53 protein-coding genes (1 of these 53 running past the window's edge) are annotated in these 57,671 nt (G+C 28.3%); 44 read left to right on the top strand and 9 right to left on the bottom strand.

Annotation, left to right across the window (positions count from 1 at the left end; genetic code table 11):
• The 5 genes from glgB to H8S10_RS02165 all read left to right on the top strand — a co-directional run.
• Window positions 1-119: the 3' end of a 1,4-alpha-glucan branching protein GlgB gene (gene glgB, locus H8S10_RS02185; protein WP_186837839.1), read on the top strand. The gene continues 1,792 nt to the left of window position 1, outside the view; 119 of the gene's 1,911 nt are visible here — the last part of the coding sequence; the start codon falls outside the window, past its left edge; it ends in the stop codon at window positions 117-119.
• A gap of 39 nt (window positions 120-158) precedes the next feature.
• Window positions 159-3,359: a type I pullulanase gene (gene pulA / locus H8S10_RS02180; RefSeq protein WP_347707659.1), complete on the top strand. Its 3,201-nt coding sequence runs from the start codon at window positions 159-161 to the stop codon at window positions 3,357-3,359.
• A gap of 155 nt (window positions 3,360-3,514) precedes the next feature.
• Complete coding sequence (locus H8S10_RS02175) at window positions 3,515-4,510, top strand: ATP-binding cassette domain-containing protein (RefSeq protein WP_055264238.1); 996 nt, start codon at window positions 3,515-3,517, stop codon at window positions 4,508-4,510.
• Window positions 4,511-4,512: 2 nt separating this feature from the next.
• The gene (locus H8S10_RS02170) at window positions 4,513-5,331 is read left to right on the top strand and encodes an ABC-2 family transporter protein (RefSeq protein WP_186837803.1); all 819 of its coding nucleotides are present in this window, start codon (window positions 4,513-4,515) and stop codon (window positions 5,329-5,331) included.
• A gap of 3 nt (window positions 5,332-5,334) precedes the next feature.
• Window positions 5,335-6,126, top strand: a complete 792-nt coding sequence (locus H8S10_RS02165) for an ABC-2 family transporter protein (protein ID WP_055264242.1) — start codon at window positions 5,335-5,337, stop codon at window positions 6,124-6,126.
• 234 nt (window positions 6,127-6,360) lie between these two features.
• Here the strand turns inward: H8S10_RS02165 and H8S10_RS02160 are convergent, their stop codons facing one another.
• Both H8S10_RS02160 and H8S10_RS02155 read right to left on the bottom strand, forming a co-directional pair.
• The gene (locus tag H8S10_RS02160; protein WP_055264244.1) at window positions 6,361-6,678 is read right to left on the bottom strand and encodes a DUF1540 domain-containing protein; all 318 of its coding nucleotides are present in this window, start codon (window positions 6,676-6,678) and stop codon (window positions 6,361-6,363) included.
• 17 nt (window positions 6,679-6,695) lie between these two features.
• Window positions 6,696-7,241: an NADH peroxidase gene (locus tag H8S10_RS02155; RefSeq protein ID WP_186837802.1), complete on the bottom strand. Its 546-nt coding sequence runs from the start codon at window positions 7,239-7,241 to the stop codon at window positions 6,696-6,698.
• 328 nt (window positions 7,242-7,569) lie between these two features.
• Between H8S10_RS02155 and H8S10_RS02150 the strand changes: the two genes are divergently transcribed.
• The 10 genes from H8S10_RS02150 (at window position 7,570) to msrB (ending at window position 19,032) form a co-directional block, all read left to right on the top strand.
• Window positions 7,570-8,358: a YdcF family protein gene (locus H8S10_RS02150; RefSeq protein ID WP_186837801.1), complete on the top strand. Its 789-nt coding sequence runs from the start codon at window positions 7,570-7,572 to the stop codon at window positions 8,356-8,358.
• Between the two features lie 20 nt (window positions 8,359-8,378).
• A complete protein-coding gene (locus H8S10_RS02145; protein ID WP_186837800.1) occupies window positions 8,379-9,275 on the top strand; it encodes a hypothetical protein in 897 nt (298 codons plus the stop codon).
• Between the two features lie 229 nt (window positions 9,276-9,504).
• Window positions 9,505-9,957, top strand: a complete 453-nt coding sequence (locus H8S10_RS02140) for a metallophosphoesterase family protein (RefSeq protein ID WP_186837799.1) — start codon at window positions 9,505-9,507, stop codon at window positions 9,955-9,957.
• A 65-nt stretch (window positions 9,958-10,022) separates the two neighbouring features.
• Window positions 10,023-10,955, top strand: coding sequence for a hypothetical protein (locus H8S10_RS02135; RefSeq protein WP_186837798.1), 933 nt, complete (start codon window positions 10,023-10,025; stop codon window positions 10,953-10,955).
• Window positions 10,956-10,989: 34 nt separating this feature from the next.
• Entirely contained in the window at window positions 10,990-12,108 is a 1,119-nt protein-coding gene (locus H8S10_RS02130; RefSeq protein ID WP_186837797.1) for an anaerobic sulfatase maturase, read from the top strand.
• 158 nt (window positions 12,109-12,266) lie between these two features.
• Window positions 12,267-13,445: a hypothetical protein gene (locus tag H8S10_RS02125; RefSeq protein WP_186837796.1), complete on the top strand. Its 1,179-nt coding sequence runs from the start codon at window positions 12,267-12,269 to the stop codon at window positions 13,443-13,445.
• A 293-nt stretch (window positions 13,446-13,738) separates the two neighbouring features.
• Window positions 13,739-16,000, top strand: a complete 2,262-nt coding sequence (locus H8S10_RS02120; RefSeq protein ID WP_186837795.1) for a glycogen/starch/alpha-glucan phosphorylase — start codon at window positions 13,739-13,741, stop codon at window positions 15,998-16,000.
• Between the two features lie 194 nt (window positions 16,001-16,194).
• Window positions 16,195-17,190 carry an alpha/beta hydrolase gene (locus H8S10_RS02115; RefSeq protein WP_055264262.1) on the top strand — a complete coding sequence of 332 codons (996 nt, stop codon included), beginning with the start codon at window positions 16,195-16,197 and terminating at the stop codon, window positions 17,188-17,190.
• A 143-nt stretch (window positions 17,191-17,333) separates the two neighbouring features.
• On the top strand, window positions 17,334-18,059 hold the full coding sequence (locus H8S10_RS02110) for an MBL fold metallo-hydrolase (RefSeq protein WP_186837794.1): 726 nt from the start codon (window positions 17,334-17,336) through the stop codon (window positions 18,057-18,059).
• A 16-nt stretch (window positions 18,060-18,075) separates the two neighbouring features.
• On the top strand, window positions 18,076-19,032 hold the full coding sequence (msrB, locus tag H8S10_RS02105) for a peptide-methionine (R)-S-oxide reductase MsrB (RefSeq protein ID WP_186837793.1): 957 nt from the start codon (window positions 18,076-18,078) through the stop codon (window positions 19,030-19,032).
• Window positions 19,033-19,123: 91 nt separating this feature from the next.
• Here msrB and H8S10_RS02100 read toward each other — a convergent pair whose 3' ends face one another.
• On the bottom strand, window positions 19,124-19,993 hold the full coding sequence (locus tag H8S10_RS02100; protein ID WP_186837792.1) for an AraC family transcriptional regulator: 870 nt from the start codon (window positions 19,991-19,993) through the stop codon (window positions 19,124-19,126).
• A 533-nt stretch (window positions 19,994-20,526) separates the two neighbouring features.
• On the opposite strand from H8S10_RS02100, the gene H8S10_RS02095 reads away from it, so the two are divergent.
• The 3 genes from H8S10_RS02095 to H8S10_RS02085 all read left to right on the top strand — a co-directional run bounded on the left by H8S10_RS02095 (window position 20,527) and on the right by H8S10_RS02085 (window position 23,686).
• Window positions 20,527-21,921, top strand: coding sequence for an ABC transporter substrate-binding protein (locus H8S10_RS02095; protein ID WP_186837791.1), 1,395 nt, complete (start codon window positions 20,527-20,529; stop codon window positions 21,919-21,921).
• Between the two features lie 74 nt (window positions 21,922-21,995).
• Entirely contained in the window at window positions 21,996-22,838 is an 843-nt protein-coding gene (locus H8S10_RS02090; RefSeq protein ID WP_186837790.1) for a sugar ABC transporter permease, read from the top strand.
• Complete coding sequence (locus tag H8S10_RS02085; protein WP_347707660.1) at window positions 22,838-23,686, top strand: carbohydrate ABC transporter permease; 849 nt, start codon at window positions 22,838-22,840, stop codon at window positions 23,684-23,686. Before H8S10_RS02090 ends, H8S10_RS02085 begins: the two co-directional genes overlap by 1 nt.
• A 122-nt stretch (window positions 23,687-23,808) precedes the next feature.
• Here the strand turns inward: H8S10_RS02085 and H8S10_RS02080 are convergent, their stop codons facing one another.
• Window positions 23,809-25,614, bottom strand: coding sequence for a flavocytochrome c (locus H8S10_RS02080; protein WP_186837789.1), 1,806 nt, complete (start codon window positions 25,612-25,614; stop codon window positions 23,809-23,811).
• Between the two features lie 286 nt (window positions 25,615-25,900).
• On the opposite strand from H8S10_RS02080, the gene H8S10_RS02075 reads away from it, so the two are divergent.
• Complete coding sequence (locus tag H8S10_RS02075; RefSeq protein ID WP_055264274.1) at window positions 25,901-26,350, top strand: peptidoglycan recognition family protein; 450 nt, start codon at window positions 25,901-25,903, stop codon at window positions 26,348-26,350.
• Window positions 26,351-26,479: 129 nt separating this feature from the next.
• Window positions 26,480-26,656: a 30S ribosomal protein S21 gene (gene rpsU, locus H8S10_RS02070; RefSeq protein WP_055264276.1), complete on the top strand. Its 177-nt coding sequence runs from the start codon at window positions 26,480-26,482 to the stop codon at window positions 26,654-26,656.
• Between the two features lie 133 nt (window positions 26,657-26,789).
• Here the strand turns inward: rpsU and H8S10_RS02065 are convergent, their stop codons facing one another.
• Entirely contained in the window at window positions 26,790-27,671 is an 882-nt protein-coding gene (locus H8S10_RS02065) for a DUF1002 domain-containing protein (protein ID WP_186837788.1), read from the bottom strand.
• A gap of 170 nt (window positions 27,672-27,841) precedes the next feature.
• On the opposite strand from H8S10_RS02065, the gene proC reads away from it, so the two are divergent.
• The 15 genes from proC to H8S10_RS01990 all read left to right on the top strand — a co-directional run bounded on the left by proC (window position 27,842) and on the right by H8S10_RS01990 (window position 41,308).
• On the top strand, window positions 27,842-28,648 hold the full coding sequence (proC, locus tag H8S10_RS02060; RefSeq protein ID WP_186837787.1) for a pyrroline-5-carboxylate reductase: 807 nt from the start codon (window positions 27,842-27,844) through the stop codon (window positions 28,646-28,648).
• A gap of 189 nt (window positions 28,649-28,837) precedes the next feature.
• Window positions 28,838-29,755, top strand: a complete 918-nt coding sequence (locus tag H8S10_RS02055; protein WP_186837786.1) for a patatin-like phospholipase family protein — start codon at window positions 28,838-28,840, stop codon at window positions 29,753-29,755.
• 60 nt (window positions 29,756-29,815) lie between these two features.
• Window positions 29,816-30,445: a histidine phosphatase family protein gene (locus H8S10_RS02050; RefSeq protein ID WP_186837785.1), complete on the top strand. Its 630-nt coding sequence runs from the start codon at window positions 29,816-29,818 to the stop codon at window positions 30,443-30,445.
• A gap of 82 nt (window positions 30,446-30,527) precedes the next feature.
• Window positions 30,528-30,815 carry a hypothetical protein gene (locus H8S10_RS02045; RefSeq protein WP_186837784.1) on the top strand — a complete coding sequence of 96 codons (288 nt, stop codon included), beginning with the start codon at window positions 30,528-30,530 and terminating at the stop codon, window positions 30,813-30,815.
• The gene (locus H8S10_RS02040; protein ID WP_186837783.1) at window positions 30,793-31,440 is read left to right on the top strand and encodes an alpha/beta hydrolase; all 648 of its coding nucleotides are present in this window, start codon (window positions 30,793-30,795) and stop codon (window positions 31,438-31,440) included. Before H8S10_RS02045 ends, H8S10_RS02040 begins: the two co-directional genes overlap by 23 nt.
• A 102-nt stretch (window positions 31,441-31,542) precedes the next feature.
• Window positions 31,543-32,946 carry a dipeptidase PepV gene (gene pepV / locus H8S10_RS02035; protein ID WP_186837782.1) on the top strand — a complete coding sequence of 468 codons (1,404 nt, stop codon included), beginning with the start codon at window positions 31,543-31,545 and terminating at the stop codon, window positions 32,944-32,946.
• A gap of 42 nt (window positions 32,947-32,988) precedes the next feature.
• A complete protein-coding gene (locus H8S10_RS02030) occupies window positions 32,989-33,366 on the top strand; it encodes a PH domain-containing protein (RefSeq protein WP_055264290.1) in 378 nt (125 codons plus the stop codon).
• A gap of 23 nt (window positions 33,367-33,389) precedes the next feature.
• Window positions 33,390-33,638 (top strand): hypothetical protein, encoded by a 249-nt coding sequence (locus tag H8S10_RS02025; protein ID WP_186837781.1) that lies wholly within the window; start codon window positions 33,390-33,392, stop codon window positions 33,636-33,638.
• Window positions 33,639-33,802: 164 nt separating this feature from the next.
• Window positions 33,803-34,684 (top strand): methylenetetrahydrofolate reductase [NAD(P)H], encoded by an 882-nt coding sequence (metF, locus tag H8S10_RS02020; RefSeq protein ID WP_186837780.1) that lies wholly within the window; start codon window positions 33,803-33,805, stop codon window positions 34,682-34,684.
• 18 nt (window positions 34,685-34,702) lie between these two features.
• Window positions 34,703-35,158, top strand: coding sequence for an S-ribosylhomocysteine lyase (locus H8S10_RS02015; RefSeq protein WP_186837779.1), 456 nt, complete (start codon window positions 34,703-34,705; stop codon window positions 35,156-35,158).
• Window positions 35,148-35,822: a vitamin B12 dependent-methionine synthase activation domain-containing protein gene (locus H8S10_RS02010; protein ID WP_186837778.1), complete on the top strand. Its 675-nt coding sequence runs from the start codon at window positions 35,148-35,150 to the stop codon at window positions 35,820-35,822. The genes H8S10_RS02015 and H8S10_RS02010 overlap by 11 nt, the downstream gene beginning before the upstream one ends.
• Window positions 35,812-38,199: a homocysteine S-methyltransferase family protein gene (locus tag H8S10_RS02005; protein WP_186837777.1), complete on the top strand. Its 2,388-nt coding sequence runs from the start codon at window positions 35,812-35,814 to the stop codon at window positions 38,197-38,199. Before H8S10_RS02010 ends, H8S10_RS02005 begins: the two co-directional genes overlap by 11 nt.
• 85 nt (window positions 38,200-38,284) lie before the next feature.
• Window positions 38,285-39,397 carry an endonuclease/exonuclease/phosphatase family protein gene (locus H8S10_RS02000; RefSeq protein WP_186837776.1) on the top strand — a complete coding sequence of 371 codons (1,113 nt, stop codon included), beginning with the start codon at window positions 38,285-38,287 and terminating at the stop codon, window positions 39,395-39,397.
• Between the two features lie 167 nt (window positions 39,398-39,564).
• The gene (locus H8S10_RS01995; protein WP_055266336.1) at window positions 39,565-40,029 is read left to right on the top strand and encodes a hypothetical protein; all 465 of its coding nucleotides are present in this window, start codon (window positions 39,565-39,567) and stop codon (window positions 40,027-40,029) included.
• Window positions 40,030-40,156: 127 nt separating this feature from the next.
• Window positions 40,157-41,308, top strand: a complete 1,152-nt coding sequence (locus H8S10_RS01990) for a hypothetical protein (protein ID WP_186837775.1) — start codon at window positions 40,157-40,159, stop codon at window positions 41,306-41,308.
• Window positions 41,309-41,622: 314 nt separating this feature from the next.
• On the opposite strand, the gene H8S10_RS01985 is transcribed toward H8S10_RS01990, so the two are convergent.
• Together H8S10_RS01985 and H8S10_RS01980 are read right to left on the bottom strand one after the other, a co-directional pair.
• Window positions 41,623-43,293 (bottom strand): ammonium transporter, encoded by a 1,671-nt coding sequence (locus H8S10_RS01985; protein WP_186837774.1) that lies wholly within the window; start codon window positions 43,291-43,293, stop codon window positions 41,623-41,625.
• Window positions 43,294-43,504: 211 nt separating this feature from the next.
• Complete coding sequence (locus H8S10_RS01980) at window positions 43,505-44,239, bottom strand: 3'-5' exonuclease (protein WP_186837773.1); 735 nt, start codon at window positions 44,237-44,239, stop codon at window positions 43,505-43,507.
• A 212-nt stretch (window positions 44,240-44,451) separates the two neighbouring features.
• Between H8S10_RS01980 and H8S10_RS01975 the strand changes: the two genes are divergently transcribed.
• From H8S10_RS01975 to H8S10_RS01960, 4 genes are all read left to right on the top strand, one after another.
• Window positions 44,452-47,631 carry a two-component regulator propeller domain-containing protein gene (locus H8S10_RS01975; protein WP_186837772.1) on the top strand — a complete coding sequence of 1,060 codons (3,180 nt, stop codon included), beginning with the start codon at window positions 44,452-44,454 and terminating at the stop codon, window positions 47,629-47,631.
• Window positions 47,632-47,688: 57 nt separating this feature from the next.
• Entirely contained in the window at window positions 47,689-48,573 is an 885-nt protein-coding gene (locus tag H8S10_RS01970; RefSeq protein WP_186837771.1) for a potassium channel family protein, read from the top strand.
• A 121-nt stretch (window positions 48,574-48,694) separates the two neighbouring features.
• The gene (locus tag H8S10_RS01965; protein ID WP_055266326.1) at window positions 48,695-49,441 is read left to right on the top strand and encodes a DeoR/GlpR family DNA-binding transcription regulator; all 747 of its coding nucleotides are present in this window, start codon (window positions 48,695-48,697) and stop codon (window positions 49,439-49,441) included.
• 263 nt (window positions 49,442-49,704) lie between these two features.
• The gene (locus H8S10_RS01960; protein WP_055266324.1) at window positions 49,705-51,159 is read left to right on the top strand and encodes a 6-phospho-beta-glucosidase; all 1,455 of its coding nucleotides are present in this window, start codon (window positions 49,705-49,707) and stop codon (window positions 51,157-51,159) included.
• Between the two features lie 64 nt (window positions 51,160-51,223).
• Here H8S10_RS01960 and H8S10_RS01955 read toward each other — a convergent pair whose 3' ends face one another.
• Window positions 51,224-52,144: a DUF362 domain-containing protein gene (locus H8S10_RS01955; protein ID WP_341380552.1), complete on the bottom strand. Its 921-nt coding sequence runs from the start codon at window positions 52,142-52,144 to the stop codon at window positions 51,224-51,226.
• A 237-nt stretch (window positions 52,145-52,381) separates the two neighbouring features.
• On the opposite strand from H8S10_RS01955, the gene H8S10_RS01950 reads away from it, so the two are divergent.
• The 3 genes from H8S10_RS01950 to H8S10_RS01940 all read left to right on the top strand — a co-directional run bounded on the left by H8S10_RS01950 (window position 52,382) and on the right by H8S10_RS01940 (window position 54,365).
• Window positions 52,382-53,233, top strand: coding sequence for a DegV family protein (locus H8S10_RS01950; RefSeq protein WP_186837770.1), 852 nt, complete (start codon window positions 52,382-52,384; stop codon window positions 53,231-53,233).
• 19 nt (window positions 53,234-53,252) lie between these two features.
• Complete coding sequence (locus H8S10_RS01945) at window positions 53,253-53,750, top strand: DUF1836 domain-containing protein (RefSeq protein WP_186837769.1); 498 nt, start codon at window positions 53,253-53,255, stop codon at window positions 53,748-53,750.
• A gap of 180 nt (window positions 53,751-53,930) precedes the next feature.
• Window positions 53,931-54,365 (top strand): GatB/YqeY domain-containing protein, encoded by a 435-nt coding sequence (locus H8S10_RS01940; protein ID WP_186837768.1) that lies wholly within the window; start codon window positions 53,931-53,933, stop codon window positions 54,363-54,365.
• A 102-nt stretch (window positions 54,366-54,467) separates the two neighbouring features.
• Here the strand turns inward: H8S10_RS01940 and H8S10_RS01935 are convergent, their stop codons facing one another.
• Complete coding sequence (locus tag H8S10_RS01935; protein WP_186837767.1) at window positions 54,468-55,052, bottom strand: hypothetical protein; 585 nt, start codon at window positions 55,050-55,052, stop codon at window positions 54,468-54,470.
• Window positions 55,053-55,254: 202 nt separating this feature from the next.
• Between H8S10_RS01935 and H8S10_RS01930 the strand changes: the two genes are divergently transcribed.
• Window positions 55,255-56,604 carry an MATE family efflux transporter gene (locus H8S10_RS01930; protein WP_186837766.1) on the top strand — a complete coding sequence of 450 codons (1,350 nt, stop codon included), beginning with the start codon at window positions 55,255-55,257 and terminating at the stop codon, window positions 56,602-56,604.
• 366 nt (window positions 56,605-56,970) lie between these two features.
• A complete protein-coding gene (locus H8S10_RS01925) occupies window positions 56,971-57,366 on the top strand; it encodes a hypothetical protein (RefSeq protein ID WP_055266310.1) in 396 nt (131 codons plus the stop codon).
• Window positions 57,367-57,671 lie beyond the last annotated feature (305 nt).

Raw genomic sequence — 57,671 nt, 5'->3', positions numbered from 1 at the left:
GAGGAAGTGGACAGACTTTAGAAAGGTCTGTATTTACTAGTGATGATAATGGTGAGCCATTTAAAATTAAAATTAAAGTACCTCCATTAGCAGTAACAGTATTAAGACCAAAGATTTAGAAATTGTATGTATGAAAATTACAATAAGGTGGTGTTTGAGTGGAAATACTGAATTATGTTGAAAAATTTGAGGTTGATGGAAATAAACATGGTAGATACGGGATAAAGTTAAGTCCTATGTCAAATACTATAAGATTTACAGCAAAATATGATAATGCTATATGTGCTTATATTGTAGGTGATTTTAATGATTGGGAAAAATCAGAAGAATTTAAGTTAACTTGGCAGCTTGATATTGAAGATGGCACCTTAAAGATGATAAAGGATGTAAAATTTGAAAATGGGTTAGAAGAAGGTCAGTATAGATATAAATATATATTAGTTGATAGAGAAGGAGATGAAATATGGGTTGATAATTCCTATGGTGGAAAAAATGGTTTTAAGTTTACTTGGGATAGAGTTGAGAGTGTTTTAGAAATATTATCGTCAAATAAGTTTGTAAGTTATAAAGCTCCAGTAGAGTTAGTAGGAAGAGTAGTTGAATTGTATGACAAAGTATCTTTTCCAGATATTAATTGGTATTTAAAAGAAGAGATAGAAGGGGTGAAGTTAGAAAATTCATACTTATATGTTTCAGAAGATGTAGAAGAAGGAACAGAAATAGTTGTAATTGCACAAACTTCTGATAATAAATATAAGAATGAAAAAAAAATTATCGTTTCTAAGAGTTTATCTGACCAAACATTGGTACATTTTCTTACTGATGATAATAAATATATTGGAGAGAGCTATTTATGGAATTGTTGGGCATTTCAAGATGGATGTGATTCAAAGGAAATAGACTTTAATATAGAGACAGATTTTGGAGATTCTGCATATATGCCGTATCATAATTTCATAATAAGGAAAAAACAATGGGGTCCTAACTGGGTAAACCAGTGGGCAGAACAAAGTCCAACCTTTAATACCGGCAATAAAGAGAATAACCTATATATTTTATACGGAATACCAAGCCCATATAATTCGTTAAAGGAGGCTGTTATGGCCTGTGGAACTAAAATAAAATTTGCGGTTATTGATAACGATAGGAAGATAAAAGCGTACTTAACAAGAGAACCTCTACTAGGTGTTGACTTTCACCTTTATATAAATGGAGAAAAAATAGAGGGAGTATCAACTATAATAAGAGGAAGAGAAGTAATCTTAACTAATATACCGAAGAATATAAATGCTAATGACTTAGTAGTTGTAAGTCCTTCAAATATGTATAATCCATGTAAGGTTACGATGAGAAGTTATTTAGATAAGTATTATTACTCGAAAGAAATTGGAGTTTCATTTTTGACGGAAGATATAGTTTTAAGACTTTGGGCACCTACAGCATATAAAGTAGAAATAGCTTTATACAATAATTATGATGATTTAAATCAGAATTATTGTACTGTAGAGGAAATGGCATATGATCAAAAAACAGGAACACATTATGCCGCTATAGATAGAGAAAAAAACCAAGGTAAATATTATTTATATAAGCTATATTTTAGAGATATAAATAATGATGGTGAGATTATAGATAAAATAAATTATGCTGTTGATCCGTATGCATTTGCAGTAGGTGTTAATGGAGATAAGGGAGTTTTAATAGATATTAATAGCAATGATTGTAAGCCATTAGGATGGAAGGAAGATAAGAGTCCTTATATCGATAAAAAGATTGATTCAATAATATATGAAGCTCACGTAAGAGATTTTACAATAGATAAGACTTCTGGAGTAAGTGATGATTTAAGAGGAACTTACTTAGGATTGGTAGAAGAGGGAACTTCTTATATAGATGAAGTTAGTAATAAGAAGGTAAGTACAGGAATAGATCATTTAAAGGAATTAGGAATTACTCATATTCATTTGCTTCCGACTTATGATTTTGGTTCTGTAGACGAGAGATTCAAAGATATTGAAGGCAATAGAAATTGGGGATATGATCCTAAAAATTATAATGTCCCAGAAGGAAGTTACAGTACAGATCCATACAATCCAATTACGAGAATTTTAGAATTTAGACAGATGGTTCAAGGATTTCACAAAAATGGTATACGAGTAGTTTTAGATATGGTTTATAACCATATGATGAGTACAGAAAATATGGATAAAATAGTACCTGGATATTATTTTAGAACAGATTATTTGGGAAGATACTCAAATGGTTCAGGATGTGGAAATGAATTATGTACAGAGAGCCCTATGGTTAGAAAATTTATTTTAGACTCTTGTAGTCATTGGATAAAAGATTACCATGTTGATGGGTTAAGATTTGATTTAATGGAATTAATGGATATAAAGACTACTAAGGAGATTGTAAGGAAAACTTCAAGAATAGATAAGAACTTTTTAATATACGGAGAACCTTGGAAAGGTGGGGATTCTCCTGTTAAGAATGGAACTTATAAAGGTTCTCAGAAGAAAGAAAATTTCTCAGTATTTAATGATACATTTAGAGATGCTATAAGAGGAGATAATTCTCCTTCGAGAGGATTTATAAATGGAGATCAGCATAATGCAATAAAAGCATGGAATATAGTTGAAGGGTTAAAAGGTTCTATATATACAATAACTTATAATCCAGATGAAAGTATAAACTATATGGATGCGCATGATAATTACACTTTATGGGATCAAATTGAAAAAACTCAAAATTATAATACTCAATATGGACAATATAGAGATAATATTGGAGACAATATATTAGACAATTATAATGTTAGACAGTATTTATTAGGAGCTTCAATATTATTCACTGCTCAAGGAATACCATTTTTTCAAGGAGGATCAGAATTTCTTAGAACTAAGCAAGGAGACCATAATAGTTATAAGAGTGGAGACATTATTAATAGTATTAAATGGAGTGATAAAGTTAAATACAACGAAGTTTTTGAATATTATAAAGGGTTAATAAAAATAAGAAAACAATATGATTTATTCAAAATAACATCACCAGAAGACGTTAAGAAAAATCTAAGTATAAAGTTTGCTCATAATGATGATAAGTCTGGAGTCATAATTTCTTCAATTTCTAGTGAAGATAACAGTGAAGAATTTATTATTATTTATAATGGAACTAGTATTGATAATTATGATGTAAATAGTGAGATATCTTTAGATGTTGATAAAGAGTGGAGTATAATAGCTAATGGTAAATTAGCTGGAGTAGAAGTTATTAAGAAGATAGTTGATTCTAATATACCTTTAATAAAATCATACTCAGCTATTATATTACGTGGAATTGCATTATTAGAAAAATAATATCAAATAAAAGATATGCCTGTGGCAAAGTGCTGAATGTCATAGGCATATTTTTTTAGTGAGTAAATTATTCAGAATAAAATTAGTATTTCAGCAGATGTAAAATTAAGGTAAAATATTAATTGGAAATGAAGAGTGATGAAAGAGGTGAATTTATGATAAAGGTAGAAAGTTTAACTAAAGAGTTTAGGATAAGTAAAAAATATCCTGGATTTAAAGGAGCTATAAAAACATTTTTTTCTAGAGAGTATACTGAAAAGTTAGCAGTAGATTCTATAAGTTTTGAGATAGGTGAAGGAGAAATAGTTGGATATATAGGTGCTAATGGAGCAGGGAAGTCAACTACAATAAAAATGATGACTGGAATTTTAACACCTACATCTGGGACCGTTACCGTAAATGGGTTAGTACCCTATGAAAATAGAGAAAAGAATGCTAAAAATATAGGAGTAGTTTTTGGCCAAAAGACTCAATTGTGGTGGGACTTGCCTATATCTGAGACGTTTACTCTATTAAAAGATATTTATGAAGTAAGTGATGAAGATTTTGAAGAGCGAATGAACTTCTTGAAGGAATTATTAGGATTAGAGGAGTTTTTTTTAAATCCAGTAAGAACATTATCATTGGGACAAAGAATGAGAGCAGATTTAGCAGCGGCGCTTATACATAATCCAAAGATAATATATTTAGACGAGCCTACTATTGGCTTAGATGTAGTTGTAAAGGAAAATGTAAGAAAGGCTATAAAAGAGATAAATGAAAAATATGGAACTACTATAATATTAACTACACATGATTTAAACGATATTGAGGAGTTATGTAGTAGGATAATTATAATTGATAAAGGTAAAAAGATTTATGATGGTGAGATTCAAGGAATTAAAGATAAATATGGATATTTAACTACAGTAGAAGCTCAAATTAAAGGCGATATTTCTATAAACGACTTAAAGTTCAAAGAAATAGTTAAAGACGATGATTTTAATTTAGATATAAAAGAAAATAAATTAGCTATAACATTTAATAAAAATAAAATATCTTCAGCAGAGATAATAAGTGAGGTTATGAAGGAAGCTAAAGTTATTGATTTTATAGTTAAAGAAACTAGTATTGAAGATATAGTAAAGAAGATGTATAGAAATGAGGTGTAAATATGAATAAATTAAAGGAAATTAGAACATATTTACCTTTTGCAAGAAATACATTTCAAAAATTAATATCTTATAAGGCAAATGTAATTATTTTTATGTTTGGAGACTTACTTATGCTAGCTGTAACTTATTACTTATGGAAAGCTATATATGGGAGCTTAAGTGAAGTGGTAATAAATGGATTTAATTTAAATCAAATGATTATATATGTTTTTATAACATTCTTAACCAGTTTAATGACTTCTGTAGACATAAGCCAGGACATATCTAGGGAAGTTTTAGATGGGTCGATAGCAATTAATTTAGTTAGACCTATTAATTATGAGAAGAGGATGTTTTTTCAAGGTTTAGGAAATGTCTTTTATAATTTTATAGTTATATTTTTGATTACATTTACCTTAACAACATTTTTATTTTATAGATACTTTGGATATATAAATGTAATAAATATTATTATATATTTTATAAGTATTGTATTAGGAATACTTATAAGCTTTTATTTTAGTTATATATTTGGATTATTTTCTTTTAAAATTACAAATATGTGGGGAATGTCACAAATTATGCAGGCTATTATTCAGCTTTTATCAGGTACATTAATTCCTATAGCATTTTTTCCATCATGGGCACAAGCTATAGTTAAACTATTTCCATTTAGTTCAGTAATTTATACTCCTACGATGATTTATTTAGGAAAGCTTAGTAATACTGAAATTATAGTATCATTAGGAATACAAGTATTTTGGATAGTTTTACTTATGATTATTGCAAAATCTATGTGGAAATCTATGATAAAGAATTTAACTGTTGTAGGAGGTTAGGTTATGAAAAGACATTTTAAATTATATATAAGATTCTTACAACAATATATAAAAACACTTATGGCTTATAGAGCAGATTTTATATTAGGTCTTATTGGATTTATATTAGTTCAATCTGTAGGTGTAATATTTATAAGCCTTATATTTAGTGCAATACCTACTTTAAGTGGATGGTCATTTTATGAAATATTATTTATATATGGTTTTGCACAGATACCTAGGGGGATAGACCATGTATTTACAGATCAATTGTGGATATTTAGTTGGAAAACTATAGCACAAGGTGAGTTTGATAGATATTTAGTAAGACCTTTGAATCCACTTTTTCAAGTTATAGTAGAAAAGTTTCAACCTGATGGATTTGGAGAAATAATTATAGGTACAATGCTTTTAATAACATCTTGGAGTAAACTTTCTATTGAAGTTACATTTGGAAAGATAATTGCTCTAATATTCATGATTCTTTGTGCAACAGTTATATATACAGCTATTAAACTTGCTGTCACATCAATTACTTTTTGGGTAAAATTCGCTCAAAGTTATATGTTCATGGTATATCAATTAAGTAGCTTTGTTAAATATCCAATTAATATATATCCAAGTTGGATTAGAACGACATTAACATTTATAATACCTTTTGCATTTACAGGATATTATCCCGGAGCATATTTGCTAGGAAGAGGCAGCTTTTTTCAAGGAGTAATAATGACATTTTTAATAAGTATGCTTTCTATTTTGGTAGCGTATAGAATATGGCTAATAGGAATAAGTAGATATGAAAGTACAGGAAGTTAAGATGTATCTTCGATAGGAGAAATATTTACCTAGAGCAAAGATAAATATGCTTTACAGCACATAAATCAAGATTTGATACAGAAATATAAATGTTTGCTACGTTAGGGGAAAGGTTGCAGTGCAAAGTGGAAGGTAAGAAAATTTTCACTATTGATGTAAGCAAATTTTTTCTTTAACGTAGTGAATTTTTCACTTTTGCAGAGCAACCTATTAATCTTGCCATCAGGCAACTAATTATTTTTCTTGAAAGCTTTGGCAATGTGCTTCTGAATATATTTTAACGTCATCTCCACCAACGCTAATACAAGGTAAATCACATAAACTATTACAATTATATTTACAGTTCTCAACTTTACAAATTAAAGCATCACATGAACCTGATGCATTTGTATTATTAGTTAAATCACTATAAAGATTCTTATCTAAAAAAGAACCACAACATGTATCTTTAGAGCAAGAAGAGTTTAAACCACCAATGTTAACTCTATTTGAATAGCATACTCCAGATTTGTTATGAGAACAATTATTTACTGAACAATTTATTTCTGCCATATTAAACACTCCTTTTATTATTTAGAAAAATATCTATCAAGTAATCCTTTAAATGCTCTTCCATGTCTTGCTTCATCTTTACACATTTCATGGACTGTATCATGAATAGCATCTAAGTTATTTTGTTTAGCTAAAGCAGCAAGTTTTTTCTTACCGTCACAAGCACCAAATTCAGCTTCAACTCTTGCACTAAGATTAGATTTTGTATCAGCTACAACAACTTCTCCTAAAATTTCGGCAAATTTTGAAGCGTGGTCAGCTTCTTCGTAAGCAATTCGCTTATAAGCTTCTGCAACTTCAGGATATCCTTCTCTATCAGCAACTCTTCCCATTGCAAGATACATACCAACTTCTGTACATTCGCCAATAAAGTTTGCTCTTAACCCTTCTATAATTTCAGGGTCAATACCTTCAACTATTCCAACTCTATGCTCATCTGCCCATTGTAATTCGCCTTTCATTTCTTCGAATTTACTAGCTGGAGCCTTACATATTGGACATACTTCAGGTGGAGTATCACCTTCGTGAACATAACCACAGACTGTACAAATATACTTTTTCATTAAATTTTCCTCCCTTTATTTATTTTATAGACAATAAAAGTTTCAACTGTAGTATTATTTGCTAATTAAGAAAGAAATATTTATTTATATTATTATATTGGGAATATAAATTATTAGGTGTTTACTATATAACAATAAGTTTACAAAATTATACATATGTCATACAATTAATATAATGTTAAATGCTGAAGAATAAAAGCGATACTTTAAAGTATGATGAAATCTAGTGCTAGTTACTTGAGATAGTAGAAGAATATTTTGGTAGAGATAGATGGTATCAGTAATATAGAAGAATTAGATGTAAAAAGTAAAGGAGTAGAGATATATTATGAAAAAACATGTAGGGATGAGAAAAAATAAGGTGTTATATAAGATATGTCTTGCCGTAGGACTAGCTTTAATTATTTATTATATAGGTTTAAGATTAATATCTGGATTTGTTGCTTTTTCAAGTATGTTTGGCTTATTAGGAGTGATACTTTTTGTATATGGATTTATAGAGCTAAAATTCAATATTAATATATGGGGAAGAATACCTAAGATTTTAAGAAGAATCATAACAGTATTATTTTCTATAGGTATGATTATCTTTATAATAATAGAAGGAATTATAATCTATAATGGACATCACTATGATAAGGAAAGACCAGATTATCTTATGGTATTGGGAGCTGGACTTAGAGGTAGTAAAGTAAGTACTTCACTTTTATACAGGCTAGAAACTGCTGTAGAGTATAATAAACTTTATCCAGATGTAAAAATAATAGTTTCAGGGGGACAAGGTCCGGATGAAGATATAAGTGAAGCAAAAGCAATGAAGGATTGTCTAGTTAGTAAAGGTATAGATGAAAATTTAATCATAAGTGAAGATAAATCTACCAATACTTATGAAAATTTCTTGTTTACTAAAAAATTATTAGAAGATGAAACAGGAGAAGAAGACTTTACTGTTACAGTAATATCAAACAACTTTCACATGTTTAGAGCTAAATATTTGGGAGAACAAGTAGGGTTTGAATGTTTAGGATATCCGGCACCGTCTCATGCTGCATCAAGTTTTATATTTTATACTAGAGAATTTTTCGGTGTTATTAAAGCCTTTGTTTTTAAGAGGTAGTATAAAAGGTAGGGGATAATATGTGGTCAGAGAAAAGAGGAATTGAAGGTACAATAGTATTTGCTATTTTTCCAATAGTTTGGTGTATATTAGGTAATATATCTTACTATTTAAGTGGTATAGAAAGGTTTTATAATTTTACTAGTGTTATTAATATAGAAAATTCTACAATGATGGCAATTCTTCCGTTAATTGTAGTAGTAATCGCAGCAATTGTGAATTTGAAAATTTATGTAGATGAAGAAAAGTTGTTTGAAGTTAATAAATCAATGTTTAAATATAAAATAGTTAATATATTATTTATAGCGTATATTATTTTTGCTATATCAGTTATAAGAGATAGTAAGGTGATTATATCTGCTTTACTAATAGAATTATCTTTTATTTGCATTTATATACTTAAGAGAAAGGCTAAATCTCTAGAATTAACAGATATACAGTTGAAGTGGAGAAAGGCCTTTGAATATCCTGATGCAGTAGATAAAGAAAGTAATTTATTTTGGAGGTTAAAACCTAAATTTTCACCTCATGTTAAAGTTGATTTTAAAGAAAGAGTTAAAGGTATACAATTTTTTTCTATATTTCTATTGCTTATTTGGTGGAGAGGTAGAGTCGATTTTATAAGTATATTAGTACTCATAGCATTTATTAAAGATTTAATTTATTTATTAGAAGTTCCCTTAGGATTATTTACAAAGACAACAGGATTATGCACTGGTGTAGTGGAGAAAGAATATAGTAAAAGTAGAAGAGCATACTATACAGTTTATATAACAGATTATGAAAAAAATAATGAGATTGTATTTAAAGTAGATAATTATTGCTATATAAAAGAAAGAGATACAGTAACAGTTATTCATGGGGCAATTTCAAAAAAAGTAATAAATGTTGAAGGAATGAGATTAAATGTAAGATAATATAAATAATCCGATTTTTAATATACTAAGAAATAATGGAGGTTGTATAATATGACCTTCATTTTATTATTTACATTGTGAATTGATTTGTAAAAATAATTAATAAGTTGTTTCTGTAAAATATTTTTTTGTCTAAAAATATGCTATGTGTCCTAATAACATAGTAAAGAATAGTAATGCTAATAATAAATAGTATACAGATAAAAACATAACAGATAGGAGTAGAAATATGAGATTAGGAGTTATATCAGATACTCATGGAGTACTAAGGGATGAAGTTATAAAAAATCTTGAGGGGTGTGATTACATAATTCATGCTGGAGATGTAGGTGGAGAAGAGATAATTGAAAGATTAGATAAAATAGCAAGAACTTTTGTTGTTAGAGGAAATAATGATGGTGATAGTTGGGGAGTAAAATTGCCTTATTATAAGGAAATAGAGATGGATGAAACTCTTATATACGTAGTTCATAAAAAAGATGATATCCCTTCTGAATTAAGAGAAGTAGATCTTGTTATATATGGACATTCTCATAAATATAGTGAAGAGAGAATAGATAACATAATTTATTTGAATCCAGGTTCTTGTGGAAGAAAGAGATTTTCATTACCATTAACAATGGCAATAATTGATATAAATATTGATAGAATTGATATAAGAAAAATAGATATAGAAGGGTAAAGTGTTCTATATATTTACAAATAAAGTGCTATAATGGAAGAGTGGAGCAAAATAAGGGGGAGAATATGCTAAAAGAGATAAATGAGAAGTTAATTAAGCTTAAAGAAGACATAGCTTTAAAAAATGTATTAGAGAAAAAATTAGAAACTTTAAATTTACAATTTGATAAAGATAAGAAAGAATTAAATGAATTAGAGATAAAGTTAAAAAAAGAACATAAAGATGTAGAGAAATTAGAAAAGTTATCTTTTGCTAACATAATAGCTACTGTTATGAAAAATAAGAGTGAAAAGTTAGAAAAAGAGCAACAAGAATATATAATGGCTAAAATTAAGTATGACGAGTTTAGTTCAAAGTTAGAGTTATTAAAAGAAAACATCGAAAGCGTAAAATCTAGGCTTGAAACTCTAAAATATTGTGAAAATGAATATAAGGTATTATTAAATAAAAAGTTAGAATTAATAAAGTTATATGGTGATGAAGAAAAGAAAAGTAAATTAGCAATGATAGAATCAGAAATAGATGAAAATTTATTAGAGAAAAAAGAGATAGAAGAGGCTATAAGTGTTGGAAAGGATTTATTAATAGCAGCTAACTCTGCTAAAAATTCATTAGAAAGTGCAAAAAATTGGGGGATATTTGATATTGCTGGAGGAGATATGCTTTCTTCTATAGCGAAGCATAATAAGATAAATGATGCAGAAGCACATTTTAGAAGGGTATCTAGTTTGATAAGTAGATTTAATAAAGAATTAGGAGATATTAAATTTGAGGGACTAACATTTTCATCTACAACAATAGCTTTTGATATATTTTTTGACAATATATTTACAGACTTTTCAGTACAAAGTAAGATTAATAGTTCTTTAGATAATGTAAGAAGTTTGATATGTAGAGTTGAAAATATATTAAGTACTTTAAATGGTAAAAAGGTAAGTATAAATTCTAAGATAGCAAATTTAAGAAAAGACTATGATAGTATAATTGAAAACATCTAAGAATAGAGAATAGCAAAATGAGAGGTAAATACTGATGAAAAGAAATATAAGTTTAATGATAAAGCCATCTTCAAGTAAATGTAACTTGAAGTGTAAATATTGCTTTTATCATTCAATAGCTGATGCGCGTGATATAAAAGATTATGGTTTTATGAGCAAAGAAACATTAAGACAAATAGTAAGTAAGGTAGATGATTATTGTGATGGAGGTAATTGTAATATAGGTTTCCAAGGGGGAGAATCCTTATTAGTAGGGCTAGATTTTTATAAAGAACTAGTTAAATGCACTACTGAAATTAATAATGGAACAAAATTTAATTATCACATTCAAACTAATGGAACTCTTATAAATGATGAAATTGCTAAGTTTTTTAAAGAGAATAACTTTTTAGTTGGAGTTTCTTTAGATGGAACTAAGGAGATTCATAATTTAAATAGGATTGATCCTTTAAATAGAGATACATTTAATAGTGTAATGAAAGGAATAAATATTTTAAAGAAATACGATGTTAACTTCAATGTTCTTATAGTTGTTACTTCGGTATTATGTAAGAAGATTGATAGTGTTTATAAATTTTTTAAAAAGAATGATTTTAAATATCTACAATTTATTCCTTGTTTAGATCCTTTAGAAATAAAAAATGGACAAACTTATAGTTATTCATTAAGGGTAGAAGAGTATTCAAAGTTTTTACTTAATTTATTTGATTTATGGTATAAAGATGTCATGGAAGGTAACTATGTAAGTATAAGATATTTTGATAATATAGTATCTCTATTCTTAGGACAAGATTATGAATCTTGTGATATGAGAGGCATATGCTCATGTCAACATATAATTGAAAGTGATGGATCAATGTATCCTTGTGATTTTTATACATATGAAAAATATTCAATAGGAAACATTTTAGAAGAGACCTTTGATGAGATACATCATAAGAATGAAACTATCAATTTTATGAAAGAATCTTTAAATAAGAATAATAAGTGTAGTATTTGTAGATTTAAAAATATATGCAGAGGTGGATGTAGACGACACAGAGAAAATAGTCAGGATAATATGAATTATTATTGTGCAGCATATTATGAATTTTTCTCAAAAACTCTAGATAGGTCTGAGATTGTAGCAAATAAATTAAGAAGAAATATGTGATAATTAAGAATTTGTAGTTAAAATTTGATAATTAGATATTTAAGTAATATTAAGAACCTACGGGTTCTTTTTTTTGATATATTTTTCTAATTAAGGGAATAATTAAAATATTAAAAATTAAGTATGAATAAATAATATTAATATAAAGGAGTAGATAAATGAAAGAACTTATAGAGACATTAAGAAGAAATTCTATTATAAGGTCTCTTATGGATGAATTTAAAAAGGATTTTAAAAATACATATTATGATTCAACGCTTAAACAAAAGGAAATGCTAATTGATTATAGGGATGTTATATTTAGGAGATGGTTATATTCCCCATTACGAGGGGGAACATATCTAACCCCAAGTTATATAATAAATAATATAGCTCAACAAATATATCCTGGAGATTATTGTATTATGCCGTATATTAAAGTGGATTTAGATAGTGAGGGGAGATTAAAGTTTTATAGAAAATTCAATTATCATTCATGTAATAATAGTCCAGTAATTAACGATTTAGAGAAATTGATAGATTTTTTAAAACCAACGATTATAGTAAGAGATGAAAATAAATATGTTATTGATGGTGGAGAAAGATTAATAAATAGGTTAAGTATTCAAAGTGACTATTATATTGAATATCTTATAAATATAGCTACAAATATAGGCATATTAGAACCTATGAAATCCATAGGTTGTAGGTGTTATAAAATAGGAAAAGATTATTATAATTATATAAATTTAAGGATAGATGAAAAAATTAAGATTATAATTAATAGTAGTATAGATATAGTGAGAGAAAGTATAAGTGATATTATAGAATTTGATAATACGAATAGTATATTTGATCTTTTAGATAATGGTGTCACTGAAGAGAAGTTTTTTCAAATGATGAAGCCATCTTTAAAAGAAACTATGGAGCATTCAAAATGTATATCAGATTCTCTAAAAGTTGATGAAAAAACAATTTATAATATTACAGAAGAAGTATTAAGTGATGAGATAGGTTATTGGCTTTTTAGACGAGAAGCAGGAATATATTTAGATACTTATTTAACTTGTATTTTAGGATATTACTTAGGAATAATAAATCCAATTTATGACGAATTGTTTCTAACAAAGATTTTTGTAGATTTTGTAAGTTATACAGATAATCCTATGGAAAGATTATCAATTATATTTACTATGGAATTAGGACATAACCTAACGAGGTTTGGAGAAAAGTTTATTATGGAACGAAAAATAATAAAAGAAAATAATTTTAAGGCTTTATTGCCTAAAAATATAAAATGTTGTATAGAAGAATATAAAAATAAGAAAGATAATATCTTATATCATATTCATGATTAGAAGAGAGAATTAATGAAAGATTAGGTTATAAATATTTAAAAGCAAAGAGGTTCAAGTGAGAAAATACTCTTTGTTTTTTTATTTATGAATTTTTCTGAAATTTAAGCATAATTTTTTATATATAGCAAAAGTTGAAATAAGAATGTACAAAAAAAAATAAAAATATACATTTGAAATTTTAAAAAATTGGTATTATATAAATATAAACTATCAGAAAACAATTACATAATATTTATACAGAACTTACACAATATGCAATTTAATATGTATTTAAATTGGGAGGAAAGATTAAAATGATTAAGGAAAATTTAAATGAAATTTTAAAGAAAAGATTTGAAAAAACAATTGCTACTGCTACGAACGAAGAAGTATATTTAGCACTATTAGAGTTAACTAAGGGTATTATTAAAAATAAGGGAACAAATAAAGGGAATAAAAAGTTATATTATATATCAGCAGAGTTTTTAATTGGTAAGTTATTATCAAATAATCTAATTAACTTAGGACTTTATGATGAGGTTAAAGAGATTCTTTTAGAAAATGGTAAAGATTTATCTCAAATAGAGGAAATTGAGTTAGAGCCATCATTAGGAAATGGCGGTCTTGGAAGATTAGCAGCTTGTTTCTTAGATTCTATTGCTACATTAGGTTTAAATGGTGATGGAATAGGATTAAATTATCATTATGGTCTATTTAAACAAGTTTTTGAAAAAAATAAACAAAAAGCTGAAAAGAATCCGTGGATAACTAAAGAAAGTTGGTTAAATAAATCAGATATTAAATTTGATGTATTATTTGGAGGATTTAAAGTTACTTCAAGCTTATATGATATAGATGTTACAGGATATAATCAACCTTGTAATAAACTAAGATTATTTGACATAGACTATATAGATGAAACTATTGTAGAAGATGGCATTAATTTTGATAAAGAGGATATTAAAAAGAACTTAACATTATTCTTATATCCAGATGATAGTGATGAAGCTGGGCATTTATTAAGAATATATCAGCAATACTTTATGGTAAGTAATGCCGCTCAATTAATTCTTTTAGAAGCAGAAGAAAATGGATATGACTTACATAAGCTAAATGAACATGTAGTTGTTCAAATAAATGATACTCACCCTTCAATGGTTATTCCTGAATTAATTCGTTTATTAGGAGAAAAGGGTATAGAAATTGATGAAGCAATCGGTATCGTTACCAAAACTTGTGCATATACTAATCATACAATTTTAGCGGAAGCATTAGAAAAGTGGCCAATAGCATACTTGGAAAAAGTTGTACCACAATTAATGCCTATTATTAGAGAATTAGATAATAGAGTTAAATCAAAATATGATGATGAAAAAGTATATATAATAGATAAAAATGATAGAGTTCATATGGCACATATGGATATACACTATGGATTTAGCGTAAATGGGGTTGCAGCTCTTCATACTGAGATATTAAAAGATGAAGAATTAAATCCATTCTATAAGATTTATCCAGAAAAGTTTAATAATAAGACAAATGGTATAACTTTTAGAAGATGGTTAATTCACTGTAACAATGAGTTATCAAATTATATAACTGAACTTATTGGTGATGACTTCAAGAAGGATGCAACTAAGCTTGAGGATTTACTTAAATATATAGATAATAAAGATGTATATTCTAAATTAGAATCTATAAAGAGAAATAATAAGATTGAGTTAAAGAACTATCTAAAGGAAACTCAAAATATTGATATTGATGAAAATTCTATATTTGATATTCAAATTAAGAGACTTCATGAGTATAAGAGACAACAAATGAATGTATTATACATCATTAATAAATATTTAGAAATTAAGTCAGGAAAGTTACCAACAACCCCTATAACAATGATATTTGGAGCTAAGGCTGCACCAGCATATATTATTGCACAGGATATAATTCATACAATACTTTGCTTACAAGAGATTATTAATAATGATCCAGAAGTTAATAAGTATTTAAGAGTTGTTATGGTAGAAAACTATAATGTAACTAAAGCTTCTAAGTTAATACCTGCTTGTGATGTATCAGAACAAATATCACTTGCATCTAAAGAAGCATCAGGAACAGGTAATATGAAATTTATGCTTAATGGTGCTTTAACTTTAGGAACTGAAGATGGAGCAAATGTTGAAATTCATAAATTAGTCGGGGATGACAATATTTATATTTTTGGTAAGTCAAGTGCCACTATAATTGAACATTATAAAAAGGCAGATTATGTTTCAAGAAAATACTATGAAAAAGAAGGAATTAAAGAATTAGTTGATTTCATAGTAAGTGATAAGATGCTTCAAGTTGGAGATAAAGTAAATTTAACTAGATTACACAATGAATTAATAAATAAAGATTGGTTTATGACTTTAATAGATATTGAAGATTATATAAAGACTAAGGATAGAATGTTCAAGGATTTTGAGGATAGAGATTCTTGGATGAAGAAAGTTTTAATAAACATAAGCAAATCAGGATTCTTCTCATCAGACAGAACAATTGCTCAATATAACGAAGAAATATGGAAATTAAAATAGCCCTAACTTATACCTTATATAAATAAAAGAGGCCATTGCTATATATGCAATGGTTTCTTTGCTGTTTAGAAAGTGTTAATTGAACTATAACAATTAAAAAATAAATTCTATATAAGTATATTAAATAGTAAAATTAATAGATTAGAAAGCAATTTAAATGAGATAAATAGTTTATTTTTATTGAGGTGATAATTTTGAAAGAGAAATTAGAAAATAGGAAATCACTATTAATACCAGCATTAGCGGTAGTTGGAACAATAACTACAATTGCAGCTGTAAATAAAATTACAGTGAAGCCAGCATCTAAGTTTATTAGATTGCTTTTTAACGGCATATACCCAGGACCTAAAAATTATGATGATATAAAAAAACTGACTACTGTCAAAAAGGATATTGATTATGGTTCAAATATAGAAAATGGAATAATGGATATAAATATGCCTTTAGACAATTCAAATAAAAAGAAGCCGTTAATAATATTGCTTCATGGAGGTGGTTTTATAGGTGGAAGTAAGGAGGCAACAGCTGCATATGCAAGAACTCTATCTAGCTATGGATATATTGTTGCCAATGTAGATTATGCTTTTGCACCAGAACATGTATATCCAACACCTATAATTCAAGTAAGCAAAGCTATAACTTACTTAAAAGATAATAAAGAAAGATTTAATATTGATGATAATAATATATTTATTGCTGGAGGTTCAGCAGGAGCACAGATAGCGAGCCAAATAGCTGCAATACAGACTAATAAAGAATTAGCAAATATTATGGGAATAAAGCCTGTGTTAGATAAGAAAGAGCTAAAGGGAGTAATATTATTTTGTGGGTTATATAATATGAGAAATGTTTCAGAAACAGGATTTCCAGGTATAAAAGAATATCTTTGGGCTTATACAGGAGAAAAGAATTTTGAAACTTATAAGAGGTTAGATGAGATATCAACGATACATCATATTACAGAAGATTATCCACCAACATTTATAACAGCAGGAGATATGGATAAGTTAGAATCTCAATCTAAGGAGATGGTAAAGATATTAAAAGATAAAGGCGTTCAGTGTACATCAGTTTTCTTTAAAGATAAAAGGTTAGTGCATCAATATCAATTTATGTTATGGACCAATGAAGCTTTAAGAACTTTAGAGAAAGTTGTATATTTCATAAATCAAAGAGTAGAAAAAAATTGAAGAAAAATTTAGATATTAATAGAACAAAAGATAAAAATAAATTCATTATCAATAGTATTTTTATTAATATACTATTTAAATAGTATTTAATATGATGTACAGTAAAATAATAAATTTAAAGATGAGTTTAAGGAGGATAAATTATGAAAGTTACAATAATAGGGTGTGATGGAGCTTATCCAAGAGTTAATGGAGCTACTTCAGCATATTTAGTAGAAGATAAGGATACTAAGGTGCTTTTAGACTGTGGAAGTGGAGCAATATCTAGACTTCAAAATCATATTGAATTAAGAGAACTAGATGGAATAGTAATAAGTCATTATCATGCTGATCATTATGCAGATTTAGAGTGTATGCAATTTGCTACAATGCTAGATACATTTGAGAAAAAGAGAGAAAACTCTCTTATAATATATGGACCAGGCAAAGAGCAGATGTTAACTTATAAGAATTTTTGTGTAGGTAAAAGTTTTAAAGGAAAAGAAAACTTTACTATAGGGAGCTTAACTTTTGAAACAATATTAAATAAGCATGGAATAGAAGCTTATAGTATAAAAGTAACTAATGAAGACGGAGAATGTTTAGTTTATACAGGAGATACAGGATATTATGATGAACTACCTATATTTTGTGAAGGGGCAAGTTTATTAATAGCAGAATCTTCTTGTTATGAGTATGAAAGGGGAAAAGTATCAGGACATATGACTGGTGGAGAAGCTGCTATAGTAGCAGAGAAGAGTGGAGTAGATACGCTTATTTTAACTCATTTACCACACTATGGGGATATTGAAAAGATGACAGATGAAGCAAAACAATTTTTTAATGGAGAAGTTATACTAGCAAGATATGATTCTTGTATAGAGGTATAAAATTTGAGGTGATAAGATGAGCAATATAAAAAAAGCAGTATTTGCTGGTGGATGCTTTTGGTGTATGGTAAAACCGTTTGATAAATATGACGGAGTATCTAGCGTTATTGTTGGTTATACTGGTGGAAATATAGAAAATCCAACATACGAACAAGTATGTAATATGAAAACTGGACATTATGAAGCCGTAGAAATAACATATGATGAAGAAAAAGTAAGCTATAAAGAATTACTTGAAGCATTCTTTAAAAGTATAGATCCCACAGATGATGGAGGACAGTTTTACGATAGAGGAGATAGTTACAAAACTGCTATATTTTATCAAGATGAGAATCAAAAGAGAATTGCAGAAGACTATATAAAAGAAATAGATAATAGCAAAAGATTTAATAATCCAGTAGTAACTAAAATATTAAAATCTGAAAAATTTTATCCAGCGGAAGACTATCATCAAGATTATTATAAAAAGAATCCATTTAAATATAATGTTTATTATAAGGGATCTGGTAGAAAAGAGTTTGTGGAAAGTGCTTGGAAAAAAAGTGAGGAAGAGAAATTAGCTTTAAAAGATAAGTTAACAGATATTCAGTATAGAGTAACTCAATTAAATGCTACAGAAGCACCATACAATAATGAATATAATGATAACTATGAAGAGGGGATATATGTTGATGTAGTTGATGGAAAACCTCTATTTTCTTCAAAAGATAAATTTAATTCAGGATGTGGTTGGCCTGCTTTTTCAAAGCCTATAAATGGAGGATATATTAAAGAGATAGAAGATTTAAGTCATGGCATGATAAGAACAGAAGTAAGAAGTACTAATGCTGATTCACATTTAGGTCATGTTTTTAATGATGGGCCTACAGAGTTTGGAGGTCTTAGATATTGTATAAATTCAGCTTCTTTAAAATTTATTCCTAAATGCGATATGGAAAAAGAAGGCTATGGAAAATATTTAGATTTGATATGAAATATTTAAAGTTTTTAACTTATTTTGATAGGTTATAATTATTTCTTAAAGTTGCTAATAAATAACTACATAAAGTAATATTGCTGAAAGTTTAATCAGCAATATTACTAGGAGTTATTTCAAACTTTAAATCAGCTAAAATGCTTTTGCTTCTTACTTGATTATAGTATTGTTTAGGAGTACATTCATATTCCTTTTTAAAACTACGAAAGTAATTTGAATAATCACCAAACCCACAGTGATGATATACTTCTCTAATTGGCATACCGCTTTCTATAAGCGTTTTACTATATTCCAGTTTTCTTTTAATTATATATCTATATAAAGATATACCTGTTTTTTTCTTAAATTCATGAAGAATATGATATTTACTAAAAAATAAATCTTTAGCTAATTTGTCTAAAGAAATTTCTTCTTTTAAATGTGAATTAATATATGAAAATATATCATCCAATCTAAGGCCTTTTTTGCAGCATTTCTTTTCAGGTTCTATATTTTCTAAAATAATTCTATTTAGAATTACTAAGATCATTGATAAAGTATTTGACTTAAAGAGATCTGAAGCATATTTTTCCTCCTTGAGTTCAATGTTAAGAAGGATTAATAAAGTTCTAACCCTCATGGAATTTTCAGATTGAGAAATTATGTAACGACATTTGTCTAATGACTTCTTATCAAAACATTCAAGTAGCAAATCTTTGCTTGAATTATCAAAGTGATTATAGGAAAAAGATAAAATGTATATAGTGCATTCAGTAGTATGATCATTAGTTAAAAGTAATTGTTCTTCATCTCTTAATAATATGTAGCTATGATGACTTGCAATAAATGATTCAGTATATATATTTACGATACAGGATCCTTTTCTGAAATATATAAGACTATGGCCAAGAGTAGATTTGTATTTTAATGGTGAATTTTTTAAAATACTTATTTCTTTGAGGGTAAAAGAAGAATCCATAGTAATAACCCTTTCTTAATATTGTTAATTAAATAATTAATTAATAAAAAATTTAAACATTTACAAGAAGTAGTATAAAGCAATTTTCACAAGTTTTCAAGCAATATTTACCTATTATTCATAAAAGAAGAAATGTATAATAAAGATGAAGTTGTTAATAAATAAACAATTAAGGGGTAGAAAGTAAGTATTAAGCTTTCAGATGGAAAGATTGAAGATGTTTATAAATGAAAAGTATAAATAAGTTTTCCCTTGAATTATATTTATATATTAAAGACTGTGAGGTTTTACATAATCTCATAGTCTTTTTTTATTAATAAAGTTAATTGAATATTTCTATAAATATTCAATATATATATATTAAGAAAAATTTAAAGTGAAATTATTAATATTATTTTAGAACCGATACCGATATATATCAAGTAGAGGATGTAGTACTATCTAATTTGACAACATTTTCTAAGTTTATAAAAAAGTATTCTAATAAGAATGCGATTTTTATTATAAAAGTATTAAGAAGTGAGGGAAAAGTTATGAAAATCAAAAAGTTATTAGCAATGACTATAGCTACAGCAGTTATTGCAAGTGCATTTGTAGGATGTGGAAGTAGTACCACTGAAAAGACAGAAGGAGATAGTACTACAAAGACAGAAGATAGCGAAAATACAGATAAGTCGGCTACAGAAATCTACTTTTTAAATTTTAAACCAGAAATTGCTGAAGTATATGACAAAATAGTTGCGGATTATGAGTCTGAAACAGGTGTTAAAGTTAAAGTTCAAACTGCAGCAAGTGGTACTTATGAACAAACATTAAAATCAGAAATGGCAAAATCAGATGCACCAACAATATTCCAGTTAAATGGACCTGTTGGATATCAGTCATGGAAGGACTATTGTGCTGATTTAAAAGACACAGAACTTTATAGTCATCTTTTAGATAAGACTATGGCTATAACTAGTGAAGAGGGGGTATATGGGATACCATATGCAGTTGAAGGATATGGAATAATATATAATGATGCTATCATGCAAAAATACTTTGCATTAGATGGTGCTAAGGTTAAATCTATGGATGAAATTAATAATTTTAACAAGTTAAAAGAAGTTGCAGATGATATGCAATCTAAGAAAGATGAATTAGGAATAAAAGGTGTTTTTGCATCAACCTCTATGTCTTCAGGTAATGCGTGGAGATGGGAAACACATTTAGCAAATCTCCCTTTATACTATGAATTTAAAGATAATACAACTACAGGTACAGTATTAGAAACAGGATTAGAAGCAAATACTGTAGAGTTCAAATATGCAGATAATTATAAGAACATTTATGACTTATACACAACAGATTCTACAACTGAAAAAGGATTGTTATCAGCAAAAACTGTTGATGATTCTATGGCAGAATTTGCTTTAGGTCAATGCGCAATGGTTCAAAATGGAAATTGGGCTTGGAGTCAAATCAATGGTGTAGATGGCAATACAGTTAAGGAAGAAGATATTAAATTCTTACCTATATACACAGGAGTATCAGGTGAAGAAAATCAAGGTATATGTGTAGGTACTGAAAATTATTTTGCAATAAATAGCCAGGTTTCAGAAGAGAAACAAAAAGCTTCAGCAGAGTTTATTAATTGGTTATTTACAAGTGATACAGGCAAGAAATACGTTTCAAATGATTTGGGATTTATAGCTCCATTTGATTCTTTTGAAGAAAGTGAAAAACCATCAGATCCATTATCAAAGGAAGTTTTAAGATGGATGGAAGACTCTAATATAAGCAGTGTTCCTTGGATATTCCAATCATTCCCAAACCAAAATTTTAAAGACACATTTGCAGCATCATTACTTGAATATGTTCAAGGAAGTAAAGAGTGGTCAGATGTTGTTACAACTGTAAAAGATACATGGGCAGCAGAAAAACAATAAAAATATATTAGAAGGAAGAGGCAGTGATTTTGGTTGCTGCCTTTTTTTGAAGCAATATAAAAAGGAGGAATAAGATGCAAAAGAATATAAAAAAATATTTCTGGTTTTTTGTATTACCAACTTTAGTGGCTTTTATTATAGCTTTTTTAATTCCATTTATAATGGGGATATATTTATCTTTTACAGAGTTTACTACAGTAACTAATGCAAAGTTTGTAGGATTAAGTAATTATATTAAAGCATTTTCTAATAAAGATTTTTTAAGGTCATTTATTTTTACTGCTAAATTTGCTGTGGTATCAGTTATTACTATTAATGTATTAGCTTTTACTTTTGCTTATATGCTTACTAGAAAATTAAAAGGAACTAACATATTCAGAACCGTATTTTTTATGCCAAATCTAATTGGTGGAATTGTTTTAGGATATATATGGCAAATTATTCTAAATTCAATTTTGTACTATTTTGGAATTACTTTAACATATGATCCTAAGTATGGATTTTGGGGATTAGTATTACTTATGAATTGGCAGCAAATAGGCTATATGATGATTATTTATATAGCAGGAATACAAAGTATACCTGGAGAACTTATAGAATCTGCAAGGATAGATGGAGCATCGAAGTGGCAAACATTAAAAAGCATAACAATTCCAATGGTAATGCCTTCTGTTACAATTTGTTTATTTTTGACTGTATCTAATTCATTTAAATTATTTGATCAAAACTTAGCATTAACAGATGGAGCTCCAGGAAATAAAACAGCAATGCTTGCGCTAGATATATTTAAAACCTTCTATGGAAGAGTAGGCTATGAAGGCGTTGGCCAAGCTAAAGCAGTAGTATTCTTTATTTTGGTTGCAGTTATTATGTTAATACAACTTAAGATTACTAGAAAGAAGGAGGTTGAAAATTGATGAGATATATGGCGAAAAGCAAAGTTAAAATAGGAACAATATTACTATATGTTATTTTAATAGCTTTAACTATACTATTTCTTGCACCAATTTTTATGGTATTAATGAATTCATTTAAAGGAAAGTTATATATAAGTAGTGAACCATTTAAGTTACCTACTTCTGTAACCTTTGTTGGATTGAATAATTATATTGGTGGAATTACTAAAACTAACTTTTTAACATCATTTGGTTATTCTTTATTTATTACTATAGCTTCAACAGCTGTAATAATATTTTTTACTTCAATGACTGCATGGTATATAACAAGAGTAAAAACCAAGTTCACAGGATTTTTATATTATTTAATAGTATTTTCAATGATAGTGCCATTTCAGATGGTTATGTTTACAATGACAAAGATAGCTAATATGTTACATCTAGATAATCCAGTTGGAATTATAGTTTTATATTTAGGATTTGGAGCTGGACTTTCGGTATTTATGTATTGTGGTTTTGTAAAATCTATACCTGTTGAAATTGAAGAAGCGGCAATGATTGACGGATGTAATCCAATACAAACTTTCTTTTTTATAGTAGTACCATTGTTAAAACCAATAACTATAACAATAACAATTTTGAATGTTATGTGGATATGGAATGATTATCTGTTACCTTATCTAGTATTAGGCAGTGAGTATAAGACTATTCCTACAGCGGTTCAATATTTAAGAGGTGGATATGGAGCCATTGATATGGGAGCTATGATGGCACTTCTAGTTCTTGCTATAGTACCGATAGTAATATTTTATTTGACTTGTCAAAAATATATAATAGAAGGTATTGCTGCTGGAGCTGTAAAAGGATAGCGATATAATGAGAAATCGTTAATGATATATTGTAATTAATAATTTGATATTATAAAAAAGGTATAAGATAGTGAAAACACAAATCTTATACCTTTGGTAAATATAATTAATTGAAAGAATTGCTATTTAGCATCTTTTATTGCTTCTGCAACAGCTGTTTTTATAGCTTCACTTGTAAGTGTAGCACCTGAAACAGATTCAACATCAGTGCTTTGAGTCTTTATAATTTCATTTGAAACTCCAGTTTCTGCACCTTCGAAGATACCAGGTGTTTCTTTATGGTCTTTAAGTTCTATTTTAACTATGTTGCCACCTTCAACAGTAACTTCAACAGTTACATCGCCACCATTACCTTTTCCAGTACCAGTGTAAACACCATCTTTGTATCCACCATCAACTTCTGGTTTAGCAGTTTCAACTTCTTTTTCTACTTTAATAGTAGCTTCTGTATTTCCACCATTATCAACAACGTATTTAGCAGAATTTTCACCAGCTATACGTCCGAATACAACTATATCAGTAACAGCGTTACCACCAAGTCTATTTGCACCATGAACTCCACCAGTAACTTCACCAGCAGCGAATAATCCTGGAATTGCAGTTCCGTCTTCTTTTAATACTTCAGTGTTAGTATTTATTTTAACTCCACCCATAGTATGATGTACAGCAGGAGCACATAATCCAGCATAATATTTAGCAGTTGTTAATGGTTCTTCCATTGATTCTCTTCCAAATTCAGCATCATTACCAGCAGCTTGATATTCGGCATAAGTATCCATAGTTTCTTTTAATGCTGTAGCATCAACACCGATTTGTTCAGCTAATCCTTCAATAGTATCAGCTTCGTATATAATTCCAGCTGAAATATACTTTTCGATAGCGCTTAATCCATCTCTAACATTTTGGTCAAACACTATATAAGATTCTTTATCAGTTTGAGCTAATATAGCTTCAGAAACAACATCACGAGTAAGTAATTCATTTACGAATCTTTTACCTTCTTTATTAACTAAGATAGCACCGTTACCTCTGACAGCTTCAGTGTACATAGTTTGAGTTTCTGGATGAACTGTTGGGTGAGTTTGAATTTGTTCAATATCAACTAATTGAGCACCTAATTCTTTAGCCATAGCAATACCGTCACCAGTTGCTCCAGCGTGATTAGTAGTACCAAATCCAGCTAAGTTAGGATTGTATTCAACTACCATTTCAGCGTTTCCACCAAAACCACCAGTAGCTAAAACTACAGCTTTACAATCTATTGTAAATTCACCATCTTTATTACTTGCTTTAACACCAGCTACTTTACCATCTTCAACGATGATTTGCTCAGCTTTTGTTTCAAGTAATACAGGAATATTTAACTTGTCCAAATTTTCATTAAACATTTTTACAAGCATTGGGCCTACAGCAGCACCGCCAGTTGGTTTATGGATACGCTTTACACTTGCACCACCAAACATACCAACTTCTGAAAGATCTCCACCATTTTCATTAACCCATTTAACAGCATCAGCAGAATTTTCAGCTAATACTTTAACTAATTCGGGGTCATTAAGGTTTTTTCCACCTTTCATGGTATCTTCAATCATTAATTCAACTGAATCTTCAATACCTTCAGCTGCTTGTAATTCTGTACCAGCAGCATTCATACCACCAGTAGTTCTTATAGTGTTACCACCAGTTTGAGGCATCTTTTCTAAGATTACTACGTTAGTAGCGCCACTTTGAACTGCTTGCATTGCAGCCGACATACCAGCACCACCAGCACCGATAATAACAATATCCGCTGATTTGTTTTCTACTGCAGTAGTTTGATTTCCATCTTGAGTAGCATTATCTTTAGCAGAATTAGAAGCACAACCAGCAAATAAAGTAGCACTTACTAATGTTGCTAAAGCTAATGACATAACTTTTAGTTTTTTCATAAGTTCCCCCTAAATATTAATATTTAATAATGTGACATAATTGTTAAAAAATGTCCAAAAATATAATATCACACAGGAAATATTTTGTACAGAGGGAGTGTTAAAAAATATACAAAATAAATATTGAAAGGTATTAAAGCATATATTTTTAATAATATAGATTATGTGAATTCAAATTATAAGAAAAAATTCTAAAATTAATAGAGATGTTAGTGGGGAATATATACATTTTATAGAATGAACTCTACAGTAATAATGAATAGTTTTTATATAAAGAGGGGAAAATATGAAGATTAATAAAGGGTTATTAAATATAGGAGAAAATTTAGAAGAACTAAAGGATCCACAATATATAATTATACATCACACTGAAGAAGAAGGATGGAATTTTTATGATACTAATAATTATCATATTTCGTTAGGGTGGGAATGTATAGGATATAATTATTTCATTGAAGCTGATGGGAAAATTTTTGAAGGTAGAGGAATGAAAGTTGGTGCCCATACTAAGGGGATGAATATAAAATCAATTGGTATTTGTTTAAGTGGAAATTTTGATATAGAAATTCCTAAGCAAGAACAATTAATTTCTTTAAAAAAATTGTGTACTTTTTTGATAAAAAAATATAATATATCTATAGAGAGAGTTATTGGACATAGAGAAGTTGAAAATTGCAAGAAAACTTGCCCTGGAATAAACTTTGATATGGATCAATTTAGAAAAAGCTTATTATAAAACACAATATTTACATTACTTGGAGCGTTACATAGTGTTGACAAAATCACCTTAAGTAATATATAATATACAGTGTTTTGGTAAAGCCGTAGAAATCGATATATGTTACTACGGAGGGAGGGAAAAATTGTGTCAGAAGTTAGAATAAGAGATAACGAATCATTAGAGCAAGCTTTAAGAAGATTTAAAAGAAAATGCGCTAATGCTGGAGTTTTAGCTGAAGCTAAAAAAAGAGAACACTATGAAAAACCAAGTGTTAAGAGAAAGAAAAAATCTGAAGCTGCAAGAAAAAGAAAGTTCAAGTAGTATTCATGATAAAATGTATATTAATTAATGAATATATTTCAAAGTTATAAGCCTTTTTAGTTTTTACTAAGAAGGCTTTTTTCCTATTTAAATATTATAATACAGAAAAAATCCCAGTTAGTACTGGGATTTGCTATTGAGAAGTTGTCCATTTATTAATAAAGTTTTTAAGCCAATTCCAAAGTCTTTCTAATATTCCTGACTCTTTTATTTCATTACCTAATGATTTTAGATCTTCTAGTAGCTTAGAGCTATTTTGTTTGATAGAGTCTTTAATAGAATCATAATCTATATCTAAATCATTTATTTTATTCATTAATAGAACTATTTTTTCTTTTGTTTCTTCATTAATTGTTATATCTAAGTTAGATGCAGCATCAGTTACCATTTTATTTATTTCATCAGTAGTCTTAGGAGCTTCTTCAATTACTCTAGCTTTAACTTCATTTATTAATGCTGTAGCTTCTACACTTCCTATGGAATCTGCTACATCTAAAGTTACTTCTACTTCTTCTTGAGCTACTTGCTTACCTTCAGGTTTAAGTTCTATGCCTGTTATTCTTTCAGCACCTTCAAAAATTCCAGCTAAAGCTGATTCTCCTGTTACAGGAAATGGTGCAGAAGCTATTATATCCGCATCTGTTATTCCAGAAGTTATTAATGCATTTGTTAGCATACCATTTGTAACTAATGTTAAGTTGTTAGATTTTACATTAATACCTGTCCCATTTTCGTTTATTTTAACATAAGCACTAGAATACCATCCACCTGTAAAATCTGTATAACCTAATTGTCTTGAAGCAACAGTATTATCAACATATACTGCATCAATATCACTAGGGGCATTGAAATATTCTCTAAGTGCTTCTTCTTGAGTGTGATTTAAATCTGCACCGAAACATAGAATCTCACCTTTTTGTATATTAGATTTTCTAGCTAGTGCAGGTATAGAGAAATTGAGAGTTACTAAAGCAAGCGTAGCAAGTGCTATTTTTCTCAAAAATTTATTTTTCATAATATACCTCCTTGGGTTATTAATACTATTATACACAATATAAGTATTTTATGGAGAGAGAAATTGATATATAATATAAAAATATAGTATAGAGTAATTATAGCAATTAGAAATATAGATATATAATTAAGTATATTTTAAAGAATAAATATAAGATAGGAGAAAAGTTTATGAGTAAAATAATAGGATTTATTGGAGCTGGAAATATGGGGCAGGCTATACTTGGTGGTATAGTTAAAGCCGGATTAGTAGCTTCAGAAAATATAATTATGTCAGATTTATATGAACCAAGCTTGGAAAAAGCAAAAGGAAATTATAATATAGAAATTACAACTGACAATAAGTTAGTTGCAAAAAAGTCAGATATATTAATATTGGCAGTTAAGCCTAATTTATATCCAATAGTAATAAATGAGATAAAAGATTTGGTAAAAGATGATGTTATTATAGTTACTATTGCTGCAGGTAAATCAATTGAAAGTACAGAGAAGTCTTTTGGTAGAGAATTAAAGGTGATAAGAACAATGCCAAATACTCCGGCCTTAGTTGGAGAAGGAATGACTGCAGTTTGCCCAAATAAGCTTATAACAGATAATGATATAAATGAAGTTTCAAAATTACTTAATAGCTTTAGTAAAGTTGAAGTAGTAAGTGAAAGTTTAATAGATGCGGTTACATCTGTAAGTGGATCTTCACCAGCGTATGTATATATGTTTATTGAGGCTATGGCAGATGCAGCTGTATTACAAGGAATGCCAAGAGATAAAGCTTATAAATTTGCAGCTCAGACTGTACTTGGTTCAGCTAAAATGGTATTAGAAACAGGAATGCATCCAGGAGCATTAAAAGATATGGTATGTTCTCCGGGAGGAACTACTATAGAAGCAGTAGCTGAGTTAGAGGCTAAAGGTTTTAGAAGCGCTGTTATATCAGCTATGAATAAATGTTATAAAAAATCTCAAGAGATGTCTAAATAAAAGTTATTAAGATTAAGAAGCAAGAGTTGGCAGTAACTCTTGTTTTTTAATTATTCTATTTAAAATTATTAGGACTATATTAAGAAAAGACATATATGTAGCAGCATAAAATTTTATAATATATAATAATAATGTAAAAAAATAGTGATTTAAATTGTTTTAATAAATTTTGATTTAGGAAGGTATTGTATGAAAATAGGATTAGTATTAGCCGGTGGAGGCGGTAAGGGAGCATATGAACTTGGAGTTTGGAAAGCCTTAAAAGAATTAGGTATTAGTGAACATATATCGGTTTTTTCAGGAACATCGATAGGTGCTTTCAATGCAGTTTTATTTGCTATGGATGATATGGAGAAGGCTGATAAACTATGGGATGAAGTGACTATGGATAAGCTAGTACCTATTAGTAATTATGAGTTGATTAAAAGAGGAATAGGTCTTTATCTAGGTGGTAAAAATCTTCAGTTAGCTAAGAAGTTTTTAAATGATAAATTGAATTATGGTGCTATTACTAATGATGGTGCTGTTGATATAATTAATAAATATCTTGATTTCAGTAAAATAAAGGAAAAGAATAAGATTTGTTATGCAGCGTGTACAAAGTTACCTAACTATACTGTTCAATATTTTAGGATAAATGATCATGATGATGAAACAGGAAAGAAAATGATTTTAGCATCAGCATCATTACCACTTATTTATGATAGTACTGAAGTTTTTGGAGAAAAATATATTGATGGAGGAATTGTTGATAATACTCCTATTCAACCTGTATATGGTGAAAATTGTGATGTTATCATAGTAGTGTTACTATCAAAAGAAGCTACTATAGATAGATCACTTTATCCAAATTCAAAGCTTATTATAATAGCACCTGAAAATCTTATGGAAAATACAATTACGGGAACATTAAATTTAGATACAGAGGCTAAGACTAGAAGAATAGTAGAAGGATATAATGATACTATAAATAAGCTTGAACCAGTAATTGATTTATTTAAGTTTATTAAAGAAGAAAATGAGCAGAAAGAAAATCCAATTCTATATAAGTTATATAACTGGTTGAAGAATTTTAGTAATAAGATAAAAAGAGTATTTAAGAAATAGTGTGATTTTATAATAGATTTAGTTTAAGATAGTTAAGTTTAGAAAAGGAGATAGTAACCAATGAAAACTACGGTATATTTAACTAGACATGGTCAAACAGAATGGAATCTTGAAAGAAGATTGCAAGGAAGAGGAAATTCGCCTTTAACTGAAGCGGGTATAGAAAGAGCTAAAGAATTAAGAGATAGAATTAAAGATATCCATATTGATTATATATATTCAAGTCCTATAGAAAGAGCATTAGATACTGCAAACATAATCAAAGGTGACAAGAGCATTGAAGTAATAACAGATGATGGATTAATGGAAATGTGCTTTGGAGATTATGAGGGGAGAAAGACAGATGAAGTTATGGCTGAAAATCCAGAATGGAATATTGACCTTATAATGCATGGTGATGTTAAACTGTGTGCTCCTAATGGTGAGAATTTAGAAAGTGTCAGAGCTAGAGTTGCTGAAACTATGGATAGAATAATAGAAAAAAATAGAGGTAAGTCTATATTAATAGTAACTCATGGAATAACTTTAAAGGCCTTAATGTATTATTTTAAGGATGAAGAAGTGAACAATGAAGTTATGGGTCAAGCTACTTTAACTAAAATAAATGTAGATGAAAATAATGAATTTGATATAGAATTTAAAAATGATGATAGTCATTTTACAGTAAAAGGCCAAAAGTTAGGATGGTAGATTTTAATTCGTTTAGTATGTATGAGAAAAAATAAAGACATACTATAGATATTAAGATAAATTTAAGAGGTGCAAGCAATTTATGATTTGGATAAGTATTATTATAATACTAATTTTAGTTGTACTTTCTTTAGGAGTTAATATTGGATTAAAAGAAACAGTGATGTCTAAAAGAAAAGAATCAAGACAAATGTTAGAGGAGTTATGGTCTAGATTTGGAACTGATTATAGGAATTATCAGAACATTCCGGTTGAAGAAGTAATTATTAAAAGTTATGATGGCTTAAAACTTAAAGGTTATTTTCATAGAGTATATAAAGATTCAAAAAAAGTAGTAATAATGAATCATGAATCATGGGTATACTGCTAATCATTACATCGATTATCAGTTTACAGACATATTTTTTGAAGAAGGATACAATGTTTTACTTATCGATATGAGAAGTCATGGAGAAAGTGAAGGTAAAGTGGCTTCATATGGATATAATGAATCAAAGGATATAGGAAGTTGGGTAAGGTGGATTAAAGATAAAATTGGAGAAGATGCTTATATAGGTCTTCATGGACAATCTATGGGAGCTGCAACAGTTATGTTATATGGTGCTACGCATCCAAATGATATTAAATTTGTAATAGAGGATTGTGGCTTTACAAGTGCTAGAGAAGCTATAAAATTTCAATTTCGGAAAGTTAAAATTCCATTTTGGCCATTATATGATTTGATAAGAGTTAAAGTAAAAAGAAAATATAAATTTGATTTTAATAATATTTCTCCAGAAGATGCTATAGTAAATAGTGATATTCCGGTGTTGTTTATACATGGAGATAATGATAAGGTTGTTCCTACTTGGATGGGTGAAGCTTTGTATAACGAAAAAAATGGGGAAATGGATAGATTATATTTAGTTCAAGGTGCTGGACATATGGAAGCATATTCAAAAGATAAAGAAAAATATAAACAAGTTGTAAAAGAATTTTTAGATAATATTAAATAGTAAATATAAAGGTCTGTTAAATTAAATAAGTTTAACAGGCCTTTAATTATGATATAATTTATTAAATAATATAATTTATATAAGTATAAAAGGAGTGTAAAAATGTATAAGAGACAAATAGAAGAGTATTTTAACTTACATAAAGATGAGATGTTAGAGGATATATGTAAAATTATAAGAATAAAAAGTGATCGCCAAGAGCCGAAGGAGAATATGCCTTTTGGTGAAGGTGTAGTTAAGGCTTTAGAAGAATCTTTAAAAATTGCAAGTAATATGGGATTTAAGACTACTAATTATGATAATTATGTAGGAGCTGTAGATTTTAATGATAAAGAAAAAGCTTTAGATATATTAGCTCACTTAGATGTAGTTCCAGCTGGAGATGAGTGGACAGTAACTGAGCCATATGAACCAGTAATAAAAGATGGTAAATTATATGGAAGAGGATCAGCAGATGATAAAGGGCCTGCAATAGTAGCCTTATATGCTTTAAAAGCAGTTAAGGATTTAAATATTCCATTAAGCAAGAATGTTAGACTAATTTTAGGAACTGATGAAGAGTGTGGAAGTGGAGATATTAAACATTATTATAAAATAGAAAAGGAAGCTCCTATGACATTTTCGCCAGATGCAGATTTCCCAGTTATAAATGTTGAAAAAGGTGGATTAAAAGGCCTATTTAATGCAAGTTATAGTGAAAGCAAAGAAATTCCTAGAATTCTTTCAGTAAATTCAGGAGTAAAGATTAATGTTATTCCAGATAAAGCAACTGCAGTAATTGAAGGATTTAAAAAAGAAGAGATAGAAAAATATTGTAAAAAAGCTACTGAGTCAACTGGAGTAAAATTTGTTGTAAGTGAATCAGATAATAACTGTGTAATTAACGCAAAAGGAGTAGGTGGACATGCTGCTCATCCTACTGGTGGAAATAATGCATTAACAGCTATTATTAAGTTATTAGCTTCTATGCCATTTGCTAAGAGCGAGGGATTTGAAAGAATATGTGCTATAAACAAATTACTACCTCATGGTGATTATTACGGAGAAGCTCTTGGAGTAAAGATGTCCGATAAGGTATCCGGAGAATTAACTTTATCATTTAATATTTTTGAGTATAGTACAACAGGGTTAAAAGGAACGTTTGATTGTAGAGCTCCACTTTGTGCTAATGATGAAAATTTAAGAGATGTCGTTGCTAAAAACCTAAAGATTAATGGAATTGAATTAGAACCATGCAATGTATCTGATGGGCATTATGTGGACGAAAACTCTGATTTTATCCAAACGTTATTAAGATGTTATGAAATGTATAGCGGTAAAAAGGGTGAGTGTATAGCTATTGGTGGAGGTACTTATGTACACCGTCTAAAAAATGGAGTAGCATTCGGTTGTACAATGCCAGGAACTGATAATAATATGCATGGAAATGATGAATTTGCAGTAGTTGATGAATTATTATTAAGTGCTAAAATATTTACTCAAGCTATAATAGAATTATGTAAATAATAATATACTATAATCAATTAAAAAATATAGGAGTGATATTAAATGGGTTTATTTAATGGAATTATAGGAAATGCATCAGAAGTTGATATAAATAAGTTGGCTCAAGATTATGATAAGTTATTAGGGCCAAGTGAACGAATTGAAAAAGCATATAAATTAATAAGAGATATGATTATATTTACTAATAAGAGATTAATAATAGTTGATAAGCAAGGAGTGACAGGAAAGAAGACTGAATATCGTTCAGTACCATATAGAGCTATTACTAATTTTTCAGTAGAAACTGCAGGGCATTTTGATTTAGATGCAGAACTGAAAATCTACATTTCAGGAATGAGTATGCCAATAGAAAAGACTTTCAGCAGTGGATGCAATATATATGAAGTTCAAGCTATACTTGCAGAGTATTGTAGTAAATAAGAGAAATAACAGGAGAAGAGGGTATGTGGATAAGGGTACAAGATGAAAAGACATTAGTAGAACCTAAGATAATTGAAATTACTAAGGGAATACTGAAAAAGTCCAAATATACTATTGTAGGTAAAGTTACTAATAGTACTCAGGAGATGGTAGTAAATTTAGGGACATATGATAGTGAAGAAATTGCAGATAGGGTATTTGAAGAGATTGAACAAGCGATTCTTAGTGATAAAAAAATATATGTAATGCCAGAAAGTAATGGAATATATTAATTTAAAGAGAAAAGTGTGGTTATACATTAGTATAACTACACTTTTTATATTTTAAATGTGTTTTTATATAAAATAGTTATAAAAAATGTTATTATAATATTAGAAAATTATTGAAATAAATACATAAAAAGTATTTGAATTTCTAAAAGGAATGGGGGCTATAAATGAATATTAGAGAAATTTTCGACCAAAAAAAATTGGTGTTTTCTTTTGAGGTATTTCCACCTAAAAGTACTTCTCCAATAAAAAATATATATAAGGCGTTAAATGAACTAGTGAAATTAGAACCAGACTTTATAAGTGTTACCTATGGGGCAGGAGGAAGCACTATAAACAATAAGACTACAGAGATATCATCTCTTATAAAAAATATTTATGGAATAGAATCATTAGCACATCTAACTTGTATTTCTTCAACTAGAGAGCAAATAGTCGATATAACTGAAAGATTAAAGCTTGAGGAAGTTGAAAATATATTAGCTCTAAGAGGTGATGATAATGGTACAAGCTGTGGAGATTTTAATTATGCTAATGAATTAATAAGTTATATTAAAGAAAAAGAAAGTTTTAATATAATAGCTGCATGTTATCCGGAAGGACATATTGCAAATAAAGATATTAAATTAGAGATTGATAATATAGAAAGAAAGATTGAAAGTGGAGCAACTAGCTTTATATCTCAACTGTTTTTAGATAATAATATTTATTATAAATTTTTAGAAGAGATAGAAAAAAGAAATATTAAAACTAATATTCAAGCAGGAATAATGCCTGTTATAAATGCAAAGCAGATGAGGAGAATAACTGAACTCTGTGGTGCAACTATACCTTTAAAGTTTAAAAAGATAATGGAAAGGTATGAGAATAATCCAGAAGCTTTAACGCAAGCTGGTATAGCTTATGCAACAGATCAGATAATAGACTTATCTTCAAGCAATGTAGATGGAGTTCATTTGTATACAATGAATAATCCATATGTTGCAAAGAATATAAGTAAGAATATAGGAAAAATAATAAGTTCGATAAATGAAGTTCAAAATGTATAGTAAAAAGGAGAGTTTGAGATGGAAAAGGTAGAAAGTTTTGAATTAGATCATAGAAAAGTAAAGGCACCTTATATAAGGAAATGTTGTGTTTTAAATGGAGAAAAAGGTGATAAAGTAAGTAAGTTTGATGTTAGATTTCTTCAACCTAATAAAGAAGCATTTGGAACAGCTGCAATGCATGGATTAGAGCATCTATTAGCTCATACATTAAGAGAGAAGTTAGAAGGTGTTATAGATTTATCACCAATGGGATGTAGAACAGGATTCTATCTAACTATTTGGGGAGATAGGGAGTGTAGGGAAATAAAAGAAGCAGTAGAATATTCTTTAAATAAGGTTTTAGAAGCAACAGAAATTCCAGCAAAAAATGAAGTCCAATGTGGCAATTATAGAGATTTATCGCTTTTTGGAGCACAAGAATATGCTAAAGAAGCATTAGAAAAGGGTTTTTCACTTAATATTTATGGAGAATAATTTAAAGATAGATATAAATGAGGTATTAAGATATCTAGGATATAGAGGTCAAGAAATTACTAATGAACTTATGGAAGAAGTTGAAGAAGCCATTAAAGAAAGTAAGAGTTTGCTTAAAGTTAAATATGTTTGTAAAGAATTTAAGATTACAAAAAATAATAGTGAGATATTATTAGAAGGAACAAATTTAAGATTAAAAGGTAAAGATATATTTAACTTATTACAAAATAGTGATAAGTGTATATTGATGGCAGCAACTGTTGGTAGTGATATAGAAAGAAAGATTAAGTTTTATAGTAAAATTAATTTAACTAAAGCTTTAATATTAGATTCTTGTGCAACAGCGGCTGTTGAAGAAGTATGTAATAATTTACAGGAAAGTATAGGAAGAGAGATGCTTAAAGGTGAAGAAAATTTCACCTTTAGGTATAGTCCTGGATATGGAGATTTATCTTTAGATATACAAAAAGATTTTATAAGTATTTTAGATTGTGAGCGAAAGATTGGAGTAAAGGTTTCTAGCAATATGTTATTATTTCCCAGGAAATCTGTCACAGCAATTTTAGGAATAACTAATAAGAAGCAAAATAGAGATAGATGCAAAGAGTGTAGTAACTTTGAAAGATGTAACTATAGAAAAGGGGATAAAAGGTGTGGACGTTAGAGAATTAATTAAAGATAGAGTAGTTGTATTTGATGGAGCTATGGGAACTATGCTCCAAAAAAGAGGATTAAGGCTTGGAGAAAATCCAGAAGTAATTAATTTTACAAATGAGGATACTGTAATAGATATACATAAGGAATACATAAAAGCTGGAGCAGATATTGTAACTACTAATACTTTTGGGGCTAATGAGATTAAATTGAAAAACACACCATATTCAGTAGAAGAAGTTGTAAGCAAGGCAGTAACTTTAGCTAAGAAAGCAGTTTCTAATAATGAGGTATTAGTAGCTTTAGATATAGGGCCTATAGGAGAACTTATAGAACCTATGGGAACATTATCTTTTGAGCATGCAGTAAATATATTCAAAAGAATAATAAGAGCTGGAGATAAAGCCGGAGTGGATTTAGTATTAATAGAAACTATGACTGATCTTTATGAGATGAAGGCAGCGATATTAGCATGTAAAGAAGAAAGTACATTACCTATATTTGCAACTATGACTTTTGAGGAAGATGGAAGAACTTTTACAGGGTGTCTTCCAGAAAGTATGGCGATAACACTTGAAGGATTAGGGGTAGATGTGCTAGGGGTAAATTGTTCTTTAGGTCCGAAGGAACTTTTACCTATATTAAAAAGAGTAGTTTCAAATACTAATATCCCAGTAATGGTTCAGCCTAATGCAGGTTTACCTAAAATTATTGATAATGAAACAGTATATTATATTACTGCTTCAGAGTTTAGAGAAAGAGCAGAAGAGTTTGTAAATAATGGTATATCAATTATTGGTGGATGCTGTGGAACAACACCACAATTTATTAGCGAGTTATCTAAGCTTAAAAGTTTGAAAATATTAGAAAGAGAAAAAGTTACAAAAGCTGTACTTACAACACCTTCTAAGTTAGTGGAAGTAAATGAAGTAAAAGTTGTTGGAGAAAGAATTAATCCTACAGGGAAGAAGCTCTTTAAAGAAGCTCTTAAGAAAAATGATATAGATTATATATTAAGACAAGCTATAGAGCAAGTTGAAGCAGGAGCTGACTTATTAGATGTTAATGTTGGATTACCTGAAATAAATGAAGAAGAAATGATAATTAAGATAATTAAAGAAATTCAGTCTATTTTAGATGTACCACTTCAAATAGATTCTAATGACCCTAATGTTATTGAAAAAGGCTTAAGATACTATAATGGTAAACCCATAGTTAATTCAGTAAATGGTGATGATGAAGTTTTAGATAGTATTTTACCAAGTGTAAAGAAATATGGAGCTGCTGTAGTTGGATTGACATTAGATAGCAATGGAATACCTAATAAAGCTATTGATAGATTTAAAATAGCAGAAAAGATAGTAAGTAGAGCATTAGAATATGGAATAAATAGAGAAGATATATATATTGATGCATTAACTCTTACAGTATCGGCACAACAAGAAGAAGTAGTAGAAACATTAAAAGCTTTAAGAATTATTAAGGAAAAGTTAGGAGTTAAGACTGTTCTAGGTGTATCAAACATATCATTTGGAATGCCAATGAGGGAAATTATAAATGAGACTTTTTTAGTGATGGCAATGGAAGCTGGACTTGATTTGCCTATAATAAATCCTAATAAAGAGAATATGATGGGAGCAGTTAGAGCTTTTAAGGTATTGAAAAATTATGATAAAAATGGAGCAAATTATATAGCTGCTTATGGAAATAAGAAAAATGAAGTAGCTAATAAAGTAGAAGGTAAAAAAGAAATTTTAGATATTAACATATTAGAAAATTGCATTTTAAAAGGTTTAAGAAATTCCACAAAAGAGATTACATTGAGGCTTTTAGATGATAAAAGAGAATTGGATATAGTTAATGAGGACTTAATTCCTGCATTAGATAAGGTAGGAAAAAAATATGAAAATGGAGAGATTTTCTTACCTCAATTAATTCAAGCTGCAGAAACTGTAAAGGTAGCTTTTGATATTATAAAAGAAAGACTTGTGTTAAGTGATAAAGGAAGTTCTGTAGGTAAAGGGAAAATTATTTTAGCTACAGTTCAAGGGGACATTCATGATATAGGTAAAAATATAGTTAAAGTTATATTAGAGAATTATGGCTATGACATAATTGATTTAGGTAAAGATGTAAATATAGAAAAGGTAGTAGAAGAAGCAGTGAAAAGTGATGTTAAGCTAGTTGGCCTTAGTGCACTTATGACGACTACTATAAAATCTATGGAGAAGACTATTCAACAATTAAAGATTAATGACTATAAAGGTTATATAATGGTTGGAGGAGCTGTAGTAACTGAAGAGTATGCTAAAAAAATGGGGGCAGATTATTATGCTAAAGATGCCAATGATTCTGTAAAGATAGCTAAGGAAGTGTTTGGAAAGTGATGCTATTAAAACTTAAATTGTGATTAATAAAAAGTGATAAATATTTTTAAAGATTAATTATTAACTTAGATAATGGGGGAATAATATGAAGAAACAAAAGTATTTAAAAAATTTTTTAAAAGCAATAGGAATTTTATTTTTAGCTATAATTGTAATCGTTGGTTTATATGTTGCATATATGAGTATTCAATATTATAGGATTGATGATAATGTTGTAGTTGAGGATGAAAATCCATCGGATATAATTCTTACAGCTAAAGAGGAACATTCAGTAATAACATATAATATTGGCTTTGGAGCCTATAATCATCAATTTTCATTTTTCATGGATAGCGGAGAGATGAAAGATGGAACACAGGTTGTAGGAAGTGATTCTAAAGCAGAGAGTAAGGAAGTTGTAATTGAAAATACTAATAATTCCATAGATTTTGTTGATAATTTAGATGCTGATTTTTATCTTTTCCAAGAAGTAGATACTAAAGCTACTCGTAGTTATAATGTAAATCAATATGAGATGTTAAAGAGATTAGGTTCAGAGTATTCTTTAAGCTTTGCAAATAACTTTCACTCTGCATTTTTAATGTACCCATTTACAGAGCCACATGGCTCAGTTAATTCTGGATTAACTACTATGAGTAAATATAGAATAAATGAATCTATAAGAAAGCAATATCCAGTAAGTACTGATTTTATTACTAAGTTTACAGATTTGGATAGATGTTTTTTACTTTCTAGAGTTCCTGTTGATAATGGAAAAGAATTAGTATTAATAAATACTCATATGTCAGCTTATGACGAGGGTGGAGCAATAAGAAAAGAACAGTTAAAGGTTCTTAATGAAGTATTAGAAGCAGAGTATGAAAAAGGTAATTATGTTATTGTCGGCGGAGATTTCAATCATGATATAGCTGATACAAAAGAGTTGTTTGAAAGTAATCAAAATATTCCAGAATGGGTTTATCAGTTAGATGATAATGATTTAGAAGAGGGATTTACTTTTGTAATAGCAGATAATTATAAAGAAGTTGCTACTTGTAGAAGTACTGATATGCCTTATGTAGAAGGTGGAAATTACACAGTAGTTATAGATGGATTTATTGTATCAGACAATATAAAAAGTTTTAGGGCGGAAAATTTAGATGCTAACTTTGTATCATCTGATCATAATCCAGTAGCATTATATTTTATACTAGAATAGTAGAAATTTTATATCAATTTGGCTCTATGCTTGATGATTAATGATAAAAAAGCTTGGTTATAAATGCCAAGCTTTTAATTTTGAACTTATTTACAAATAATTACGTAATATCATAGTTATCTTTCTCAAATACTATAATTAACGTATGGTATTAGGAGGATAAGATTATGGATAAAGAATATAATAGTAATATTTTTAGAACATATAAATTAGATTACTTTGGAAAGTATCATTTTTATGAAGAGAATGAATTAGTTAAAGAAAAAGAAGATGGAGAATATATTTTAGAAAATTTAAAAAAGAGTAATAGATTTGATTATAATGGAGCATCATATACATTTACGAAGTTTGGAAATATATCTGAAGGAAGAACAGAAAAAGATGTAGATTTAACAATTAAAGAGAATGATTATAATGTTGATATTAACGGAGAAGTAGTTCATTTAGATTTAATTTATAAGATGGATATAAAAAAATTAGAAGATCACTATAGAATAACTACAAGGATTAGTGAAAAGGGAGATACAGTATCTTGCTTACTTTATATAGATTTAGAGAATGGAGAAGATTTTATTAATGGATTAAATCATGTTAAGGAAGCACAAATAGAACTATCTCGACCAAAAGATTAAAAATCTATATTATATTTAAAATATATTAGAACGTTAACTATTTATTAAGTTAGCGTTTTAAATTATGTAATAAATTGTATATAATGTATAATATAGTTGTTAGCAATTTGTATTGGGGTAGATATTAATGAACGAAAAGTATAAAAGGTTAAGTTTATATTATAGAGATTTATGGTGGAAGAGTAGTTGTGATTTACAGTTGACTATGACTAAATATACTTTAGAAGAAAAGCAAAGACGTGAAAAAGATTTTGATGTACTTATAGATAAGATTATAAAGTATATTGAAAGCTTTCCTAAAGATGAAAAGAAGAGAGAGAGTTGGAGAATAAAGGGGAATGATTATATTGAAAAAATAATTTCTTCTGAACGTATATTTAAATTAGGTGTTATTGATAAAGAAATGAAAAGTGCTTTCATCAAATCAACAAAAGATTTCATAAAAGCATCTAAGTCTTTTGACAGTACTCTATCTTATGAAGATATAGGACAAGCAATGAGAAATGTATGGATAGTGAATATGTTACAACAAGCCTTTGGAGAAACGATTAGATTTAATAATGGAGTTTTTGGATATAGTATGCTGTATCCATATACAGATAACTATTTAGATAATATTGATATAGGATTAGAAGAAAAGATTTCTTTTAATAAGAGATTTACTAAAAGACTTAATGGTGAGAAGGTTATGCCATTAAATAAACATGAGGATAAGGTTTATAATCTTGTTTCCTGTATTGAATCAGAATTTAAGAGAGAAAAATTTAATGATGTATATGATAGTCTTTTACTTATACAGGAAGGGCAAAAATTAAGTCTTAATCAGCAAGAGGAAGAGAGCATTCCTTATGAAAAAGATATTTTAGGTATATCTATTGATAAAGGGGGAGCATCAGTGATCGCTGATGGAAATCTTATTAGAGGAACTATGAGTGAGGAAGAAGAAAGGTTTGCTTGGGGCTATGGATTTCTATTGCAGTTAGGTGATGATTTACAGGATATAAAAGCTGATAAAGAAAAGAAGCATATGACAATAATGTCTCAGCTTGCAGGGAAATATCATTTAGATAAAATAGTTAATAAACTTATAAATTTAACTATTTATGTAGTAGATAATGCTAAATGTTTTGTATGTAAAAGTCCTAATGAGCTTAAAGAATTAATAAAAAATAATTGCAACTATATGGTTTTATTTGCAATCATTGATAATAAAGAATACTTCTCAAAAGAGTATATAAATGAAATTAATGACTATTTGCCATTTACAATTGAATTCTGAGGAGGTATTAAACAGAAAATAAATGATAAATTTAAGAAATTAAAAAAAGAGTATCATGGAGTTTCTGTAGAGGATATATTAATGGAGTTTTGTATGTAAATAAAGTGCGAAGCACTTTGGTGAAAAGTTTGACTTCGTCAAAGGGGAAAATGTCACTGACGTGACAGTGAAAATATTGCTTATGGCAATAGTGAAAAGTGTCTACATTAGTACCTTTCGCTTTAACATAAGTTAACTTTTCCCCGCTACGCTAGTAGCCTTTTAACTTCGACGAAGTCGACCTTTCACCTGTGAGCTTCGCGAACAATTTATTTTTATTCTTCGTCTTGAAGAGCATCGTATCCTTCTTCGTTAGTCCTTATTTTAACTACATTTTCTACTGGATAAACAAAAATTTTTCCATCACCAATCTTACCAGTATATAAAGCCTTCTTAATAGTATTTATTAGTGTTTCAACTGGGATTTTACATATTACAATTTCAACTTTAAGCTTAGGTAATAAAGTAACTTCTACAGGAGTACCTCTATAGTAGTTAGTAGAACCTTTTTGCATACCGTATCCTAGTACATTAGTAACAGTCATACCTGTAATTCCAAGATTATCTAATGCTAACTTTAAAGCATCAAATCTATCTTTGTTAGTTATTACAACAACTTTAGTCATCTTACTTCCATCAGTAGGACCATTATATACAACGGGAATAGTGTCTACAGTGCTCATAGGAGTAGTAGTAGGAACAGAAAGACCTGTAGTAGTAGTAGGAACAAACATAAAATCAGCATAACTACTTTCTAAACCATGTTCAAATTTATCAAGACCTAAGATTTCTTCTTCAGCTGATACACGAAGTCCAACAGTTTTCTTTATTACTAGAAATACTATTGTCATTGTAACTAAAACCCAAAGAATAACACAAAGTACACCAAGAATTTGAGTTCCTAAGAATTTAAATCCACCACCGTAGAATAATCCACCATCTAAAGCAAATAAACCAGTTAAAACTGTTCCTAATGCACCACATACACCATGAACAGAAATTGCTCCTACAGGGTCATCTATCTTAAGTTTTTTCTCAATAAATTCCACTGCAAAAGTTAATACTAATCCAGCTATAACTCCAATAAAGAATGCACCACTAGGAGATACCATGTCACAGCCAGCTGTTATGGCAACAAGACCAGCTAGTGAACCGTTTAATGTCATAGAAACATCTGGTTTTTTATATTTAATCCAAGTAACTATCATAACAACTATTGTAGATGAAGCAGCAGCAATATTTGTAGTCATAAATATGTTACTTGCTGATAAAAGCATTGCATCTCCAGTCATTGAAACAGTCGAACAACCATTAAATCCAAACCAACAGAACCATAATATAAATACTCCTAAAGCTCCTAGTGTAAGGCTATGGCCAGGTATTGCATGAGCTTTCCCATCTTTAGAATATTTACCTATACGAGGTCCAAGAATTTTAGCACCAACTAATGCAGCTATACCACCTACCATATGAACAGCAGTGGAACCAGCAAAATCATGAAATCCCATTTGTGATAAGAATCCACCACCCCAAATCCAGTGGCCAGAAATAGGGTATATAAGCGCACTAATAATTAAACTATAAATACAGTAAGCAGAGAATTTTGTTCTTTCTGCCATTGCTCCAGAAACTATTGTAGCTGCAGTTGCACAGAATACAGTTTGGAATATTACAAATGTAAAAGTAGGTAGTGAAGAACTATAATCCCCTCTAATAAATAAATCCAAACTACCTATTAATGGGCCATCTCCAGCAAACATAAGGCCAAATCCAATAAACCAAAAAACTACAGTTCCAATAGCAAAATCCATTAAGTTTTTCATGATTATATTTCCTGCATTTTTTGCTCTAGTAAAGCCTGTCTCAACCATAGCAAAACCTGCTTGCATGAAAAATACTAATACAGCCCCAAATAAAGTCCAAATTGTGTCAAGTGATGAATACATAAATAATTCCCCCTTTTTTATTGTTATAAAAATAGAGTGAATTTTACTGACTATGCAAAGTAAAATTCACTCCATTGTGATAGCTATTAAATTTATAAAATAAAAAGGCACTTTGAACTATTTTAGTTCAAAGCGCCTTTGCTTTTTATGCTAATTATTATATTACAAGATATTGGGAAAAGGAAGTGTTTTTTTAAAAAAATTATAAAATTTATTTGTTAAACTGATTAGTTTTACCCATCATATATGCTAATTTAATCATATCCTTTTCTTCATCAGTAATATTTCTATTATACATTTTTTCAAATTGATTTATTAAAGCTGAAGTATCAATACTAGTTTTTGTATGTTTTTCTCTCTTATTATCAGTGTAAATATATAATTGAGGTTTCATTCTTTTGTTGTAAATTTTTTTAAAGACTTCAGCTGTGTAGTAAGCATCATTAAACGCATTGTGAAATTCAGATTCTATAGGTATTTCAAGCTGTTCTGTAGCTACCTTTAAACCAATTTTTCTACCTTTTGAATATTTTAATGCTTTAGATAAGTAACACTGAATATCTATATATTTTTTGGGAATAGCATCAGAAGATAATTTGTAATAATTAGCGTTTCTTATTAATTCTTTAATATCATTAACTCCCCATAAAACTAAAGTTGCATCTTCTGTTCCGATAAAATTGATAAAGTCTTTGTAAACATCTATAAAAAATTTAGCTGAATTTATTTGCTCATAATTTATATTAGTTAATTCTTCTACGTAAGGATGAATAAGTTTATGAACAGTTGGTTTAATAAAAGAATTGAAGGTCGAAATTGTGTTAAAGTTACTGTCCAATTTTAAAGCTCCTATTTGAATTATCTCGAACATAAGGGGGGATTTTTCAGTAGTTTTATTATCAGGATGTTGTTGATTAAATTCTAAGTCAAATATTATATAATTCATTTTTTCACCTACATGAACTTATGGTATTAATATTATTAGTTTTGCACTTGTTATTAGGAATATTACTTTATAATAATTCCAAAAATACATTAATAAGCTATGTAATATATTACAATAAATAAAAGTGAAATTAAAGAGTAAGTTTCCAAAATAATGACATTTAATATTTTATATAGTATAATTATTTAAAAAATGTAGAAAAGAGTAGAAAAATGACGAAAAAGATATCAATTAAAGCTACTAAGACTCTTATATTTATATTTATTTTTATTTTGGGTTTTGGAGGAGTTAAATGTGATGCTTATGATGGTATAAGTTTTAGTAATATAACTATAGAGGATGGATTATCACAGGCTACTGTTGAAACTATTTTACAAGATAAAAAAGGATATATTTGGTTTGGTACTAATAATGGATTAAATAGGTATAATGGTTATGATTTTAAGGTATATAACCATGAAAAAGGTAATCCTAGCAGTATTATTAATAATTATATAGTTGATTTAAAGGAAGATTTTGAAGGTAATATATGGGTTGGAACAGCAAATGGAATCAGTAAGATTAGCTCCGATGAAGAAACTATTACGAATTATTCACAGGGAGAAGAAAATGGAGGATTATCTCATTATAATATATGGGAAATACTGATTTTGAGAAATGGGAAAATATTAGTATCTACAGCTAATGGATTAAATTTTTACGATGAAAAAACAGATTCTTTTAAAAGAATTTTTAATGATGATAGTTTATCTAGTCAAATGATTTATTCGATTGATGAAGATAGTGAAGGTAATATTTGGCTAGCAACTGACAATGGGTTAAATATGATATCAAAAGAAACTGGTGAAATAACAAGATATTATCATGATGATACGAAAAACTCCATAGCAGAAAATCGTATTTATAAAGTGTATTGTGATGATAATGGATTTATATGGTTAGGTACATTTACAAAAGGTGCATCAAGAATAAACAGAAAAACTGGAGAGATTACTAACTATTATAAAGATTCATGGGGATTAGATAAATATCCAGGAGAACATATAAGAGATTTTTATAAGGATAGTAATGGTGATCTATGGATTTGTAGTAGCAATGGTTTAGTTAAATATGATTATAATAAGTTTATATTATATAACAATAAGGTCTATGATAATAGAAGTTTAGTTAATGACACTGTATTTACAATTATAGAGGATAGGACTGGAATGCTATGGGCTGGAACTTATGCTGGAGTGAGTGTGTTTGATTCATCTAATAGCATTGTTCATTATAAAAATGATCCTTTTGATAGCACAACTATTAGTGAGAACATGATTCAAAGTATTTATGAAGATAATGATGGCTATTTATGGGTAGGTACTCATACAAAAGGAGTTGATATTTTAGATGGTGATAGGAAAAAGATAAAAACTCTTAGTTTTGAAGATAATGAAATTATAAGTGGAAATAGAGTAAATGCTATAAAAGGTTATAAGAATTATATTTTCCTGGCAACAAATAATGGGCTAAATATAATAGATAGAGATAATAAAAGTATAAAAATAATAAAAAAAGAAGAAGGTTTAGAAACTATAAATATTAGAAATCTTTGGGTTGATGATAAAGGATATCTTTGGATAGGAACTATCGATGGAATATTTGTAATGAATATTGATACAAATAAAATTGAAAATGTAACTTATATATTAGAAAATGCTGAAACAGATGACTACTATAGTGGTTATATTTTTCAAGATAGCGAAGGAATATATTGGATAGGTAACTTTGTTAATGGAGGATTAACTAAGATAGATCCATATACTAAAGAGGTTACTAACTACAAGTATGATAGTAATAATAAGAATTCATTAATAGATAATGTTGTAAGGACAATTGTAGAAGATGGTAAAGGGAATATATGGATAGGAACAAGTGAAGGATTAAGTGTTCTAGATAAAAAGACAAATAGCTTTACTAATTATACTACAAAAGATGGATTACCTAATGATACTATTTATGGAATATTAATTGATGATGAAGATAATCTATGGTTATCAACTAATAATGGATTATCTAGATTTGATATTTTAAATCAAAAATTCATGAATTTTAATATAACTGATGGCCTTCAAAGCAATGAATTTAATGGAGGAGCATATTTTAAATCAAAGTCAGGAGAATTCTTCTTTGGAGGAATAAATGGAATGAATTCATTTTATCCTGCTGATATAAAATCAAATAATTATAGTGAAAATGTAGTTTTTGATGAATTTCGTGTAAATGGAATAAAGGTTAGAGATATTAATGGAAAAGTATTTTCACATGATCAAAATAATATAGGTATTCAAGTTTTTTTACCAGAATATAAAAATAGTAAAAATATAAGATATTATTATAGTCTTAATGATGATGATTGGATGCCTATGGATAAGACAACAGTACTGTTTAGTGAACTATCTCCTGGAAAATATAATTTTAAAATAAAAGCTATGAATAGTAATGGTATTGTTAGTGAGAGTAATGAATTAAGTTTCAAAATAAAAATGCCATTTTTAATTAGTTATCCAGCATTAGCCTTTTACCTTATTGTAATTATAATAATGATAAAATTACATAAAAATAAATTAAATAGATTAGATACTCTAGTTGATAGAAGAACTAAAGAGTTACGTGATGAGATGGAAATAAATAAAACTCTTTTTGATAAGATTATTAAATTAGAGAGAGATAAAAATAGCTATTTTATAAATTTATCTCATGAGTTAAGAACTCCATTAAATGTTTTACATACCACAGAACAGCTTATAAGTACTTTAAATAAATCTGGTAATATTGAAAGAAGTAAATTAGATTATTATATGTCTATTATGAGAAAAAATAATAATAGACTTTTAAGGTTGATTAATAATCTAATCGATATTTCTAAGATGGAGAATGGTAAATATAAAATAGAAAAAGAAGAAGTAGATATTGTATATCTTGTAGAAGAAGCTGCACTAAGTATGAAGGAGTATATTGAGGAGAAAGGAATAAGTCTTATAATAGATCCAGAAGTTGAGGAGAAAATTATAAGATGTGATGGTGAAGATATTGAAAGATGTATACTAAATCTTATTAGTAATGCTACAAAATTTACACCAGAAGGTGGAGAGATTACAGTATTAATTGAGGATTTGAATGAAAAGGTTAGAATAGTAGTTAAGGATACAGGAATAGGCATACCAGATGAGTTCAAAGATTTAATATTTAATAGATTTGACCAAGTTGTTGATTCTGATGCAGAGGTAAAAGGAGGAAGTGGTTTAGGACTTACAATAACAAAGCAGATAGTAACTTTACATAAAGGTACAATTTATGTAGAAAGCAAAGTTGGAGAAGGAAGTTCCTTTATTATAGAATTGCCGGTATAGTTTAAAAAATATTTTTTAATAATATAGATTTAAGATACTTTTAAAGTAGGTGAAATAATGGGGAAATTATTTATAGTCATTTCGACGTTTTTACTTTTAGTAGTGATTGGGGTTAGAAATGCAAAAAATAATAAGAGAATTTTTACAGTTTTAAATAAAATAATGAAAGAAATAAATACTACCTATATTCAGTTGTTTAAGGAAAAGTCTAAATTAAGAAGAAGTGTTCAGATAATATTAATAATAGCAGCAGAGATATTTATAGCAATATCTATTTCTACAAGTGTAATTAGATATATGGATACTTACATGACAAGTACAGTGGATTTACTAATAAAAATAGGGATTATTATAGTATCATTAATAGTAATACATTATTCTATGGGATATATATTGCTTATTACAATTAAAATCCATAAGTTTATATATGGCGTGGAAAATAAGAATGTTAAAGTAGATTTACTTCTAAGTTATTTTATTATAAGTACTTATTTTACTGCCTTATTATTATCACCAGAAGAATTTGAGAGTACATATGTATTAGGATTAATAGGGATTACAGTATCTTATGTGTTAAATATGAAGGTACTTATACAACTTATAAGAAATCCTTATAATATAAAAAGTAAGCATGAAGAAGAAACTTCTTATAGTAGGATTATAGTTGCAGCAATACTTATGGTTGGGTTAATAGTTCTTAATTTATTCTTAGGAGTATGTTTTATAAATGGAGCAGAGCCAGGTGCTTTTAGTAATTCTCCAAATGCATTTGATTTATTTTATTATACTGTAATTACTTTTACAACTATAGGATATGGAGATATAACTCCATTGACTATAGGAGCGAAAATTATAAGTATAATTATATCTATAACTAGTGTAATATGTTTAACAATATTCTTAAGTACAATTTTATCATATAAAGATAATAGTGAAAATTAGAATAAATAAATCAGTAGAGTAGTTTAACACTTGTTAAATTTGTTGACATAAAAATTAACAAGTGTTAATATTTGTTCATATAATGAATAATTTTAAAAATAATGGTATATAGGTGATTGATGTGGTGCTTATAGATAGATGGATAGAAATATTAGAATATTTAAAGGTTAAAAAATTTGCTACTGTTGAAGAAATGATGGAGAAGTTTGAGATTTCTAGATCAACATTAAGGCGTGACTTGATAGCAATGGAGGATAGAGGTCATATAAAGAGAACTCGTGGGGGAGCAGAGATTATTGAAAAAAATGATGATAATCTTGAATGGGTAAGTTTATCAGAAATATTCAAATATAAAAAAGAAGAAAAGATAGAAATAGCTAAAGTAGCAGCGAAGCTTATTAAAGATAATGATGTAATATTTATAGATTCAGGCTCAACTTGTTATTATATGATAGATTATATAAATGCAAAGAATATAACAGTTGTAACTAATGGGATACTACATATTCAGAAGCTTATGGCAAAAGGTATTAATACTTATATATTAGGGGGATATGCAAAACCGGAATTAAACTTAATTATAGGTGAGGACATAGTAAGTAAGATAAATGTGATGAATTTTGATATAGCATTTTTAGGAACGATGGGAATAGATTCTAAAAGCGGATTTACAACACAATTACTTAGTGACGGAGAAGTTAAAAGAGCTGTGATTAGCTCTGCCGAGAAATGTTTTGTTCTTGCAGATACATCAAAGTTTAATAAGAGAAAATTTTATACTTATGGAGAGTTTTCAGAAGCTACTGTAATTACAAATTCTGAGGTTGAATTTGAAGATTCTAAAATTGATATTATATATTGTGATTAATTAAATATAATTTTGATAATATAAACCTTATTGATAGAAGAAAATTAAAAAGATAGATATAGATTACTTTTAAAGTCGGTTTTAACTGGCTTTATTTTTTTATAAATTAATGAAATAAATAAAGAAAGATAATTTTCAAAAAATGAAAATTGGTCATTATATGAACAAAATAAATTGACTAATGTTCAAAAGGTGATTTATAATTTACTCAAAGAAGAAAATGAAATATTTTAAGAATAAAATTAGAATAATGGAGGGTACTTATGAGTAATATTAAATTCCCAGAAAATTTCTTATGGGGTGGAGCTACTGCAGCTAACCAATTTGAAGGTGGATATAGAGAAGGTGGAAAGGGGTTAAGTACATCTGATGTTATGACAGGTGGAACTCACACTGTAGCAAGAAGAATTACTCCTGAATTAGAAGAAGGAACTTATTATCCAAGCCATGAGGCAATCGATTTTTATCATAGATATAAGGAAGATATAGCTCTTTTTGCAGAAATGGGATTCAAAACTTTTAGAATGTCTATGAACTGGACAAGAATATTCCCTAACGGTGATGAATTAGAACCAAATGAAGAAGGTTTAAAATTCTATGATGATGTTTTTGCTGAATTAAAGAAATATAATATAGAACCATTAGTAACTATTTCTCACTATGAAACACCATTTGGTTTAACAAAGAAATGGAATGCATGGGAAGATAGAAGAACTATAGATTGTTATTTAAGATATTGTGAAACTATATTTAACAGATATAAAGATACAGTTAAGTACTGGTTAACATTTAATGAAATTAACATATTAACTCACGGTGCAGCTGCTGCATTTATGGGTGCTGGAGTAATGTTTGATGATATAAGAGAATTAAAGTTTGGGCCAGAAGCGGCAGGACATAAGCAAGAATGTTTCCAAGCTTTACATCACCAATTTGTTGCAAGTGCTAAAGCAGTTCAATTAGGACATTCTATAAACCCAGACTTTAAAATTGGGTGTATGATAGCTTACGGTAAGCAATATCCATATACTTGTAATCCAGAAGATGTATTATTAGCTCAACAAAGCGAAGAGTTCTCTAACTTCTTATGTGGTGATGTTCAAGTTAGAGGGGCATACTCAGGATTTGCTAAGCGTTACTTCAGAGAAAATAACATTGAAATCAAGATGGAAGAAGGAGATTTAGAAACTCTTAAAAATGGATGTGTTGATTTCTATACATTTAGCTACTATATGACTAACTGTGTAAGTAAAGATCCAAATGTTGAAACTACTGGTGGAAATCTTTCAATGGGATTAAAGAATCCTTACTTAGAAGCAAGTGATTGGGGATGGCAAATTGACCCTGTAGGTTTAAGAACTACTTTAAATCAAATTTATAACAGATACCAAATTCCAATGATGATTGTTGAAAATGGATTAGGAGCTGTTGATACAGTTGAAGCTGATGGATCAATAAATGATGATTACAGAATTAATTACTTAAAAGCTCATATCGAGCAAATGAAGGAAGCTATTGCTGATGGTGTTGAATTATGGGGATATACTCCATGGGGATGTATTGATCTTGTATCAGCTGGTACTGGTGAAATGAAGAAGAGATATGGATTCATCTATGTTGATAAGAATAATGATGGAACTGGTACTTTAAATAGATCAAGAAAGAAGAGTTTCTACTGGTATAAAAATGTAATAGCTACAAATGGTGAAGAACTATAAAATATAATTAATATAAAATAGCAATAGATACATTACGTCTATTGCTATTTTTGTATTAATTATTTTATTTATCAACAGAAAATTCTTTTCCATAAGCACATTTATTAAAATGTTTTTCTGCATCAAGTAAATTCATTCCTAAGATTTTTATAGGGGAATTACTTTCAAGAGTAACTTCGCCACACCCTAGACCTTTATTTATAGATGAGTATAAATAATTTATAGCTTGAGGCTTAAAACCTAATAACCTAGCACCAATAGTATCTGTAGCAACAGGGTCAGTACCACATAGAACAATTCCAGTATGATTTCCAATTCCATTATGAGGACCAGTTCCTATCATTGCAGGATTTGCACTAACTATCGATAAATCTATAGTGAACTTTTCAAGCATAGCAGTTATAAAGCCATGTAAATCTTTATGGATTCCTAAGTTTTTCTTAGGATACCCATGTTCTTCACAAGATGGCCATCCCATAGCTATATTTTTTATAGATGCAGACATAGTAGCTTCTTCATGAATTTTAAGTTGTGTAAAGGAAATTAGAAAGGTCATTTCTTCGTATAGCTTATTTAATGATGTTGAAGTCGGACCGCTATGATTTAATGGAACACTTATAAAAGGTCCATAGTTTAAGTTGATGAATTCTACATTTTCTGATTTTATAACATCTGTATAACCTATATCGTTCATTACGGATTCAATATCTTTTTCAGCAGATGCTGTTGCAACTACAACTTTTTTAGGGTTGCAAGACTTAACGATTTTTATTAGTTCTCTTAAGCTTTCAGGACCAACTACATCACCATATCCAACACCGCCTTTATTAACAAAATTAGGAGTTATTACAACAACATCATCATTTTTTATCATGGAAGAAATATTAAGAAGGTTTAAGCCTTCTTTTATAGCTAAAGATTCATTAGAATTTTGAGTTATAGCAACTGTAGAATTTAAGTTTTTTCGTACTCTCAATATAATCACCTCTAAAGTAAATTTAATATTTATTATTTCCATTCTGTATAGTAATTAAAGTAAAAATTAATAATAAGAAAAATTATTTTAAAACTTATATGGAGAAAGCGTGAAGAAAATGTAAAGGTTATTGACAAAATGGTTTTAGGGTGGTAATCTAAAACAAATAGTTTTTAAAACTAGATAAATTAGATTGATAGACAAAATTACTTAGAATGCAATATAAAATGAATGGAGAAAGAATTTATGATTAGAATAGTATCAGACTCATCATCACTTTACTCAAAAAAAGATGGACAAGCTAAAGGGATTGAAATTGCTCCACTTTCAGTAACTATTAATAATAATACATATAAAGAATATGAAGATATTCAGACAGAAGAATTTATAGATATAATTAATGAAGGACATATACCATCATCTTCTCAACCATCAATAGGAGAAGTGTTAGAAATATATAGTAAATATCCGCAAGATGAGATAATTAATATTTCAATGGCTGATGGATTATCAGGTACATATAATTCAGCATGCATGGCAAGAAATATGGATGAAAATCCAGAACGTATTCATGTAATAAATTCGCAAACTTTATGTGGGCCTCAAAGATATTTAGTTGATTTAGCTACGACTTTAGCTCAAAATGGAATAGAAGCTAAGAAAATAGTTGAAGAGATAAATGAAACTCTAGATAAGTCAAAATCATTTCTAATACCTAATGACTTTGATTATTTAGTTAGAGGTGGAAGATTATCACCATTAGTAGGTAAGATTGGTGGATTAATCAAACTTGTTCCTGTAATGACTCTTGCAGAAGATAAAAAATCTTTAGTTAAATTTACTACTAAGCGTACTTTTAAAAGAGCAATACAAAGAATTTGTGAAGAAATGATAGAAGATAAAGTTGATTCAGATTGCAAAATTTACATAACACATGCTTGCAAAGAAGAGCTAGCAGAAGAAGCAAAAAAGATTATTCTAGGGAATATAGAAAATGCTGATATTGAAGTTAAACTTTTAGGACCTGCATTCACAACACAAGGTGGTCCAGGGTGTGTAGCAATTCAATATATTAGAAAACATGAAGTATTAAAATAGAAAAGTTTAGGAGGGACTAATGGAAGGTTCTAAATTTCATTTGCCAAGATTCAATGAGTTACCACGTGTTCCTTTATATAAAGATCAGGTAATTACATATTTAGAAGATGTGGCTAAATCAATAAATGTTAGTACAAATGAAAAAGTGTTAACACCAACTATGCTTAATAATTATGTTAAGCAGAAGGTGGTATCACCTCCAAAGGATAAAAAATATAATGAGAAGCATCTAGCATATTTAATTGTAGTTTGTATATTAAAGCAGGTATTTAGTTTACAAGATATATGTAATCTTATAAATTTACAAATAGAGAGTTGTCCTATAGACACTGCCTATGATTATTTCTGTACAGAAGTAGAAAAGGCTATAGAGGCTATCTTTTTTACTAGAGATTTTTCTTATCCTAGTTCTGCATCAGTAACTACACGAGAAAGTGAAATGGTAAGATCTACAGTTATGGCAGTTGCTCATAAATTATATATACAAAAGCAGTTAATTGATATGGAAAACAAATAAAATATTAGCTTTAGATATAAATCCGTAATGTAAAAATTGCGGATTTTATATTATTATAATTAGAAAATAATATTATTATAATCAGAAGTTTATTATTTCATTATATTGGTATATAATAATAAACAAGGAAGAGTAGTATTTAAATATCAATTTAATATATAGAATAGGAGATTAAATAGTATGTTAAAAGAACAATTAAAAAAAGATGAAATAGCAGCAATGAAAGCAAGAGATAAGGCGAGAGTAAATGTTTTAAGAATGGTTAGTGCTGAAATTAAAGCTTATGAAGTTAATAATAGGGAAGATATTTCAGATGAAAATGTTATTAAAATAATTGAGAAGAGTATAAAACAAACTAAAGAAGCTTTAGAGTATGCGAAGCAAGCAAATAATGAAGAAAAAATTCAAGAAGGAAATTTTGCGTTAGAAGTATTAACACCATACCTTCCAAAGCAATTATCTGAAGAAGAAGTTACTGAAATGTTAAAAGAAATAATAGCTAATGGAAATTATACAGCTAAGGATATGGGGAAAATTATGAAAGAAATAATGCCTATGATAGCTGGTAAGTTTGATAGATCTAAAATTAATCCAATGGTAAAAGGGTTACTATAAAATAAAAATAAAGACTGTTTCAAAGTTATATAGATTAATTTTGAAACAGTCTTTTTTGCATATATATGAGAAAATATATTTAAGACATATTATATTAAAATATTAGCTTATTCCTAATTTTTCTTTTGCATCATCAATTAAGTTCTTTAAATCATCCATAGCATCATGAGAAGATTTTCCTATAGTTCTAAGACCTTTAACAACTTCATCTTTGCCTAAAGTTGCATAATCCTTAGTTTTTTCTGCAAATCCTGAAGTATAATCATCAACAGAAAGGATAGCTTTATCTATATCTGTAATAACTTCTGCATTTAGCTTATCAACTTCTGGAGTTCCTTTTTTCACAAAGTTGTTTAAATCAGCTTTAAAGTTTTCTAAGTTTGCTTTTAATTCAACATAAGAATTATTATAGACAGTTAGGAATTCTTCATTTGTTCCATTAAAAGTAAAATCTTCTGCATATATATCATAATTATCATATAAATTAGAATCACCAAAGTAATAGTTGTATCTTTCTGTTAAATAGTTTTGATACTCTTCTTTAGTTGTTGGAGTAGTAGAAGTATTTTCAGTAGTATTTTGTGAATTGCTATTAGAGTTATTTTTAGCTGTATTATTGCCACAACTTACAAATGTTAATAAAAGCATAGCTACTAATAAAGCTGAAATGAGTTTAATATTTTTCATTTTACAAAACCTCCTTAAATAATATATTTATAGTTTGCTTAAATTTTATAAGTATATTCCTAAGAAAATATAGCTTTTTTTATTGATAAAAATATGTATACAAATTTTATAAATATAGTGATATAATAGGCGAGGATTTAAAGGAAAAAAGTTAATAATTAAAGTAAATGCTTTAATATTATATACATGCAAAGGAGAAAAAATGGATATAAATGAAGTTTTAAATATGAATATATTTAAGGTATGGTCAAAGTTTGTAGTAGCTTCTATGGTTGGAATTGTATTAAATACTATATATACAATGGTTGATGGTATTTTTGTAGGACAAGGAGTTGGAGAAGCTGGACTTGCAGGAGTAAATATTGCTTGGCCTGCTGTAACTTTAGTTGTAGGTATTGGCTTAATGATAGGAATTGGGACAAGTAGTATTATAGCTATTCATATGGGAAGAGGACATAAAGAAAAAGCTGAAAAATGCTTAGGTACAGCTATTAAGTCAATTATTATAATTGGAAGTATAGTAATGATTTTAGGGCTTATATTTAGAGAGCCTATAATAAAAATGTTGGGTGCTACGGCAGATACAATAGGTTATGCAAGAGATTATTATACAATAATTTTCATTATTTCTATACCGTATATATTTTCAACAGCATTAAATCCTATTGTAAGAACTGGGGGAAGACCTGATTTATCAATGATAATGATTGGGGTAGGTGCAATTGCTAATATAATATTAGATTGGCTATTTGTTATGAAGCTTGGATATGGAGTAAAAGGTGCAGCTTTAGCAACTAGTGCAAGTATTTTTATATCAATGGTGATATCTTTATTACATTTCTTAAAAGGAAAGTCAAATATAAAAATAAAAAAAGAATATTTTAAAATAGATTTAAGAAATTTAAAGAAAATATTAAAGATAGGGTTTGTAAGTTTTGCAGTACAACTATCTTATGGAATTATACTTTTAGTACAAAATAGGACTATGTTTGCTTATGGAAATACAGTCGATGTAGCAATTTATACTGTTGCAACATATATAAATTGTTTTCTAGTAAATACATGTATGGGAATTGCTCAAGGATTACAACCTTTAATAGGATATCATTATGGTGCAAATAAATTAGAGCGAATGAAAAAATTATTATACATAACTATCGTTATTTGCGTTATTGGAGGAGTTCTTGTTTATACTAGTATAGTATTTTATGGTAGAGAGATGATTTCTATATTTGGAATAGGTAGTGAAAGCTTAGATTTTGCTTATGATAAGATATTAATTTATTGTATTGGAAGTCCTATAATAGGAACAATTTTTACAATGAGTGGATATTTTCAAGCTATAGGTAAAAATGTATATGCAAATATAATTTCTATAGGAAGAGGATTTGTATTTCAATTTTTATTTACATTAATTTTACCACCTTTTATTGGAGTTACTGGAGTTTTCTTATCATTACCCTTAGCCGAATTAATTACGTTGATAATATTAGTTTATATAATATTTGTTGAAAGTAATAAAAGAAGTAAGAAAAATGTTTTGAGAGTTTAGATTTAATATGGAAATCTTAAAGTAGCATAATTACAAATGAATTTAAAATATTAGCGTATTTATGGATAAAACTATAAATACGCTTCTTTTCTTATATAGGAAAGTTTAGATGTTTATGCTCATAGGATAAATCGAGAGATTTCTGTTAAAAGTGATGATTACAAAGGGGAATATATTGTAATGGAAAAAAGATAATTTGATTTTTCTAGAAGAAGAATTTCATACTGAACTTTTTCTAAGTAACTAATAATTAAAAATAATTGTAAAAAATATAATAAATATTATTACGATGTGTAACAAAAATGTAAATGGATTAATAGTTTGTAGTATATGAAAAATATATTTTTTATGACGGAGGATAAAAATATGGATTTAATTATTAAGGAAGTAGCTGCTACAATTAACTGTAATACTTGCCCTTGTGATACAAGTGTTGTATATGATGCAGGAACAATTACTCCTGATACACAAGTATCATTAATTGACTTTAATGTAACATTAAATAATGTTTGTGTAGATTCTAGATTTGGTATATTTGTAAGAATATATTTTACACCAAATGGTGGTACAACATCATTAGTTGGAATAGCAGGAAAATCTATTGATGTAGATGAGTATGTAGATGAAGCTGATTCTGGTTGTTATGATGACGTTACCATTCCATTCGAAGATGTAGTAGTATGGGTTCCTTATTGTTTTAATGGAACTTTTAGTTTTGAAGTATTTGGAAATTATCTTCAATGCCCAGATTTTGATGATTAATTAAATAATTAATTATTTTTAAATATTATAATGGGATATCGTTATTGAGATATCCCTATTATTAAATGAAAGGTATTTATTTAATTAATAGTATTTAGAGATGAGCATAATTGATCTTTTAAAAAGTGAATATTAATTAGAGATGAAAAAATAGGAAAATTAGGATTATTAGTAATAAAGTGACCTAAAAAAGGGCAGACTATCCCTATGAGGATAATAAAATGTAAAATATTAGGTTGTTAAAGAGCTAACTAGCTCGTTTAAGCTTGCTTAGAGAACAAATCTTATCTTCCTTTTTATTAACA

Origin of the sequence: Clostridium sp. NSJ-49 (genome assembly GCF_014287725.1) — a bacterium.
GTDB lineage: Bacteria > Bacillota > Clostridia > Clostridiales > Clostridiaceae > Clostridium > Clostridium disporicum_B.
Note: the sequence above shows the minus strand (reverse complement) of the source record. Positions and strands in the feature narration are given on the sequence as shown.

Bases quoted from the DNA above. Each gene is read 5' to 3' on its own strand.
- H8S10_RS02135 (WP_186837798.1), top strand. From the start codon at position 10,023: ATGCTAAAAGAGATAAATGAGAAGTTAATTAAGCTTAAAGAAGACATA.
- H8S10_RS01985 (WP_186837774.1), bottom strand. From the start codon at position 43,293: ATGTATTCATCACTTGACACAATTTGGACTTTATTTGGGGCTGTATTA.
- H8S10_RS02170 (WP_186837803.1), top strand. From the start codon at position 4,513: ATGAATAAATTAAAGGAAATTAGAACATATTTACCTTTTGCAAGAAAT.
- H8S10_RS01940 (WP_186837768.1), top strand. From the start codon at position 53,931: ATGTTAAAAGAACAATTAAAAAAAGATGAAATAGCAGCAATGAAAGCA.
- pepV (WP_186837782.1), top strand. From the start codon at position 31,543: ATGTATAAGAGACAAATAGAAGAGTATTTTAACTTACATAAAGATGAG.
- H8S10_RS01935 (WP_186837767.1), bottom strand. From the start codon at position 55,052: ATGAAAAATATTAAACTCATTTCAGCTTTATTAGTAGCTATGCTTTTA.
- H8S10_RS02075 (WP_055264274.1), top strand. From the start codon at position 25,901: ATGAAGATTAATAAAGGGTTATTAAATATAGGAGAAAATTTAGAAGAA.
- H8S10_RS01980 (WP_186837773.1), bottom strand. From the start codon at position 44,239: ATGAATTATATAATATTTGACTTAGAATTTAATCAACAACATCCTGAT.
- H8S10_RS02065 (WP_186837788.1), bottom strand. From the start codon at position 27,671: ATGAAAAATAAATTTTTGAGAAAAATAGCACTTGCTACGCTTGCTTTA.
- H8S10_RS01990 (WP_186837775.1), top strand. From the start codon at position 40,157: ATGAACGAAAAGTATAAAAGGTTAAGTTTATATTATAGAGATTTATGG.
- H8S10_RS02125 (WP_186837796.1), top strand. From the start codon at position 12,267: ATGAAAGAACTTATAGAGACATTAAGAAGAAATTCTATTATAAGGTCT.
- H8S10_RS02175 (WP_055264238.1), top strand. From the start codon at position 3,515: ATGATAAAGGTAGAAAGTTTAACTAAAGAGTTTAGGATAAGTAAAAAA.
- H8S10_RS02045 (WP_186837784.1), top strand. From the start codon at position 30,528: ATGATTTGGATAAGTATTATTATAATACTAATTTTAGTTGTACTTTCT.
- msrB (WP_186837793.1), top strand. From the start codon at position 18,076: ATGAGCAATATAAAAAAAGCAGTATTTGCTGGTGGATGCTTTTGGTGT.
- H8S10_RS02025 (WP_186837781.1), top strand. From the start codon at position 33,390: ATGTGGATAAGGGTACAAGATGAAAAGACATTAGTAGAACCTAAGATA.
- H8S10_RS02015 (WP_186837779.1), top strand. From the start codon at position 34,703: ATGGAAAAGGTAGAAAGTTTTGAATTAGATCATAGAAAAGTAAAGGCA.
- H8S10_RS02140 (WP_186837799.1), top strand. From the start codon at position 9,505: ATGAGATTAGGAGTTATATCAGATACTCATGGAGTACTAAGGGATGAA.
- H8S10_RS02010 (WP_186837778.1), top strand. From the start codon at position 35,148: ATGGAGAATAATTTAAAGATAGATATAAATGAGGTATTAAGATATCTA.
- H8S10_RS01945 (WP_186837769.1), top strand. From the start codon at position 53,253: ATGGAAGGTTCTAAATTTCATTTGCCAAGATTCAATGAGTTACCACGT.
- H8S10_RS02030 (WP_055264290.1), top strand. From the start codon at position 32,989: ATGGGTTTATTTAATGGAATTATAGGAAATGCATCAGAAGTTGATATA.
- H8S10_RS02085 (WP_347707660.1), top strand. From the start codon at position 22,838: ATGAGATATATGGCGAAAAGCAAAGTTAAAATAGGAACAATATTACTA.
- metF (WP_186837780.1), top strand. From the start codon at position 33,803: ATGAATATTAGAGAAATTTTCGACCAAAAAAAATTGGTGTTTTCTTTT.
- H8S10_RS02090 (WP_186837790.1), top strand. From the start codon at position 21,996: ATGCAAAAGAATATAAAAAAATATTTCTGGTTTTTTGTATTACCAACT.
- H8S10_RS01995 (WP_055266336.1), top strand. From the start codon at position 39,565: ATGGATAAAGAATATAATAGTAATATTTTTAGAACATATAAATTAGAT.
- H8S10_RS02120 (WP_186837795.1), top strand. From the start codon at position 13,739: ATGATTAAGGAAAATTTAAATGAAATTTTAAAGAAAAGATTTGAAAAA.
- H8S10_RS02110 (WP_186837794.1), top strand. From the start codon at position 17,334: ATGAAAGTTACAATAATAGGGTGTGATGGAGCTTATCCAAGAGTTAAT.
- H8S10_RS02000 (WP_186837776.1), top strand. From the start codon at position 38,285: ATGAAGAAACAAAAGTATTTAAAAAATTTTTTAAAAGCAATAGGAATT.
- H8S10_RS02050 (WP_186837785.1), top strand. From the start codon at position 29,816: ATGAAAACTACGGTATATTTAACTAGACATGGTCAAACAGAATGGAAT.
- H8S10_RS01950 (WP_186837770.1), top strand. From the start codon at position 52,382: ATGATTAGAATAGTATCAGACTCATCATCACTTTACTCAAAAAAAGAT.
- H8S10_RS02095 (WP_186837791.1), top strand. From the start codon at position 20,527: ATGAAAATCAAAAAGTTATTAGCAATGACTATAGCTACAGCAGTTATT.
- H8S10_RS02100 (WP_186837792.1), bottom strand. From the start codon at position 19,993: ATGGATTCTTCTTTTACCCTCAAAGAAATAAGTATTTTAAAAAATTCA.
- H8S10_RS02150 (WP_186837801.1), top strand. From the start codon at position 7,570: ATGAAAAAACATGTAGGGATGAGAAAAAATAAGGTGTTATATAAGATA.
- H8S10_RS02155 (WP_186837802.1), bottom strand. From the start codon at position 7,241: ATGAAAAAGTATATTTGTACAGTCTGTGGTTATGTTCACGAAGGTGAT.
- H8S10_RS01970 (WP_186837771.1), top strand. From the start codon at position 47,689: ATGGGGAAATTATTTATAGTCATTTCGACGTTTTTACTTTTAGTAGTG.
- H8S10_RS01925 (WP_055266310.1), top strand. From the start codon at position 56,971: ATGGATTTAATTATTAAGGAAGTAGCTGCTACAATTAACTGTAATACT.
- H8S10_RS02130 (WP_186837797.1), top strand. From the start codon at position 10,990: ATGAAAAGAAATATAAGTTTAATGATAAAGCCATCTTCAAGTAAATGT.
- H8S10_RS01930 (WP_186837766.1), top strand. From the start codon at position 55,255: ATGGATATAAATGAAGTTTTAAATATGAATATATTTAAGGTATGGTCA.
- H8S10_RS02165 (WP_055264242.1), top strand. From the start codon at position 5,335: ATGAAAAGACATTTTAAATTATATATAAGATTCTTACAACAATATATA.
- H8S10_RS01975 (WP_186837772.1), top strand. From the start codon at position 44,452: ATGACGAAAAAGATATCAATTAAAGCTACTAAGACTCTTATATTTATA.
- H8S10_RS02040 (WP_186837783.1), top strand. From the start codon at position 30,793: ATGAATCATGGGTATACTGCTAATCATTACATCGATTATCAGTTTACA.
- H8S10_RS02145 (WP_186837800.1), top strand. From the start codon at position 8,379: ATGTGGTCAGAGAAAAGAGGAATTGAAGGTACAATAGTATTTGCTATT.
- H8S10_RS02055 (WP_186837786.1), top strand. From the start codon at position 28,838: ATGAAAATAGGATTAGTATTAGCCGGTGGAGGCGGTAAGGGAGCATAT.
- H8S10_RS01960 (WP_055266324.1), top strand. From the start codon at position 49,705: ATGAGTAATATTAAATTCCCAGAAAATTTCTTATGGGGTGGAGCTACT.
- H8S10_RS02080 (WP_186837789.1), bottom strand. From the start codon at position 25,614: ATGAAAAAACTAAAAGTTATGTCATTAGCTTTAGCAACATTAGTAAGT.
- proC (WP_186837787.1), top strand. From the start codon at position 27,842: ATGAGTAAAATAATAGGATTTATTGGAGCTGGAAATATGGGGCAGGCT.
- H8S10_RS02160 (WP_055264244.1), bottom strand. From the start codon at position 6,678: ATGGCAGAAATAAATTGTTCAGTAAATAATTGTTCTCATAACAAATCT.